The 53,184-nt window shown below is 58.3% G+C and carries 51 protein-coding genes, 1 tRNA gene and 2 pseudogenes; 29 read left to right on the forward strand and 25 right to left on the reverse strand.

The features are described 5' to 3' along the window. A partial coding sequence (locus tag INF68_RS23275; protein ID WP_227412741.1) for a DUF615 domain-containing protein occupies positions 1–186 on the reverse strand: 186 nt, incomplete at its 3' end. 95 nt (positions 187–281) lie between these two features. On the opposite strand from INF68_RS23275, the gene pmbA reads away from it, so the two are divergent. The 12 genes from pmbA (at position 282) to INF68_RS17080 (ending at position 11,012) form a co-directional block, all read left to right on the forward strand. Then, on the forward strand, positions 282–1,634 hold the full coding sequence (gene pmbA / locus INF68_RS17025) for a metalloprotease PmbA (protein WP_126786240.1): 1,353 nt from the start codon (positions 282–284) through the stop codon (positions 1,632–1,634). Positions 1,635–1,675: 41 nt separating this feature from the next. Then, positions 1,676–2,062, forward strand: a complete 387-nt coding sequence (gene cybC / locus INF68_RS17030; protein WP_008501412.1) for a cytochrome b562 — start codon at positions 1,676–1,678, stop codon at positions 2,060–2,062. Positions 2,063–2,377: 315 nt separating this feature from the next. After that, a complete protein-coding gene (locus INF68_RS17035) occupies positions 2,378–2,716 on the forward strand; it encodes a glycine dehydrogenase (protein ID WP_025911967.1) in 339 nt (112 codons plus the stop codon). Positions 2,717–2,726: 10 nt separating this feature from the next. Further along, positions 2,727–3,089: an SFCGS family glycine-rich protein gene (locus INF68_RS17040; protein ID WP_023293430.1), complete on the forward strand. Its 363-nt coding sequence runs from the start codon at positions 2,727–2,729 to the stop codon at positions 3,087–3,089. Positions 3,090–3,091: 2 nt separating this feature from the next. Continuing rightward, positions 3,092–3,391: a DUF4312 family protein gene (locus INF68_RS17045; protein ID WP_006810338.1), complete on the forward strand. Its 300-nt coding sequence runs from the start codon at positions 3,092–3,094 to the stop codon at positions 3,389–3,391. A 22-nt stretch (positions 3,392–3,413) separates the two neighbouring features. Continuing rightward, positions 3,414–4,190: a DUF4311 domain-containing protein gene (locus INF68_RS17050; protein WP_023310182.1), complete on the forward strand. Its 777-nt coding sequence runs from the start codon at positions 3,414–3,416 to the stop codon at positions 4,188–4,190. A 13-nt stretch (positions 4,191–4,203) separates the two neighbouring features. After that, positions 4,204–4,845, forward strand: a complete 642-nt coding sequence (locus tag INF68_RS17055; protein WP_023310183.1) for a DUF4310 family protein — start codon at positions 4,204–4,206, stop codon at positions 4,843–4,845. Between the two features lie 42 nt (positions 4,846–4,887). Beyond that, on the forward strand, positions 4,888–6,021 hold the full coding sequence (locus INF68_RS17060) for an amidohydrolase/deacetylase family metallohydrolase (protein WP_109845724.1): 1,134 nt from the start codon (positions 4,888–4,890) through the stop codon (positions 6,019–6,021). Then, positions 6,005–7,123, forward strand: coding sequence for a DgaE family pyridoxal phosphate-dependent ammonia lyase (locus tag INF68_RS17065; protein ID WP_193525368.1), 1,119 nt, complete (start codon positions 6,005–6,007; stop codon positions 7,121–7,123). Before INF68_RS17060 ends, INF68_RS17065 begins: the two co-directional genes overlap by 17 nt. Beyond that, positions 7,120–7,860: a KDGP aldolase family protein gene (locus tag INF68_RS17070; protein ID WP_126786242.1), complete on the forward strand. Its 741-nt coding sequence runs from the start codon at positions 7,120–7,122 to the stop codon at positions 7,858–7,860. Before INF68_RS17065 ends, INF68_RS17070 begins: the two co-directional genes overlap by 4 nt. Before the next feature lie 82 nt (positions 7,861–7,942). Beyond that, on the forward strand, positions 7,943–9,079 hold the full coding sequence (locus INF68_RS17075; protein ID WP_126786243.1) for a lactonase family protein: 1,137 nt from the start codon (positions 7,943–7,945) through the stop codon (positions 9,077–9,079). A 22-nt stretch (positions 9,080–9,101) separates the two neighbouring features. Further along, a complete protein-coding gene (locus tag INF68_RS17080) occupies positions 9,102–11,012 on the forward strand; it encodes a transcription antiterminator (RefSeq protein ID WP_126786244.1) in 1,911 nt (636 codons plus the stop codon). Between the two features lie 32 nt (positions 11,013–11,044). Here the strand turns inward: INF68_RS17080 and nrdG are convergent, their stop codons facing one another. The 5 genes from nrdG to treR form a co-directional block, all read right to left on the reverse strand. Beyond that, positions 11,045–11,509, reverse strand: coding sequence for an anaerobic ribonucleoside-triphosphate reductase-activating protein (gene nrdG, locus INF68_RS17085; protein WP_126786245.1), 465 nt, complete (start codon positions 11,507–11,509; stop codon positions 11,045–11,047). A 129-nt stretch (positions 11,510–11,638) separates the two neighbouring features. Then, positions 11,639–13,777, reverse strand: a complete 2,139-nt coding sequence (gene nrdD / locus INF68_RS17090; protein WP_023310191.1) for an anaerobic ribonucleoside-triphosphate reductase — start codon at positions 13,775–13,777, stop codon at positions 11,639–11,641. Between the two features lie 376 nt (positions 13,778–14,153). After that, positions 14,154–15,797 carry an alpha,alpha-phosphotrehalase gene (treC, locus tag INF68_RS17095; protein WP_126786246.1) on the reverse strand — a complete coding sequence of 548 codons (1,644 nt, stop codon included), beginning with the start codon at positions 15,795–15,797 and terminating at the stop codon, positions 14,154–14,156. Between the two features lie 51 nt (positions 15,798–15,848). Then, the gene (gene treB / locus INF68_RS17100; RefSeq protein WP_029739268.1) at positions 15,849–17,267 is read right to left on the reverse strand and encodes a PTS trehalose transporter subunit IIBC; all 1,419 of its coding nucleotides are present in this window, start codon (positions 17,265–17,267) and stop codon (positions 15,849–15,851) included. Between the two features lie 128 nt (positions 17,268–17,395). Further along, positions 17,396–18,343, reverse strand: coding sequence for a trehalose operon repressor TreR (gene treR / locus INF68_RS17105; RefSeq protein ID WP_126786247.1), 948 nt, complete (start codon positions 18,341–18,343; stop codon positions 17,396–17,398). 387 nt (positions 18,344–18,730) lie between these two features. Here treR and mgtA point away from each other — a divergent pair, with 387 nt between their 5' ends. Both mgtA and INF68_RS17115 read left to right on the forward strand, forming a co-directional pair. Then, entirely contained in the window at positions 18,731–21,439 is a 2,709-nt protein-coding gene (gene mgtA / locus INF68_RS17110) for a magnesium-translocating P-type ATPase (protein ID WP_126786248.1), read from the forward strand. Between the two features lie 139 nt (positions 21,440–21,578). After that, positions 21,579–23,963: a beta-N-acetylhexosaminidase gene (locus INF68_RS17115; protein ID WP_193525369.1), complete on the forward strand. Its 2,385-nt coding sequence runs from the start codon at positions 21,579–21,581 to the stop codon at positions 23,961–23,963. A gap of 50 nt (positions 23,964–24,013) precedes the next feature. Here the strand turns inward: INF68_RS17115 and ridA are convergent, their stop codons facing one another. The 4 genes from ridA to INF68_RS17135 form a co-directional block, all read right to left on the reverse strand. After that, entirely contained in the window at positions 24,014–24,400 is a 387-nt protein-coding gene (gene ridA / locus INF68_RS17120) for a 2-iminobutanoate/2-iminopropanoate deaminase (protein ID WP_008501391.1), read from the reverse strand. 73 nt (positions 24,401–24,473) lie between these two features. After that, positions 24,474–24,935 carry an aspartate carbamoyltransferase regulatory subunit gene (gene pyrI, locus INF68_RS17125; protein ID WP_023310197.1) on the reverse strand — a complete coding sequence of 154 codons (462 nt, stop codon included), beginning with the start codon at positions 24,933–24,935 and terminating at the stop codon, positions 24,474–24,476. A 12-nt stretch (positions 24,936–24,947) separates the two neighbouring features. Further along, on the reverse strand, positions 24,948–25,880 hold the full coding sequence (gene pyrB, locus INF68_RS17130) for an aspartate carbamoyltransferase (protein WP_126786250.1): 933 nt from the start codon (positions 25,878–25,880) through the stop codon (positions 24,948–24,950). A gap of 34 nt (positions 25,881–25,914) precedes the next feature. Beyond that, positions 25,915–26,019 carry a pyrBI operon leader peptide gene (locus tag INF68_RS17135; RefSeq protein WP_022646880.1) on the reverse strand — a complete coding sequence of 35 codons (105 nt, stop codon included), beginning with the start codon at positions 26,017–26,019 and terminating at the stop codon, positions 25,915–25,917. Here INF68_RS17135 and INF68_RS17140 point away from each other — a divergent pair. Beyond that, positions 25,999–26,116, forward strand: a pseudogene (locus INF68_RS17140) (hypothetical protein). The gene INF68_RS17135 and the pseudogene INF68_RS17140 overlap by 21 nt on opposite strands. Before the next feature lie 3 nt (positions 26,117–26,119). Here INF68_RS17140 and INF68_RS17145 read toward each other — a convergent pair. The 5 genes from INF68_RS17145 to arcA form a co-directional block, all read right to left on the reverse strand. Next, entirely contained in the window at positions 26,120–26,599 is a 480-nt protein-coding gene (locus INF68_RS17145) for an arginine repressor (RefSeq protein ID WP_029739272.1), read from the reverse strand. 80 nt (positions 26,600–26,679) lie between these two features. After that, a complete protein-coding gene (locus tag INF68_RS17150; protein ID WP_109845735.1) occupies positions 26,680–28,083 on the reverse strand; it encodes a YfcC family protein in 1,404 nt (467 codons plus the stop codon). 47 nt (positions 28,084–28,130) lie between these two features. Further along, the gene (gene argF, locus INF68_RS17155; RefSeq protein WP_023310201.1) at positions 28,131–29,135 is read right to left on the reverse strand and encodes an ornithine carbamoyltransferase; all 1,005 of its coding nucleotides are present in this window, start codon (positions 29,133–29,135) and stop codon (positions 28,131–28,133) included. An 87-nt stretch (positions 29,136–29,222) separates the two neighbouring features. After that, positions 29,223–30,134 carry a carbamate kinase gene (arcC, locus tag INF68_RS17160; RefSeq protein WP_126786251.1) on the reverse strand — a complete coding sequence of 304 codons (912 nt, stop codon included), beginning with the start codon at positions 30,132–30,134 and terminating at the stop codon, positions 29,223–29,225. A gap of 10 nt (positions 30,135–30,144) precedes the next feature. Then, a complete protein-coding gene (gene arcA, locus INF68_RS17165; protein WP_126786252.1) occupies positions 30,145–31,365 on the reverse strand; it encodes an arginine deiminase in 1,221 nt (406 codons plus the stop codon). Between the two features lie 675 nt (positions 31,366–32,040). On the opposite strand from arcA, the gene INF68_RS17170 reads away from it, so the two are divergent. The 5 genes from INF68_RS17170 to INF68_RS17190 all read left to right on the forward strand — a co-directional run bounded on the left by INF68_RS17170 (position 32,041) and on the right by INF68_RS17190 (position 38,863). Next, a complete protein-coding gene (locus tag INF68_RS17170) occupies positions 32,041–32,493 on the forward strand; it encodes a YhcH/YjgK/YiaL family protein (protein WP_109845738.1) in 453 nt (150 codons plus the stop codon). Between the two features lie 248 nt (positions 32,494–32,741). Then, entirely contained in the window at positions 32,742–33,650 is a 909-nt protein-coding gene (yagE, locus tag INF68_RS17175; RefSeq protein ID WP_126786254.1) for a 2-keto-3-deoxygluconate aldolase, read from the forward strand. 14 nt (positions 33,651–33,664) lie between these two features. Beyond that, a complete protein-coding gene (gene yagF / locus INF68_RS17180; RefSeq protein WP_126786255.1) occupies positions 33,665–35,632 on the forward strand; it encodes a xylonate dehydratase YagF in 1,968 nt (655 codons plus the stop codon). A gap of 226 nt (positions 35,633–35,858) precedes the next feature. Then, positions 35,859–37,241, forward strand: a complete 1,383-nt coding sequence (locus INF68_RS17185; protein WP_126786256.1) for an MFS transporter — start codon at positions 35,859–35,861, stop codon at positions 37,239–37,241. Between the two features lie 11 nt (positions 37,242–37,252). After that, a complete protein-coding gene (locus INF68_RS17190; protein WP_126786257.1) occupies positions 37,253–38,863 on the forward strand; it encodes a glycoside hydrolase family 43 protein in 1,611 nt (536 codons plus the stop codon). 4 nt (positions 38,864–38,867) lie between these two features. On the opposite strand, the gene xynR is transcribed toward INF68_RS17190, so the two are convergent. The 4 genes from xynR to argL form a co-directional block, all read right to left on the reverse strand. Next, positions 38,868–39,626, reverse strand: coding sequence for a DNA-binding transcriptional repressor XynR (gene xynR / locus INF68_RS17195; protein ID WP_193525370.1), 759 nt, complete (start codon positions 39,624–39,626; stop codon positions 38,868–38,870). Between the two features lie 219 nt (positions 39,627–39,845). Continuing rightward, entirely contained in the window at positions 39,846–40,280 is a 435-nt protein-coding gene (locus INF68_RS17200) for a DUF3828 domain-containing protein (protein WP_023310210.1), read from the reverse strand. A gap of 745 nt (positions 40,281–41,025) precedes the next feature. Further along, entirely contained in the window at positions 41,026–42,030 is a 1,005-nt protein-coding gene (gene argF, locus INF68_RS17205; protein WP_023299201.1) for an ornithine carbamoyltransferase, read from the reverse strand. Beyond that, a complete protein-coding gene (gene argL, locus INF68_RS23285) occupies positions 42,000–42,095 on the reverse strand; it encodes a putative translational regulatory protein ArgL (protein ID WP_213328991.1) in 96 nt (31 codons plus the stop codon). The genes argF (INF68_RS17205) and argL overlap by 31 nt, the downstream gene beginning before the upstream one ends. A 99-nt stretch (positions 42,096–42,194) precedes the next feature. Here argL and rraB point away from each other — a divergent pair, with 99 nt between their 5' ends. The 5 genes from rraB (at position 42,195) to INF68_RS17230 (ending at position 45,794) form a co-directional block, all read left to right on the forward strand. Continuing rightward, complete coding sequence (gene rraB / locus INF68_RS17210; RefSeq protein ID WP_029739283.1) at positions 42,195–42,620, forward strand: ribonuclease E inhibitor RraB; 426 nt, start codon at positions 42,195–42,197, stop codon at positions 42,618–42,620. Between the two features lie 46 nt (positions 42,621–42,666). Then, entirely contained in the window at positions 42,667–43,425 is a 759-nt protein-coding gene (gene miaE, locus INF68_RS17215) for a tRNA isopentenyl-2-thiomethyl-A-37 hydroxylase MiaE (RefSeq protein WP_032639800.1), read from the forward strand. A 30-nt stretch (positions 43,426–43,455) separates the two neighbouring features. Next, on the forward strand, positions 43,456–44,178 hold the full coding sequence (locus INF68_RS17220; RefSeq protein ID WP_126786259.1) for a topoisomerase II: 723 nt from the start codon (positions 43,456–43,458) through the stop codon (positions 44,176–44,178). 106 nt (positions 44,179–44,284) lie between these two features. Further along, a tRNA-Leu gene (locus tag INF68_RS17225) sits at positions 44,285–44,369 on the forward strand. Between the two features lie 165 nt (positions 44,370–44,534). After that, the gene (locus INF68_RS17230; protein ID WP_193525371.1) at positions 44,535–45,794 is read left to right on the forward strand and encodes an integrase arm-type DNA-binding domain-containing protein; all 1,260 of its coding nucleotides are present in this window, start codon (positions 44,535–44,537) and stop codon (positions 45,792–45,794) included. A 174-nt stretch (positions 45,795–45,968) separates the two neighbouring features. On the opposite strand, the gene INF68_RS17235 is transcribed toward INF68_RS17230, so the two are convergent. From INF68_RS17235 to INF68_RS17260, 6 genes are read right to left on the reverse strand one after another with little or no spacing between them, the layout of a single operon-like run. Next, positions 45,969–48,284: a primase-like DNA-binding domain-containing protein gene (locus INF68_RS17235; RefSeq protein ID WP_193525372.1), complete on the reverse strand. Its 2,316-nt coding sequence runs from the start codon at positions 48,282–48,284 to the stop codon at positions 45,969–45,971. A gap of 14 nt (positions 48,285–48,298) precedes the next feature. Further along, a complete protein-coding gene (locus tag INF68_RS17240) occupies positions 48,299–48,640 on the reverse strand; it encodes a DUF5375 family protein (protein ID WP_193525373.1) in 342 nt (113 codons plus the stop codon). Beyond that, on the reverse strand, positions 48,627–48,893 hold the full coding sequence (locus INF68_RS17245) for a hypothetical protein (protein ID WP_193525374.1): 267 nt from the start codon (positions 48,891–48,893) through the stop codon (positions 48,627–48,629). Before INF68_RS17245 ends, INF68_RS17240 begins: the two co-directional genes overlap by 14 nt. Next, the gene (locus INF68_RS17250) at positions 48,890–49,414 is read right to left on the reverse strand and encodes a host cell division inhibitor Icd-like protein (protein ID WP_193525375.1); all 525 of its coding nucleotides are present in this window, start codon (positions 49,412–49,414) and stop codon (positions 48,890–48,892) included. The genes INF68_RS17245 and INF68_RS17250 overlap by 4 nt, the downstream gene beginning before the upstream one ends. Before the next feature lie 13 nt (positions 49,415–49,427). Continuing rightward, complete coding sequence (locus tag INF68_RS17255) at positions 49,428–49,676, reverse strand: hypothetical protein (protein ID WP_193525376.1); 249 nt, start codon at positions 49,674–49,676, stop codon at positions 49,428–49,430. Continuing rightward, a complete protein-coding gene (locus INF68_RS17260) occupies positions 49,673–49,930 on the reverse strand; it encodes an AlpA family transcriptional regulator (RefSeq protein WP_193525377.1) in 258 nt (85 codons plus the stop codon). Before INF68_RS17260 ends, INF68_RS17255 begins: the two co-directional genes overlap by 4 nt. A gap of 531 nt (positions 49,931–50,461) precedes the next feature. Between INF68_RS17260 and INF68_RS17265 the strand changes: the two genes are divergently transcribed. The 4 genes and pseudogenes from INF68_RS17265 to INF68_RS17280 all read left to right on the forward strand — a co-directional run. Continuing rightward, positions 50,462–51,178 (forward strand): hypothetical protein, encoded by a 717-nt coding sequence (locus INF68_RS17265; protein ID WP_193525378.1) that lies wholly within the window; start codon positions 50,462–50,464, stop codon positions 51,176–51,178. Next, positions 51,175–51,426, forward strand: coding sequence for an ogr/Delta-like zinc finger family protein (locus INF68_RS17270; protein ID WP_193525379.1), 252 nt, complete (start codon positions 51,175–51,177; stop codon positions 51,424–51,426). The genes INF68_RS17265 and INF68_RS17270 overlap by 4 nt, the downstream gene beginning before the upstream one ends. Positions 51,427–51,805: 379 nt before the next feature. Beyond that, positions 51,806–52,843 (forward strand): DUF1837 domain-containing protein, encoded by a 1,038-nt coding sequence (locus tag INF68_RS17275; RefSeq protein WP_193525380.1) that lies wholly within the window; start codon positions 51,806–51,808, stop codon positions 52,841–52,843. Then, a pseudogene (locus INF68_RS17280) lies at positions 52,827–53,184 on the forward strand (DEAD/DEAH box helicase); the annotation flags it as partial. The gene INF68_RS17275 and the pseudogene INF68_RS17280, both read left to right, overlap by 17 nt.

Below are 53,184 nucleotides of genomic sequence, written 5' to 3' on the forward strand. Positions count from 1 at the left end.
ATCCTGGTCGAGCGGGATCTTGTCCAGCGCGTTTTTACCCAGTTCTACCATTTCCGCGCCAAGCTGTTTTAACTCTTCGGCGTCACGTTTAATTTCACTTTTACTGACCCAGATGATCTCATCATCTTCGTCTTCGATGTCATCACCGGGAACGTCGTCGAGCCAGTCTTCGGGCTGCTTAGTCATGTCAGGCTCCTTAAAAAAAGAGGCTAATGTTACCAGTTAAGACGCGCACTGAAAAACGGTTCTCTGTTAGACTTCAGTTAACTCTCTCTTACAGTATGGCATTTGCGATGAAAGTAACCTCACAAGTTGAAGCGCAGCGTAAGATTCTGGAAGAAGCCGTCTCCACCGCGCTGATGCTTGCTTCAGAAAAATCAGATGGCGCCGAAGTGGCGGTCAGCAAAACCACCGGCATCAGCGTAAGTACCCGCTATGGTGAAGTGGAGAACGTAGAATTCAACAGCGATGGCGCGCTTGGGATCACGGTGTATCACCAGAACCGCAAAGGCAGCGCGTCATCCACCGATCTCAGCCCGGATGCCATTGCCCGCACGGTGCAGGCTGCGCTGGATATCGCCCGTTATACCTCCCCGGATCCTTACGCAGGCGTGGCGGATAAAGACCTGCTGGCGTTTGACGCGCCGGATCTCGATCTTTTCCACCCGGCGGAAGTGACACCGGACGAAGCGATCGAACTGGCCGCGCGCGCCGAGCAGGCTTCCCTGCAGGCCGATAAGCGCATCACCAATACCGAAGGCGGCAGCTTTAACAGCCACTACGGCATCAAAGTCTTCGGCAACAGCCACGGCATGCTGCAGGGCTACTGCTCCACCCGTCATTCGCTCTCCAGCTGCGTGATCGCCGAAGAGAACGGTGACATGGAGCGTGACTACGCCTACACCATTGGCCGCGCGCTGGGGGATTTGCAGTCTCCTGAGTGGGTGGGTAAAGAGTGTGCCGAACGCACGCTGTCACGCCTGTTGCCGCGTAAACTCTCCACCATGAAGGCCCCGGTCATTTTTGCCAACGAAGTGGCAACCGGTCTGTTTGGCCATCTGGTGGGCGCTATCGCGGGCGGCTCGGTTTACCGTAAATCGACCTTCCTGCTCGACTCGCTGGGCAAGCAGATCCTGCCGGAATGGCTCACCATTGAAGAACATCCGCACCTGCTGAAAGGGCTGGCCTCCACGCCGTTCGACAGCGAAGGCGTGCGCACCGAACGTCGCGATATCATCAAAGACGGTATTCTGACCCAGTGGCTGCTGACCAACTACTCCGCGCGCAAGCTGGGGCTGAAAAGCACCGGACACGCTGGCGGCATCCACAACTGGCGCATTGCCGGACAGGGCCTGAACTTTGAGCAGATGCTGAAAGAGATGGGCACCGGTCTGGTAGTCACCGAGCTGATGGGTCAGGGCGTAAGCGGCATCACTGGAGACTACTCGCGCGGCGCGGCGGGCTTCTGGGTGGAAAACGGCGAAATCCAGTATCCGGTGAGCGAAATTACTATCGCCGGCAACCTGAAGGACATGTGGCGCAATATCGTTACGGTCGGTAACGATATTGAAACACGTAGCAATATACAGTGTGGTTCTGTACTTCTGCCGGAAATGAAAATCGCCGGTCAGTAATACCCGTAAAGGCGTTTTAATAATAAAAAAGGAAGTGAGCAATGCGTAAACATCTGTTAGCGATCGTCGCGGCTTCAACGCTGGTTCTTGGCTCTTCTGCGTTTGCTGCCGATCTTGAAGACGACATGGGCATCCTCGGTCAAAACCTGAAGGTGGTGCAGAAAACCGACAATGCGGCTGAAATGAAAGACGCGCTGACCAAAATGCGTGAAGCGGCGCTGGACGCACAAAAAGCGACGCCTCCGAAGCTGGAAAGCAAAGCGGCAGACAGCGCAGAGATGAAAGACTACCGCCACGGCTTTGACGTGCTGGTCGGCCAGATCGACGGCGCGCTGAAGCTGGCTAACGAAGGCAAAGTGAAGGAAGCCCAGGCGGCGGCCGAGCAGTTTGTGACGACCCGTAACACGTATCACAAGAAATACCGTTAACCGATCGCGCATCTGACAAACAACCAGCGGGGGCCAGTGGCTCCCGTTTTTTTTACGCGGTAATAAGTAAACCCTATCGCCATCACATTTTTGCGTCACCACGCCTGAACGTTTCGTTTCCCCGGCGCGCGTTTTGCCGCTGGAATACGTGATATTCATCACGCAAATACCGTCATTAATTCAGATTCACCGCATTTATGTGGCACAGATCACTGCTGCGGCTCGCCTTTCCACTTCGAAGTGGAAAACAACTCGCTACAAACAATTCCCCCCCAACGTTAGTTTTATTCCAGAGCTATTAACGGGGTAAGACCAGTGATTAACGGAGCGGTAATGAACGACGTTGGGGAACAGGCGGAGCAAACAGAACAGCTCGCGAACACCATGCTGCAGCAGGTTTATGCCCTGCTGGCCCGGAACAACATCATCCCCAATGCGGTACAGGAGCAGATGCTGACCTCCCACGTGCGCGCAATGGCGCACCGGTCCGTGACCGGCGAGCCGTTGCCGGAGGTTGAAGCTGAGTTGTTTGACGAAATTTCACCGGATTCAATGCGGCTCGCCCGTGAAGTGGTCGCGCAGTTTGGCAATCTTCCTGATGAAGAAGCCTGGCTGCTCTCCGTTCACTTTGAAGTCGCGAAAGACAACCTTTAAGGAGCAACACATGGAACAGATTACAGTCGTGATTGGCGATCGCCTGGGTAAAGGTCAGAAAGTGGCTGCGGGTGTGGAAAAAGCAGGTGGACGCGCGGTGGTCGTGCCGGGCATGGCAGCGGATATGAAGCTCGGCGACGTGATGAAAGCGGAAAATGCCACCTTCGGCATCTCCTTCTGCGGCAGCGGCGGCGCGGGTGCCATCACTGCCCAAACCAAATATGGCTACAAGGCTAAATACGGCATGCGTTCCGTGGAAGAGGGCGTGACCGCCATCAACGAAGGCTGCAACGTGCTGGGCTTTGGCTTTATGGATAAAGAAGAGCTGGGCGAGCGTCTGGTGCAGGCGTGGCAGAAGAAATACGGCGCATAAGCATGAAAGAACAGTTCACAACCACGGTGAGAGTGAAGGGCAAAGGCGACGCCAAAGCGCGCGCCTTTGCCGACGCGCTCAACCACGTTCAGGCCGCGGTGATGAAAGCCTCACCGCATATCTTACTGCGTATTGAGCCACAGGATGTGCAGGTCGTTCAGGCGCAAGAAGCGGTGCGTAAAGAAGCCTTTCTGTTCTTCTTTCTGCGCCGGGAAAGACGCACCTACAGCGTGGAGCTGGATGTGACCGTCAACGTGACCGCTATCAATCTTGACCAGGTGGATTTCGTCACGCAACGCTGATTATTCATAAAAGGGCAGACTGATGTTCTTAATTATATTAATAAAATCGCTCATCATTGGCGGCCTGGTTGGCGTCGGTGTTGGCGCCGGGGCTGCACGCATGTTTCATGCGCCTACCACTCAGGGTATGGGCGCGTTTCGTACGTTGGGGGAACTGAACTCCTGTGAAGGGGATCCGGCGTCCCACTTCTCCTTTGGGTTAGGTTTCTTCTTTAACGCCTGGGCCTCTTCCGTGGCCGCAGGTGCCTTCACACAGGACGTTGACCACCGCATCATCCCGAACTGGGGTGCTGCTGCACTGATGATCAAAAACCGTAACGTCGGCGAAACGTTGCACGACCCGCGCAAAATGGCGATTGCCTGCGGCGTGATTGGCATGCTCGTCGTCACCTTCCTGAACCTGACCGCCTCCTCCGTTCCGGCAGCGCTTCAGGTCACCGCCGTGAAGGTGCTGGTACCGGCGGCAAACCTGCTGGTGAACACCGTGATGCCGGTGATCTTCTGGCTGGCGGCCATCGACGCGGGTAAAAAATCGGGCTTCTGGGCCACCATCTTTGGCGGCGCGGCGCAGCTGATCATGGGCAACGCCGTACCGGGCCTGGTGCTGGGGATCCTGATCGGGAAAGGCGTGGAAGAGAGCGGCTGGAACCACGTCACCAAAGTGATGATGGCGGCGATCGTCCTGCTCTTCGTGCTGAGCGGCTTCTTCCGCGGCTTCGACATGAAGATGATCGAATCCTTCCATCTGACCGTGCCGAACTGGCTCGACATGATCCACAACTCGCTCAGCGGTAAATAACAGGAGCCTCTACATGGAACAGAATAAAGGTTTTTGGTATGCCGACTGGTCGTTCCCGATCTTCGTTGGCCTGCTCTCCTCCGGCGTTTTCGCCGGGACGCACATGTACTACCTCTACGGCATCGGCGCGTTTAACGAAGTGGCCTTCGTGGCGATGCTGAAAGCGGGGATCGATACCGGCGTCTACGGCGCGGTGGCGGCGTTCGGCGCGAGCTTCCTGTTCGCCCGTATTATCGAAGGGTCGCTGGTGGGGATTCTCGACATCGGCGGCGCCATCCAGACCGGCGTGGGCCTCGGCGTTCCGGCGCTGCTGCTGGGCGCGGGCATCATGTTCCCGGTGACCAACTTCATTGCCGCGCTGATTACCGGCCTGGTGATTGGTCTGGCGATTGGTTACGTCATCATCCTGGCGCGTAAGTTCACCATCAACCAGAGCAACTCCACCTACGGCGCAGACGTGATGATGGGCGCGGGTAACGCCTCCGGTCGTTTCCTCGGGCCGTTGATTATCCTCAGCGCCATGACCGCCTCCATTCCTATCGGCGTCGGTTCCCTGCTGGGGGCGCTGGTGTTCTACATCTGGCAGAAGCCGATCACCGGTGGCGCCATTCTCGGCGCGATGCTGTTGGGCTGGCTGTTCCCGGTCGCCCTTTAATACCCGCGGGCGCTCAGGCGCCCGCCTTATCAGGAGATCCTCATGTTTGATTTACTCCTGCGCCGTGCGCGCCTTGCCGACGATACCCTGACCGATATCGCCATTCAGGACGGGAAAATTGCCGCGACGGGCGACATTGACGCTCCCGCCCGCAAGACGGTGGAGCTTAACGGCGACGTGTTCGTCAGCGCAGGCTGGATTGACTCTCACGTTCACTGTTACCCGAACTCCCCGATTTACCACGACGAGCCGGACAGCGTGGGTATTGCCACCGGCGTCACCTCCGTAGTGGACGCGGGCAGTACCGGTGCCGACGACGTGGACGATTTCTATGACATCACCCGCAGGGCCTCCACCGAGGTGTTTGCCCTGCTGAACATCTCCCGCGTGGGGCTGATTGCCCAGAACGAGCTGGCCAACATGGCGAATATCGACGCTGACGCGGTGAAGCAGGCGGTGAAGCGCCACCCTGATTTTATCGTCGGCCTGAAGGCGCGCATGAGCAGCAGCGTGGTCGGTGAAAATGGCATTACGCCGCTGGAGCGCGCCAAAGCCATTCAGAAAGAGAACGGCGACCTGCCGCTGATGGTGCACATCGGCAACAACCCGCCGAACCTCGACGAAATTGCCGAACTGCTGAGCTCCGGCGACATCATCACCCACTGCTACAACGGCAAACCCAACCGCATTCTGACGCCCTCCGGCGAGCTGCGCGCCTCCATCACCTCCGCCCTGAAGCGCGGCGTGCGTCTGGACGTCGGCCACGGCACGGCGAGCTTCAGCTTTGAGGTGGCGAAACGCGCCATCGCGATGGGCATTCTGCCGCACACCATCAGCTCGGATATCTACTGCCGCAACCGCATCAACGGCCCGGTGGGCTCGCTGGCAAGCGTGATGTCGAAGTTTCTCGCCATCGGCATGTCGCTGCCGCAGGTGATTGACTGCGTGACTGCGAACGCCGCCGACGGCCTGCGCCTGGCGCGCAAGGGCCGCATTCAGCCGGGTCTCGACGCCGACCTGACGCTGTTTACGCTCAAACGCCAGCCGACGGTGCTGACGGATGCCGAAAACGACAGCCTGCAGGCTGAACACATTCTGGTGCCGCTTGCCGCGATCCGCGCGGGCAAGGGCTACATGACCGAACAAGGGAGCACGGAACATGCCTTCGATTTATGAGAAGTACCATTTAAAGCAGGTTATCAACACATCTGGCCGAATGACGGCGCTGGGCGTCTCCACGCCGCGCCCGGAAGTAGTGCAGGCGGCGATGGACGGCATGAATCACTATTTCGAGATGAAGGATCTGGTCAATAAAACCGGGGAACACATCGCGAAGCTGCTGGATGTGGAAGGCGCGACGGTAGTTTCCTGCGCATCGGCGGGCATAGCCCAGTCGGTGGCGGCGGTGCTGGTCAAAGACAGCGACTGGCTGCTGGAAAACCTGCACGTGACCCCGATTGAGAACAACGAAATCGTTCTGCCGAAAGGCCACAACGTGAACTTTGGCGCGCCGGTGGGCACCATGGTGGCGCTGGGCGGCGGCAAGCTGGTGGAGGCGGGCTATGCCAACGAATGCTCCGCCGATCAGCTGGCGGCGGCGATCACCCCGCGCACGGCGGCGATCCTCTACATCAAATCTCACCACTGCGTGCAGAAAAGCATGCTCAGCGTTGGGCAGGCGGCTGTCGTGGCGCGCAAGCACGATCTCCCGCTGATCGTCGATGCGGCGGCGGAAGAAGATCTGCACGCGTACTACAGATCCGGTGCCGATCTGGTGATCTACAGCGGCGCGAAGGCGATTGAAGGCCCCACCAGCGGGCTGGTGATCGGCAAAACCCAGTACGTTGAGTGGGTGAAGCGTCAGACCGCGGGCATTGGCCGCGCGATGAAGGTGGGCAAAGAGGGGATCCTCGGCCTGACCTGCGCCATCGAACACTACCTTACCGCGACCAAAGAGAGCGGGGCCGAGATGGTGGCGAAGATGACGCCGTTTATCGAGGCGCTCAACACCCTGAACGGCGTGACCGCGCGCGTGGTCTGGGACAGCGCCGGTCGAGATATCGCCCGTACCGAGATTAAGTTCGACGAAGCCACGACCGGCGTCGGCACGGGCGATCTGGTGGCGAAGCTGAAGCAGGGCGAATACGCCATTTACTTCCGTGGCTACAAGGCCAACGAAGGGATTATCGAGGCGGACGTGCGCAGCGTGAACGCTGACCAGCTGAACATCGTCTACCGCCGCATTAGCGAAGTATTAGGACAGGAGAATAAAGCATGAAACTGACCCCCAACTTTTACCGTGACCGCGTCTGCCTGAACGTGCTGGCAGGATCGAAAGCCAACGCCAGCGCCATTTACGAGGCGGCGGAAGGTCACGTGCTGGTGGGCGTGCTCTCCAAAAATTACCCGGACGTGGCGAGCGCCGTGGCGGACATGCGCGAATACGCCGCGCTGATTGATAACGCCCTCTCCGTCGGCCTCGGCGCGGGGGATCCGAACCAGTCGGCGATGGTGAGCGAGATCTCCCGTCAGGTGCAGCCGCAGCACGTCAACCAGGTCTTTACCGGCGTGGCCACCAGCCGCGCGCTGCTGGGGCAGAATGAGTCGGTGGTCAACGGTCTGGTCTCTCCAACCGGCACCGTCGGGGTGGTCAAAATCTCCACCGGACCGCTGAGCAGCAACGCTCCGGACGGCATTGTGCCGGTTGAAACCGCGATTGCCCTGCTGAAGGATTTCGGCGGCAGCTCCATCAAATACTTCCCGATGGGCGGCCTCAAGTGCCGTGACGAGTACAAAGCGGTGGCGGAAGCCTGCGCCCGTCACGACTTCTGGCTGGAGCCGACCGGAGGTATCGATCTGGAAAACTATGAGGAGATCCTGCAGATCGCCCTCGACGCGGGCGTGAGCAAAATCATCCCGCATATTTACAGCTCGATTATCGACAAAGCCAGCGGCGACACGCGCCCGGAAGACGTGCGTACGCTGCTTGCGATGACGAAGAAGCTGGTTAAGTAGTATCTGCCCTCACCCTAACCCTCTCCCTTTGGGAGAGGGCAGGGGTGAGGGAAAAAAAACACACAAACCTGAAGGAGCCACCATGCATACCCGTACCCTGCTTGTTGCTTCACTCTCAATGTTCGCCACCGCCGCTATCGCCCAGCCGCAATATGCCTGGGTGGGCACCTACAACCCCAACGGCGAAGGGCTGTACCGCTTCACCGTTGACCCGCAAAGCGGCGCGCTGGCGAATAAAACGCTGGTGAGCAGGCTGCCGAACGCCGCGCAGCTGGCCGTCTCGCACGACGGCAAAACGCTGTATCTGGCAAGCGAAGTGGAGCAGGGCGTGGTGCAGGCGCTGCGGGTGGGGAATAACGGCCAGCTGAGCGAGCTGAATCAGGTGGCCTCCGGCGGCGCGGGGCCGGTTTACCTGTCGCTGACGCCGAACGGTCGCCACCTTCTGGTGGCGAACTACGTCAGCGGATCTATCGCAGTGCTGCCCGTTAAAGCAGACGGCAGCCTGGGTGAGGCTACGGATAAGCATCAGGATCAGGGCGAGCCGGGCGCGGCGAAGCCGGAAGCGGCAGCGGAGGGCAGCTTTGCCATCAGCGATCATAACGGCCCACACGCGCACATGATCGCCGCCGATCCGAGCGGGAAATACGTCTTTTCCACCGATCTTGGGCTGGATCGCCTCTACCAGTACCGTTTTGACGATCGAACAGGAAAGCTGACGCCGAACGATCCGCCGTTTATCAACGCCTCCTCAAAAGGCGCCGGGCCGCGCCACTTTGTCTTTACGCCAAAAGGCGATGCCCTGTGGCTGATTAACGAAGAGGCGTCTACGCTCACCCATTATACCGTGAGCACCAACGGCACCTTAAAAGAGGGCAAAACGCTTTCAGCCCTGCCGGAAGGCTACAAAGGCACCAGCTTTGCTGCCGGGCTCGCATTAAGCGCCGACGGTAAACAGCTGTATGTGGCTAACCGTTTGCATAACAGCATCGGGCACTTTACCGTAACAGCGGAGGGAACGCTGACGCATCAGGACGACGTCTGGACGCGCGGCGACTACCCGCGCACCCTGACGCTCGATAAGCAGGGGCGCTGGCTGTACGTCATGAACCAGCGCAGCGACAACATCACCCGTTTCCGCGTGGCGCAGGACGGGAAATTGAGCTTCGAGCCAGACTATACCCCGGTCGGCAGCCCATCCCAGATGGTCATTTCACCTTAAGCTGTAATAAGAGGACAAGCCCGTGCGATTTCCGAACCAACGTTTAGCGCAACTGTTCGATCTGTTGCAAAACGAGACGCTGCCGCAGGACGAGCTGGCGCAGCGGCTGTCGGTCTCCACGCGAACCGTCCGTGCCGATATCACCGCCCTGAACGCGCTGCTGGCAGGCCACGGCGCGCAGTTTATATTGAGCCGGGGCAACGGCTATCAGCTCAAAATTGATGATGCCCAGCGCTACCAGCAGCTGCAGGCATCCCACCCGCGCGCGCTGCGTATTCCCCGGACCGGGCCGGAGCGCGTGCACTATCTGGTGGTGCGTTTTCTGACTTCGGCATTTTCTCTTAAGCTCGAGGATCTGGCGGACGAGTGGTTCGTCAGCCGCGCCACGCTGCAAAGCGACATGGCCGAAGTGCGCGAGTGGTTTCACCGCTATAACCTGACGCTGGAAACGCGTCCGCGCCACGGCATGAAGCTGTTTGGCAGCGAGATGTCGACCCGCGCGTGCCTGACCGATCTGCTCTGGGAGCTGGCGCAGCAGGACAGCCTGAACCCGCTGGTGACCGATGTGGCGCTGAATGCGGGCGTGGCGGAGCAGATGGTGCCGGTGCTGCACGACGCCCTGACGCGCCACCACATTCGCCTGACCGATGAAGGCGAGCTGTTCCTGCGCCTGTACTGCGCGGTATCGGTACGTCGCATCAGCGAGGGCTACCCGCTGCCGGAATTCCACGCCGAAGACGTGGAAGAGAACGTGCGCGAGGCGGCTAAGGATATCGCCGTCACCATCCAGCAGCTGGCGGGCAAGGCGCTTTCGCCATCAGAGGAGAGCTGGCTGTGCGTGCACATTGCGGCGCGGCAGATTCAGGAGATTGCCCCGAGCGCAATTAACGCGGATGACGACGAAGCGCTGGTCAACTACATCCTGCGCTATATCAACACCCACTATAACTACAATCTGCTCAGCGACGCGCAGCTGCACGCGGACCTGCTTACGCACATCAAAACCATGATCACCCGCGTGCGGTATCAAATCATGATCCCCAATCCGCTGCTGGATAACATCAAGCAGCACTACCCGATGGCGTGGGACATGACCCTCGCGGCGGTGTCGAGCTGGGGAAAATACACGCCTTATGTGATCAGCGAAAACGAAATCGGCTTCCTGGTGCTGCATATCGGCGTCGGGCTGGAGCGCCACTACAACATCGGCTACCAGCGTCAGCCGCGGGTGCTGCTGGTGTGCGACGCAGGTAATGCCATGGTCCGCATGATTGAAGCGGTGCTACAGCGCAAGTACCCGCAAATTGAGGTGGCCCGCACGCTCACCCTGCGCGAGTACGAGCTGGCGGAAACCATTGGCGAAGACTTTGTGATCGCCACCGCCCGCGTCAGCGAAAAGTCCAAACCGGTGGTGACGATCGCCCCGTTCCCGACCGATTACCAGTTAGAGCAGATCGGCAAGCTGGTGCTGGTGGACCGCACCCGCCCGTGGATGCTGGATAAATACTTCGACGCGGCCCATTTCCGCATTATCGACAAGCCCGTTGACCAGCAAACGCTGTTTCGCGAGCTGTGCGCGCAGCTTGAAGGCGAGGGGTTTGTCGGCGCGGAGTTCCTGGATTCGGTTGTTGAGCGTGAAGCCATCGTCAGCACCATGCTCGGCGACGGCATCGCGCTACCGCACTCCCTCGGCCTTTTAGCGCAGAAAACCGTGGTCTATACCGTGCTCGCCCCGCACGGCGTTCAGTGGGGAGACGAAACCGCGCACGTCATCTTCCTGCTCGCCATCAGCAAAAGCGAGTACGAAGAGGCGATGGCGATTTATGATATTTTCGTCACCTTCCTGCGTGAACGGGCGATGTCGCGGCTCTGTAGCTGCAGTGACTTTGCCGAATTTAAGGCGGTGGCAATGGAGAGTTTGAGTCGGTTTTGAGGTAAGGGCGGACGGACAACATCCGCCTTTGTTCACCGCAGATGATGCACAACCTGGTTGCTGCTGCCGCGCCAAATCAGCGACGGGTCTTTTAAATCCTGCACGAACTTGCCGTCGACCAGGACGTTAATCAGATCCACCACTTCCATTTGCTGCGCGTTCAGCTCATCCAGCCTGTAGCCTGTCCAGACCCAGATATCTTTTTCCGTACACTCAGCCCGAATGCGCTTCACCAGCTTCAGGATATCCGGCACGTTTTGCGGATGCAGCGGATCGCCGCCGGAGAGCGAGATCCCCTGGCGTTTGATGCGGGTGTCGTTCAGGTCGTTGACGATCCGGTCTTCCATTTCGGCGGTGAACGGCATGCCGGAATTTAAGCGCCAGGTGCTTTTGTTGTAGCAGCCAGGGCATTCGTGGACGCAGCCTGAAACGAACAGGGTGCAGCGGGTGCCGGGGCCGTTGACGATGTCGACGGGGTAGTACTGGTGATAGTTCATAGCGTTAACCTGATGCCCTCACCCCGGCCCTCTCCCACGGGGAGAGGGAGAAAACCGGAGTCAGGCTTAGCAATGTGCTCGATCGGTTCCCTCTCCCTTGAGGGAGAGGGGTAGAACCCTGCGCAGAACTTACCCGATCTGCCCATTCCCCAAATGCTTCACGCGACGCTTCACCTCTTCCTGCTTCCCGGCGTTAAACGGACGCGCGTCCGGGCTGCCGAGATAGCCGCATACGCGACGGGTCACGGATACGCGGGCCGCATCGTGGTTGCCGCATTTCGGGCAGGTAAAGCCTTTGCTCGTACATTCGAACTCGCCGGTAAAGCCGCACTCGTAGCACTCGTCGATTGGCGTGTTGGTCCCGTAATACGGCACGTGCTGATAGCTGTAATCCCACACGTCTTCCAGCGCCTTCAGGTTGTGCTGAATGTTCGGGTACTCGCCGTAGCAGATGAAGCCGCCGCTGGCGATCGGCGGATACGCCGCTTCGAAGTCGATCTTGTCGTACGGGTTCACCTTTTTCTCCACGTCGAGGTGGAAGCTGTTGGTGTAATATCCTTTGTCGGTCACGCCTTCCACGATCCCGAACTCGGCGGTGTCCAGACGGCAGAAGCGGTCGCACAGGTTCTCGCTCGGCGTGCTGTAGAGGCTAAACCCGTAGCCGGTTTCCTCTTTCCACTGGTCTACCGCGTCGCGCAGGCGCTGAACAATCGCAATGCCTTTCTCACGCAGGGCCTCGCTGTCGTACATATGCGTGTCGCCAGCCAATGCGTTGATGGTCTCGTGAATACCGATATAGCCCAGCGAAATCGACGCGCGACCGTTTTTGAAGATCTCAGACACGTCATCGTCCGCTTTCAGACGCACTCCGCAGGCCCCTTCCATATAGAGGATCGGCGCGACGCGGGCTTTGACCCCTTCAAGGCGCGCAATGCGGGTCATCAGCGCCTTACGCGCCAGCTGCAGACGCTCGTCCAGCAGCGTCCAGAATTCCGCTTCATTGCCTTTCGCCTCCAGCGCGATGCGCGGCAGGTTCAGGCTGATGACGCCCAGGTTGTTGCGCCCGTCGTGGATCTGCTCGCCGTTTTCATCTTCGTACACGCCGAGGAAGCTGCGGCAGCCCATTGGCGTTTTAAACGAACCGGTCACTTTGACGACCTGATCGTAGTTCAGGATGTCCGGGTACATGCGCTTGCTCGCGCACTCCAGCGCCAGCTGTTTGATGTCGTAGTTCGGATCGCCAAACTTGTGGTTCAGGCCGTCGCGGATAGCGAATACCAGTTTCGGGAACACCGCCGTTTTGCGGTTCTTGCCGAGGCCGGAAATGCGGTTGCGCAGGATGGACTGCTGGATCAGGCGTGATTCCCAGCTGGTGCCCAGACCAAACCCGAAGGTTACAAACGGCGTCTGGCCGTTGGCGGTGTGCAGCGTGTTCACCTCATACTCCAGCGACTGGAAGGCGTCGTAGCACTCTTTCTCGGTGCGGGAGTGCGCGTAGCCGTCGGCGTCCGGGATCTGCCACTCTTCGGCCGTTTTACGATGCTTGTTGAAGCTTGCCGTCACGAACGGGGCCAGCACTTCATCAATGCGGTTAATCGTGGTGCCGCCATAAATATGGCTGGCGACCTGGGCGATAATCTGCGCGGTGACGGCGGTGGCCGTGGAGATTGATTTTGGCGGTTCAATCTCGGCGTTACCCATTTTAAAACCGTGGGTCAGCATGCCCTTCAGGTCGATCAGCATGCAGTTGAACATGGGGAAGAACGGCGAATAGTCGAGATCGTGGTAGTGAATTTCACCACGCTCGTGCGCCGACACCACGTCGCGCGGCAGCAGGTGCTGACGGGCATAGTGTTTGGCGACGATACCGGCCAGCAGGTCGCGCTGGGTCGGGATCACTTTACTGTCTTTGTTGGCGTTTTCATTGAGCAGGGCGGAGTTGGTCTGCTCCACCAGGCCACGGATCTCCTGGTTCAGACGACCGCGCTTCTCACGCTGCACGTCACGATCGTGACGGTACTCAATGTAGGCACGCGCCAGCTGCTTGTAAGGCCCCGCCATCAGCTGGTTCTCAACCGCGGTCTGGATCTCGTTGATATCGACCTGGCTGCGTTCGTTCATCTGGCTGCTAACGACTTCTGCGACGGTGGCGCAGTAATCTGCGTCATCGACTCCCGCTGCTTTAGCTGCACGCAGAATGGCTTCCTGGATGCGCTCTGATTTAAACGGCACTTTACAGCCATCACGTTTCATCACATGCGGTGTCATGATCACTCCATTTTTTGAAAACAGGTTATCCACAGAGGTGGAGAAGTAATAACCGGGCGTATTCCCCGCCGGGCCAAAGACTTCCCGCGTTCCCAGCTCGTGTTATCCACAATTCCGGCCAGCGTAAGCGCCGTCTTGTTGTTGGAATAGTAGACGATAAATACAAGATGTTGGGTCGGCGTGCATTTTAAGTGCTACATATAGTGATTTGCATCAAACATGTTTGCGATTTATTTGATGCAGAACAAAGTAAAAAGACGAGAGTACAAACGACGGGCGCTTCAGCGATTGTAAAGGCGCGCGAGAAAAATCTGATTAATTATTCAACAAAAACAGTAAAGTAAGCCGGGTGCTGAGCCGCACCCGGCAGGGAAAGTTACTGCTGCAACCACCAGACGGCTTCAAACGGACGGAGTGACGTCGTTTGCGGTTCCGGGTAGTTACTCATCAGCGCCTGCGACCTATCGCTGAGAGCGTCTGTCTGCCATTCCTGCGGCGTAGGACTCAGGTTTGCCGCCACTATCAGCGTCTGCCCCTGCCACTGACGACGGTAGCACCAAAGGGAAGGATGTTCCGGAAGGAGATCTTGATAATCTCCCCACGTCAGCACCGGCAGGGTTTTGCGCAGGCTAATCAGCGACCGGTAGGTGTAGAACACCGAATCCGGGTCGTCCAGCGCGGCGCGGGCGTTCACCGTCTCGTAGTTATCGCAGACGCCAATCCACGGCTCGCCCTCGGTAAAGCCCGCATTGTGCGACGCGTCCCACTGCATTGGGGTTCGCCCGTTATCGCGGGACTTACTCGCCAGAATCGCCAGCAATTCCTCAGGTTCGCGGCCGTTGGCGCGCAGTTCGGCGAACATGTTCAGGCTCTCCACGTCGCGGTAATCGGTGATGCGGCTGAAGTGCGGGTTGGTCATCCCCAGCTCCTCGCCCTGGTAGATATACGGCGTCCCCTGCATGCCGTGCAGCACCATGCCGAGCATCTTCGCGGCCTGTACGCGGTATTCTCCTTCGTCACCAAAGCGCGACACGATGCGCGGCTGATCGTGGTTACACCAGAACAGCGCGTTCCAGGCCCTGTTGTGCATGCCCTGCTGCCAGTGGCGGAAGAGGGTTTTAAGCGCCACGAAGTCCGGCTTCGCCTTAGTCCACTTTTCGCCGCCGGGGTAGTCCACCTTCAGGTGATGGAAGTTAAAGGTCATTGACAGCTCGCTGCCGTCGAGCGAGGCGTACTGCTGGCAGTTCTCCAGCGAGGTTGAGGACATCTCGCCCACCGTCATCAGGTTGCGCGGGGTGAAGACGTCCCGGCTCATCTCCTGCAGATATTCGTGAACGCGCGGCCCGTCTGTGTAGAAGCGGCGGCCGTCTCCGGTGTTGTCGTCCGGGAAATCCTGATCTTTCGAAATCAGGTTAATCACGTCGAGACGCAAGCCGTCCACGCCGCGATCGGCCCAGAACTCGCACACCTTTTTCAGCTCCGCGCGCACTTCAGGGTTCTCCCAGTTGAGGTCCGCCTGCTCCGGGGCGAACAGGTGCAGGTAATACTGCTCGCTCTCGGCGTGCCAGCGCCAGGCGTTGCCGCCAAACTTGGAGCGCCAGTTGTTGGGAAGCTGCTCCGGCGTGCCGTCGCGCCAGATGTAGAACTGGCGGTACGGGCTCGCTTTGTTCAGCGACTCGCGGAACCAGGCGTGCTGCGTGGAGGTGTGGTTAAACACCATATCCAGCACGATGCGGATGCCGCGCTCGTGCGCCCGGGCAACCAGCTCGTCGAAATCATCCAGCGTGCCGTAGGCCGGGTCGATGGCGGTGTAATTCGCCACGTCGTAGCCGTTATCCACCTGCGGGGAGATATAAAACGGCGTCAGCCAGATGGCGTCGATGCCGAGGGTTTTCAGGTAGTCCAGACGCTTCGTCACGCCGCGCAGATCGCCGGTGCCGCTGCCGGTGGTGTCCTGGAAACTCTTTGGGTAAATCTGATAGATGACGCCGTTCTGCCACCAGTGAGGAAGGGTATTCATAATGCGTTCCTGCAAATGCGAAGGGGCGCAACTGCGCCCCGAAAGAAGAAGTTAAACAATCTGCAGCGAGCCCTGACGGAACTTACGCTGGTAAACCACGGTGGTGAGCGCCATTGGGACGATAATCGCGATGGCCATCGCCAGGGCAAACACCTGCCAGTAAGCGGGCTGGATGGAGAGAATGCCCGGCAGGCCGCCGACGCCAATCCCGTTCGCCATCACGCCGTTCAGACCGCACACCAGGCCAGCCAGACCGGAACCGATCATCGCGCAGAGCATCGGGAAGCGGTACTTCAGGTTGATACCGTACATCGCCGGTTCGGTGACGCCGAGGTAGGCAGAGATGGCCGCCGGAACGGAGATCTCACGCTCGTTGTGCTTGCGGCTGACGATGATGATGCCGGTCACCGCTGACGCCTGGGCAATGTTAGACAGGGCGATAATCGGCCAGACCGGCGTGCCGCCGAGGCTCTGGATCATCTGCATATCAATGGCCAGCGTGGTCTGGTGCACGCCGGTGATCACCAGCGGGGCGTACAGGAAGCCAAACAGTGCGGCTCCAATCGGCGCGAAGCTGCCGGTCATCAGGTGACGCACCGCGAAGGCCACGCCGTCGCCGATCATGCGGCCAAACGGACCGATAAAGGCGTGCGCCAGGAACACCGCCAGAATCAGCGAGCAGACCGGCACCACCACCAGATAGAGGTAATCGGGCACGATGCGTTTCAGGCGCGTTTCAATAAAGCCCAGCGCCAGACCCGCCAGCAGGGCCGGAATGACCTGCGCCTGATAGCCCACTTTGGCGATAGTAAACAGGCCGAAGTTCCACACCTCAGGCACCTGCTGACCAAGTAAGTAAGCATTCATTAACTGTGGAGAGACCAGCGTGACGCCCAGCACGATACCAAGAATCGGCGTGCCGCCCATCTTGCGCACCGCGGACCAGCAAATCCCGACCGGCAGATAGAAGAAGATCGCCTCGCCAATCAGCCACAGGAAATCGTAAACGGTTTTCAGCGCCGGATACATCTGCGCCAGGGTTTTGCCGTCGCTCATCGGTACATCGCCGATGACGTTACGGAAGCCTAAGATTAAGCCCCCGCTGATCAGCGCCGGCAGCAGCGGGAAGAAAATTTCCGCGAAGTGGGAAATCAGCTGCTCGTGCCACTTCATATTCTGGCGCGCAGCCTTCTTCGCCTGCTCTTTATCGGCGGAGGAGTGTCCGGTTGTCGCCAGCAGAGCCTGATAGTAATCGCCCACTTCGGTACCAATAACGACCTGGAACTGCCCGGCGTTGGTGAAGCAGCCTTTGACCATGGAAAGTTCTTCAATGGCCTTCGGGTTGGCTTTGGCCGGATCGTTCAGCACGAAGCGCAGGCGGGTAATGCAATGGCTGACGGTGGCGATGTTCTCGCGTCCGCCGACCAGGACGATCAGCCGATCGATATCTGCTTGTTTGACTTTACTCATCATGAAACCTCATGACAGATGGTGAGGGGTGTAATGACCTGAGCGCAAGCCTACTCCTTCAGCGTGACGGCGAAAATGGGAACGTTCCCGAAATCAGGCGAAGATCACAATAATCTGTTTTAGAGGGGTTACGAAAGGTGAGCGGGAATGACGATCTGACGGGGCTCTGAACGCCCGTTTATCTGCTCGATCAGCTGCGCGGCGGCCTGTCTGCCGGACTCGGCGTAGCCCGGATCGACGGTGATGATCTCCGGGTGCAGGAACTTCATCAGCGGCGTGCTGCCGACGCTCGCCACCTGCAGGTTATCGATGCGCTGCTCCTGCAGATATTTGCTCGCACCCAGCGCCAGGGTATCCGTGGCGCACACCAGCGCGGTGGTCTGCGGCGTCAGAACGCTGGCGGCCTTCTCGTAGCCCTGCTTCATGCCCAGCCCCGGCAGGGAGGCCACGGCGGAGAGATTGTGCTTTTTGCAAAAAGCCAGGTAGGCCTCATGACGGCGCTTGCCGGTGGTGACGTCCGCGTGCGGGACGCCGAGGAAGCTGATGTGGCGATGGCCTTCGTCAAACAGGCGCTGCATCAGGGCGATAATCGCGCCCTCGTCGTCATAGCAGACGGAGGCAAAACCGTGGGCATCGCGCGCCAGCAGCACCAGCGAAGGCTGCCAGGGTTTTAGCATCTCGTCCTTAATGCCGGTAAAACCGAACAGCACCACGCCGTCAATGTTGCGCCGCTGGAGCATGCCCAGATGCTCTTCAACCAGCTGCACAGAGAACTGGCTCTCCATCATGATCGGATCATACCCCTGCTCGTAGAAGGCGGGCAGCATGGTCTGCACGGCGAGATTTTCCGACAGAGAGTCCAGACGCGAGACAATGATGGCGACGACTTTGTCACTCTGCCCGCGCATGGCGCGCGCGGAGCGGGAAGGGGAAAAACCGTGCTGATTCATGACCGCCTCAACGCGCTCGCGGGTGCGTTCGCTGACGCCGCTTTCGTTGTTCAGCACGCGTGAGACGGTCGATTTCCCCACGCCGCTTAAACGCGCGATGTCTTTAATCGTAAGGCGGTTCTGCATGCTGTATTCCCTGTAACAACGACGATGTAGTGAATTGAGCCTAATGCTATAGCGCGATTTCGCTATGGGCAAAGTCTGGTTTACGTTCGGTTTATTTGCAGGGGGGTATAATACCGCCCGAATCGTCATAAAGGGTATGCCTAAATCCCTGTACTGCGCGGCGACACCCTACTTTTTACTTACCGGAGGCTTCATGGATCCCGATCCCACACCTCTCCTGAACGGGAGAATGCGTTCTTTCCGGTAAGCCAGCTTTTGCTGTCTCACCGGCGTGAGGCAGCAACGTCTTAAACGTTCCTGCTTGAAAAATTGAGTGCCTCTCAGGTACGGCCTTGCCACGCCTGAAGGAATTGCTGCGTCCGCATTCGCGGATGCGGAGGAATGACTATGTTTAAAAATATCACCCGGCAGCTGCAGGCCCTGCTGAGCCGCCACCTGCCACACCGCCTTGTTCAGCGCGACCCGCTGCCAAACGCCAAAAACATGGCGGGGGCGGCGATCCCCGCGTCCCTGACCGAACGCTGCCTGAACGTGGCGGCGATGGATGAAAACGAAGTCTGGCGCGCGTTCGGCGGACACCCGGAAGGGCTAAACGCGGCTGAAGTGGAAAAAATCCGCGCCGTGCACGGCGATAACCAGATCCCGGCGCAAAAGCCTTCTCCGTGGTGGGTGCACCTGTGGCTCTGCTACCGCAACCCGTTCAACCTGCTGCTGACCGTGCTCGGCCTCATCTCCTATGCGACGGAAGATCTGTTTGCCGCAGGGGTGATTGCCCTGATGGTGGGTATCTCCACGCTGCTGAACTTTATTCAGGAGGCCCGCTCCACCAAAGCGGCGGACGCCCTGAAGGCGATGGTCAGCAACACCGCGACCGTCTCGCGCGTGATTAACGATCTCGGCGAAAACGCCTGGGTGGAGCTGCCTATCGACCAGCTGGTGCCGGGCGATCTGGTGAAGCTGGCCGCGGGGGACATGATCCCGGCGGATTTACGCATCATCCAGGCGCGCGATTTGTTCGTGGCGCAGGCCTCGCTGACCGGGGAATCCTTGCCCGTTGAAAAGGTAGCGCGCAGCCGCGACCCGCAGCAGATGAACCCGCTCGAGTGTGACACCCTGTGCTTTATGGGCACCACGGTGGTCAGCGGCACCGCGCAGGCGATTGTCACCGCCACCGGGGGCAACACCTGGTTTGGACAGCTTGCCGGGCGCGTCAGCGAGCAGGAGAGCGAGCCAAACGCCTTCCAGAAAGGGATTGGCCGCGTCAGCATGCTGCTGATCCGCTTTATGATGGTGATGACGCCGATCGTGCTGCTGATCAACGGCTACACCAAAGGCGACTGGTGGGAAGCGGCGCTGTTCGCGCTCTCCGTGGCCGTCGGCCTGACGCCGGAAATGCTGCCGATGATCGTCACCTCCACGCTGGCGCGCGGAGCGGTGAAGCTCTCTAAACAGAAAGTGATCGTCAAACATCTCGACGCCATCCAGAACTTTGGCGCGATGGACATCCTCTGCACCGATAAAACCGGCACCCTGACGCAGGACAAAATCGTGCTGGAGAACCACACCGATATCTCCGGCAAAACCAGCGAGCGCGTCCTGCACAGCGCGTGGCTGAACAGCCATTACCAGACCGGGCTGAAAAACCTGCTCGACGTCGCGGTGCTGGAAGGGGTGGACGAGGAATCCGCCCGCACGCTCTCCGGCCGCTGGCAGAAGGTGGATGAGATCCCGTTCGACTTCGAGCGCCGCCGCATGTCGGTGGTGGTGAGCGAGCAGACGGACGTGCACCAGCTGATCTGCAAAGGGGCACTGCAGGAGATCCTCAACGTGTCGACGCAGGTTCGCTATAACGGCGACATCGTGCCGCTGGACGACACCATGCTGCGCCGCATCAAGCGCGTCACCGACAACCTGAACCGTCAGGGGCTGCGCGTGGTGGCGGTCGCGAGCAAGTTCCTGCCCGCGCGCGAGGGGGACTATCAGCGTATCGACGAATCCGATCTGATCCTCGAGGGCTACATCGCCTTCCTCGATCCGCCGAAAGAGACCACCGCGCCGGCGCTGAAGGCGCTGAAGGCGAGCGGTATTACCGTCAAAATTCTCACCGGCGACAGCGAGCTGGTGGCGGCCAAAGTGTGCCATGAAGTGGGGCTGGATGCGGGCGACGTGGTGGTGGGGAGCGATATTGAGCACCTGTCCGACGATGAGCTGGCGAAGCTTGCCCAGCGTACCACGCTGTTTGCCCGCCTGACGCCGATGCACAAAGAGCGCATCGTCACCCTGCTTAAGCGTGAAGGGCACGTGGTGGGCTTTATGGGCGACGGCATCAACGACGCGCCCGCGCTGCGTGCGGCGGACATCGGTATCTCCGTCGACGGTGCGGTGGATATCGCCCGCGAAGCGGCGGATATCATCCTGCTGGAAAAGAGCCTGATGGTGCTGGAGGAGGGCGTGATCGAAGGTCGCCGTACCTTTGCCAACATGCTCAAGTACATCAAAATGACCGCCAGCTCCAACTTCGGTAACGTCTTCAGCGTGCTGGTGGCGAGCGCGTTTCTGCCGTTCCTGCCGATGCTGCCGCTGCACCTGCTGATCCAGAACCTGATGTACGACGTGTCTCAGGTAGCGATCCCGTTTGATAACGTGGACGACGAGCAGATCCAGAAGCCGCAGCACTGGAACCCGGCGGATCTCGGGCGCTTTATGCTGTTCTTTGGGCCTATCAGCTCCATCTTCGACATCCTGACCTTCTGCCTGATGTGGTTTGTGTTCCACGCCAACACCCCGGAACACCAGACGCTGTTCCAGTCCGGCTGGTTCGTGGTAGGCCTGCTGTCGCAGACGCTGATTGTGCATATGATCCGCACCCGCCGCATTCCGTTTATCCAGAGCCGCGCCGCGTGGCCGCTGATTGTGATGACGGGGATTGTGATGGCGCTCGGCATCGCGCTGCCGTTCTCACCGCTGGCGAGCTACCTGCAGCTGCAGGCGTTGCCGCTGAGCTACTTCCCGTGGCTGATGGCGATCCTCGCGGGTTACATGGTGCTGACGCAGATGGTGAAAGGATTCTATGCGCGTCGGTATGGGTGGCAGTAACGGCAGCGCCACCGGGCAATAGCTTTCCTCAAAAATTCAACAACCTGTGATCTCCGTCGGCGCATTCGCTTGACGACAAATTGAGCGCATGTTAACAGAATGTTTTGCCTTTATTTGGCCCGTCAGATAAGGAACATTCATGTTACGGTACAGTCTCTTAACCGCCGGGCTGATGCTCGGCGCCTCAGCCTTTGCCGCCCCGGCAGGCGATCTCCCTTTGATGCCCTGGCCTGCCAAGGTCGAACGCCCGACGACCCAGGGCGCGCTGGTGCTAAGCAACAACGTATCCATTAGCGTCAGCGGGGACGATCTCGGTGACGCCGTCAGCCGCCTGCGCCAGCGCATGGCCCTGCAAACCGGCTGGACGCTGCAGCCGCAGGCTGAAAAACCAGATAAACCGACCATCCGCATCGCGATTGCCAAAAAGGTCAAGCCGCAGCCGCTGCCGGACAGCGATGAAAGCTATAGACTCACGGTGGATGCCAACGGCGTCGATATCTCCGCCAACACCCGCTTCGGCGCGCTGCGCGCCATGGAAACGCTGCTCCAGCTGATGCAGAACGGGGCGGAAAATACCTCGCTGCCGTGGGTTACCATTGAAGATTCGCCGCGTTTCCCGTGGCGCGGGCTGCTGCTCGATTCGGCGCGCCACTTTATTCCGCTGCCGGATATCAAGCGCCAGATCGACGGCATGGCCGCGGCGAAGCTCAACGTCCTGCACTGGCACCTGACCGACGATCAGGGCTGGCGCTTCAGCTCGAAGCGCTACCCTAAGCTGACGCAGCTTGCCAGCGACGGGCTGTACTACACGCCTGAACAAATGCGCGAGGTGGTGCGTTACGCCGCCGAGCGCGGTATCCGCGTGGTGCCGGAGATCGACATGCCGGGCCACGCCTCGGCGATTGCCGTGGCCTACCCGGAGCTGATGAGCGCCCCGGGGCCGTACGCCATGGAGCGCCACTGGGGCGTGCTGAAGCCGGTGTTAGATCCCACCAAAGAGGCAACCTACACCTTTGCTGACGCGATGGTCAGCGAACTGGCGGCGATCTTCCCCGATCCGTATCTGCATATCGGCGGTGACGAGGTCGACGACAGCCAGTGGAAAGCGAACGCCGCGATCCAGAATTTCATGCGCGACAACAGGCTGGCGGACAGCCACGCGCTGCAGGCGTACTTCAACCGTAAACTGGAGACGATCCTTGAGAAGCATCACCGGCAGATGGTCGGCTGGGACGAGATCTACCATCCCGACCTGCCGAAAAGCATTCTGATCCAGTCCTGGCAGGGCCAGGACGCGCTGGGGCAGGTGGCGCAGAACGGCTACAAGGGCATTCTCTCCACCGGTTTCTATCTCGACCAGCCCCAGTCCACCGCCTATCACTACCGCAACGAAATTGTCCCGCAGGGCCTGAACGGCGTGGACGTGATTGCAGACACCGACAGCGTCCAGAGCTGGGCCTTTTCCATGCCGCGCCTGAAGGGCAAGCCGGTGGAGGGGAGCTTCACGCTGGTGAAAGGGGACGCAGGCTGGCGCGGGTTTATTGATTTTGCCGGGAAATCCCGCCGCGCGGTGCAGGATATTGAATGGCGCGATGACAGCAAGGTGACCTTCACCGTCGATACGTGGATGGGCGAGACGCGCCCGGTGGTCTCCGTCAATAACGACAAGCTCACCGGCTATTTCCTGGTGGGGAATACGCGTTACCCAATCAGCGGCATGCGTCTGGACGCGGTGCCGAAAGGCATTCCGCCCGTCGTGCCGGACGTGGCGAATCAGGCCAACCTGCTCGGCGGGGAAGCCGCGCTGTGGGCGGAAAACGTGGTGGCGCCGGTGCTGGATATCCGCCTGTGGCCGCGCACCTTCGCGGTGGCGGAGCGCCTTTGGTCCGCGCAGGACGTCAACGACGTCGATAACATGTACACCCGCCTGCAGGCGATGGACAGCTGGTCGACGGTGTCGGTTGGGCTGCAGCAGCATACCCAGCAGCAGGTGCAGTTCACGCGCCTTGCCGGTAATGCCGACACGCTGCCGCTGCAGATCCTCGCTCAGGCGGTAGAGCCCGCGCAGTATTACACCCGCCAGCACCTGAAGTTCCAGGCGGGAAATTATCATCAGTTCGAACCGCTCAACCGCTTCGCCGATGCGCTGAACGCCGAAAGCGCCACCGTGCGCCAGATGAGAAAATGGGCGGACCGCCTGGTGAGTGATGCGGAAGACGCGGAAAGCGCCGACGCGCTGCGCCACGTCTTTAACCGCTGGCAGAGCAACACCAGCGACGCGCTGGCGTTAAGCGAAAACAGCTATCAGCTGAAGGCGATGAAGCCGGTGATCCAGGAGGTGGATAAGCTGGCCTCCATTGGCCTGAGGCTGACGGATCTGGTGGCGCGCCAGGGCACGCTGGATGATAAAGAGATAGCCTCGATTCAGAGCGAGCTGGATAACGCGGCGAAGGTTCAGGACGAGGTGGTGATTGCGGCGGTCTATCCGCTGGAGACGCTGCTGCGCGCGACGCGGAATCAGTAGCAAGCAACAAAAAAGGCAGCCCGGGCTGCCTTTTTTATCGCCAAAGCGAATTAGCGACGTACCGCAATCGCTTCGATTTCAATTTTCACGTCTTTTGGCAGACGGGCCACTTCCACGCAGGAGCGCGCCGGGAAGGTGGCGTTGTGCTCGGTGAAGAACGCTTCGTAAGTGGCGTTAACGGTCGCGAAATCGTTCAGATCTTTCACGAAAACGGTGGTTTTCACGATATCGCCCACTTTCAGACCGGCAGATTCAACGATAGCCTGCACGTTTTCCAGCGACTGACGCGCCTGTGCTGCGACGTCTTCCGGCACCGCGCCGGTTTTTGGGTTCACCGGGATCTGCCCGGAAGTGATGATCATGCTACCCAGATCAACGCCCTGAACGTAAGGGCCGATAGCCGCGGGTGCATTTTCCGTCGCGAGTACTTTGCTCATGTTTTCTCCAGAATGACAGCGTTAAGAATGTTCCCGGCCATTATAACAGCCGGGATTTCATTACCAACCTCAATTAGTTGGCCAGCACCACATAATGAGAAAACTCTTTTTCGCAGTATTTGCATTTGAGCGCGATGTCATCGGCGCGTTTTTTCACTGCAAAGCTGGAAGAAACCGGCTCAGCGTGACTGATGCAGTTGCTGTTCGGGCAGACCAGTACGCTTTCGATGCGATCCGGCAGGCTCGGGCGGGATTTGCCGACCACTTCATACTCGTCGATGCGGTTGACGGTGGCGTCCGGCGCGTACAGCGACAGCTGGTTGACCTGCTCGTCGGTCAGGAACGTGTTCTCGATTTTAATCAGGTCCTTGCGGCCCATCTCGCCGGACGGCAGGTTCAGGCCGATGGTGATGCGCTGGTCCGTTTCGGTCAGTTTGAACAGCGTCAGCAGCTTAAAGCCCACCTGCGCAGGGATGTGGTCAATCACGGTGCCACGCTTGATGGCTTCAACCTGGAGTTTGTTATCGTGCGTCATGGTCGTCTCCCCTTACAGAGCTAATTCGCGATTCAGAACCAGTGCCAGTAACGCCTGGCGGGCGAAGATGCCGTTTCCTGCCTGCTGGAAGTACCAGGCGTGCGGCGTTTTGTCCACGTCTGTGGTGATCTCATCGATGCGCGGCAGCGGGTGCAGCACCTTCATGTTGTCGCGCGCGCCCTCGAGGTCGCTGGCGCGCAGCACGAACTGTGCCTTCAAGTTGGCGTATTCGGACGGATCCAGACGCTCTTTCTGCACGCGGGTCATGTAGAGAATATCCACGTGGCTCATCACCTCTTCGATGCTGGCGTGCAGGCTCCACTGAATGCCTTTCTCATCCAGCATGTCGAGAATGTACTGCGGCATCGCCAGCGCGTCAGGCGCGATGAAGAAGAAGCGGTTGCCGTTAAATTTCGCCAGCGCCTGGGTCAGGGAGTGGACGGTACGGCCATACTTCAGGTCGCCGACCATGGCGATATTCAGGTTCTCGAGCTTGCCCTGCGTCTCCTGAATGGTGAACAGATCCAGCAGGGTCTGCGTCGGGTGCTGGTTGGCACCGTCACCGGCGTTCAGTACCGGAATGCCGCCGGAGAATTCGGTCGCCAGACGCGCCGCGCCCTCCTGCGGGTGACGCATCACAATCGCGTCGACGTAGGTGCTAATCACTGAAATGGTATCCGCCAGGGTCTCGCCTTTTTTACCCAGCGACGTGTTGCTGCTGTCCGAGAAGCCCACCACGCTCGCGCCCAGGCGGTGCATGGAGGTTTCAAAGGAGAGGCGGGTGCGGGTCGAGGCTTCGAAGAAGCAGCTCGCAATCACCTTGTGCTTCAGCAGCTCCGGTTGCGGATTAGCCTTCAGTTTTGCCGCGGTTTCCAGAACCAGTTCCAGCTCTTCGCGGCTGAGGTCGTTTATGGAAATGATGTGTTTTTGATAAAGCGGATTCATGTTTATCTCCTGACGCCGGGCAAAAAAAAGCCCCTCAAATGAGGGGCTCTGGGAATAGGTTTAGCAACGGGAAGAAAAACGGCAGGCCAGCGTCTGATTTCAGACGCGGTAAGACGTTATGTCGTACACGCTTGACCATGCTTCCTCCCGGCAAATTGTCGGGCATTATACGCAGCTCGCTTTTCGGATCAAGCGATTTAATGCACGCTTTACTCAATGCAAACGGTTCTTTATGAATATTAATGCGTTCTGAGTAAATAATTAATTTGCTTATGCACCAGTGCGGTGCGCTTCACGACCCGGGGAGCGACCCAGACGATACTGCTGCCGGCCACCACGCCTAAAATTTCCGGTAGCTGGTGATAATCCAGAATACGCGCCACCGCGCGGCCATATCCGGCGACGGTATGAACAAGGATAAACTCGCTATTGTGCTCGACGCTGACCACCATTTCGGACACGGTACGCGCGGCGTCGGGGGCAGGGCGCAGCTGGGGATTCAGCGAATAAATCTTAAGCCCTTTGGCATTTCGAATTTTTATGACGCCGAGCAATTTAAGCAGACGTGAAACGGTGGACTGGCTGATGGTTTCAAAACCACGCTCCTGCAAATCCCGGCGGATCTCCTCCTGAGAAAGATAGCTCTTTTCTGCGATCAGGCGCTGGCAGACCGTCAGCTGTAGTTGCTCTTTGGGAGAGTACTCTTCGTAATCCATCATAGTTCCCATATCAGTTCCTGAAATAACCGGTGGCACCGCACCGATCCGTAGGCCGGATAAGCGCAGCGCCATCCGGCAAATCACAACAAGGCACCCAGACTTAACGCCACCATAATCACCACCGTTAAAATGCCCAGCAGCGGCGCCACCCATTTCAGATAACGCACGTAGGGCACGCGGGCGATAGCCAGCCCGCCCATCACGACGGCAGAAGTGGGCGTGACGAGGTTAACGATACCGGAGGCCGACTGGTAAGCCGTCACCACCAGGTCGCGGTTGACGTTAGCGAAATCGGCAAGCGGCGCCATGATCGGCATCGTCAGAACGGCCAGGCCGGATGAAGAAGGCACAAGAAACGACAGCACGACCTCCAGCCAGTACATCACGTTAATAAACGCTACCGTGGACAACCCGCTGACCAGCCCTTCCGCGCTGTGCAAAATGGTGTGGGTAATCATGCCCTTATCCATGATGACTACGATACCGCGCGCGATGCCGATAATCAGCGCGACGCCCAGCAAATCTCGCGCGCCGTTGATAAACGTCGACGTCAGCTCCTCTTCGCTCATGCGGGCAATCAGGCCGACGATGATCGCGCTGGCGAGAAACACCGCCGAGATCTCTGCCATCCACCAGCCCAGCACCGCCACGCCGTAGATCATCACCGCGAAGGCGAGGGCGAAAATCACCAGGATGATTTTGCGCACCGGGGTGAATTCCAGCGACTGTTCGCCCTTGTCGCCGAGAAAATGGGCGCGGTTCTCTTCCTGCTTATCCGCAACGATCGACAGCGACGGATCCTGGCGCACCTTACGGGCGTAACGCATCACCCACGCCACGCAGATGATCCAGCCGATGACCAGCAGCGCCACGCGCAGGGCGATGCCGTTAGTGAAGGGGATCCCGGCTGCGTTGGCGGCGATCACCGTGGCAAACGGGTTAATGGTAGAGCCGAGCGTGCCGATCCCCGCCCCGAGCAGCACGGTAGAGGCGGCGACAACCGGATCGAACCGGGCGGCCAGCATCACCGGCACCAGCAGGGTGTAGAACGGCAGCGATTCTTCGGCCATGCCGTAAATCGTGCCGCCTGCGGCAAACAGCGCCATCAGGATGGGGATCATCCACTCCTCGCGCCCGCGCAACCGGGTGGTGACGCGCTCGATCCCGGCGTCAATCGCGCCGGTTTTGGTGACGATCCCGAGAAAGCCCCCGATGATCAGAATAAACAGCGCCACGTCGATCGCCCCGGCCTGGCCGGACTCCGGATCGTACAGCCCGGCAATCGGCGCCATCAGGACGGAAACCAGCCCCTGCGGGTGCGCCGCCACGTGTGCGTAGGTGCCAGCAACCGGCACTTCTTTACCAAGCGCCTCGTTCATCGCCATATGGTACTGCCCGGCCGGAACAATCCACGTCAGCACGGCAACCACGGCAATCAGAAAAAAGAGAATGGTGTAAGCGGAGGGAAACTTAAACTTGCCCATGATGTGCTCCTTAAACCCGGCGCACCCCTTGGCGCGCCGGGCGGTGATTAGTCGCCGAGTGTCGCCACCATGACCGCTTTAATGGTGTGCATGCGGTTCTCTGCTTCGTCGAAGACGATGGAGTTCGGTGATTCGAAGACCTCTTCCGTCACCTCCAGCCCCTTCAGGCCGTACGCCATCTCGATCTCGCGGCCCACTTTGGTGTGTTCGTTGTGGAACGCCGGCAGGCAGTGCATAAACTTGACGTTCGGGTTGCCGGTGGCCTTCATCACGTCCGCGTTGATTTGATACGGCTTCATCAGGCTGACGCGCTCGGCCCAGGCTTCCTTCGGCTCGCCCATGGAGACCCACACATCGGTGTAGAGGAAATCGGTCCCCCGCACCCCTTCTTCCACGTCGTCGGTGAGGGTGATGCGCGCGCCCGTCTCTTTGGCGATGGCGCGGCACTGCTCAACCAGCCCGGCTTCCGGCCAGAAGGATTTCGGCGCGACGAGGCGGATATCCATCCCCATCTTGGCCGCGCCTACCATCAGGGAATTGCCCATGTTGTTGCGCGCGTCGCCGAGATAGGCAAAGCTCAGCTCCGGCAGGGTTTTGCCCGGCGCGTGCTCCAGCATGGTCATCAGGTCGGCGAGGATCTGCGTTGGGTGAAACTCGTCGGTCAGGCCGTTCCACACCGGCACGCCCGCGTACTCGCCCAGCTCCTCAACGATGGCCTGGCCGTAGCCGCGGTATTCGATACCGTCATACATGCGCCCCAGCACGCGGGCGGTGTCCTTCATCGACTCTTTATGGCCGATCTGCGATCCGCTTGGGCCGAGGTAGGTCACCTGCGCGCCCTGGTCGAACGCACCCACTTCGAAGGCGCAGCGGGTGCGGGTGGAGGTTTTTTCAAAGATCAGGGCGATGTTTTTCCCGACCAGGGTTTGCTTTTCACGTCCGGCTTTTTTGGCGGCCTTCAGCTCGATGGCGAGGTCGATCAGGTACTGGATCTCCGCCGGGGTGTAGTCCAGCAGTTTCAGGAAGTTACGGTTTTTCAGATTGATGGTCATGGGTAAATCCTTTTTAAAATTTGCTGTTTGATGCCCTCACCCCGGCCCTCTCCCACGGGGAGAGGGTTAGGGTGAGGGGAAAACGACTCAGTTACGAATCAACGTGCCTTTCTCGCCCGCGAGGATCTCCGCGCCGTCGCCCAGCGCGCCGATCCCGGCAATACCGTTGCAGGCCTCGACGAACTCGCGGCAGGCGGCCACTTTCGGCCCCATCGATCCGGCGTCGAACTGCATGCCTCTGAGCAGCTCCGGCGTCACCTGCGCCAGCGGGCGCTGGGTCGGCTTGCCCCAGTCGAGGTACACCGCATCGGCATCGGTCAGGATCAGCAGGGCATCGGCCTCGATCTGGCGCGCCAGCAGGGCGGCGGAGAGGTCTTTGTCGATCACCGCCTCAATGCCGCGATAGCCGTTGGCGTTCTCCACTACCGGCACGCCGCCGCCGCCGTTGCAGATCACCAGGTGATCGCGCTGGATCAGCGCCGTGATGGCGTCGCTCTCGACGATGCGCTTCGGCTGCGGTGACGGCACCACGCGGCGGAAGTAGCTGCCGTCGGCCTTAAATACCCAGCCTTTTTCCGCGGCCAGCATTTTTGCCTGGGCTTCGCTGTACACCGGGCCGATGTACTTGGTGGGGTTGCTGAAGGCCGGGTCGGCGGCGTCCACTTCCACCTGCGTGAGCAGGACGCTCACCTCGCGCTGCGGCAGGCTGTTTTTCAGCGCCTGCTGGAGCATGTAGCCGATCATTCCCTGGCTTTCGGCGCCGAGAACGTCCAGCGGGTAGGGCGTGACTTTGTCGTAGGCGCTGTTCTGCAGCGCCAGCAGCCCGACCTGCGGTCCGTTGCCGTGCACCAGCACCACGCGCCACTGTTCCGTTAATCCGGCGATGGTGCGCGCGGCCTGCTCGATGTTCTGGCGCTGGATATCCGCTTCCAGCGGCTCGCCGCGCTTGAGCAGCGCGTTGCCGCCCAGGGCCACAACCAGAGTGGGTTTTCGTTCCATGATGGCTCCTTTAAATTCCGTCGCGTTCCAGCGGGCAGCTCATGCAGCGCGCGCCGCCGCGGCCGCGTCCGAGCTCGTCGCCAGGGATGGGCAGCACGGTGATGCCCGCTTTGTCGTACTTCTCGTTGGTCCAGACGTTGCGCTCGTAGCCGATCACCACGCCCGGGCGGATGGTCAGCACGTTGTTGGCGTCGTTCCACTGCTCGCGTTCGGCTTCAAAGGCGTCGCCGCCGGTGGTGATCAGGCGCACCTGGCTAATGCCGAGCGCTTTCTCGATGGCGTGCAGCAGGTCGGTTTCCTGGGTGCGCAGCAGGCCGCCGCGTCCGTCCGGGGTGAGCGTCCAGCACTGGGCGTCCTTGCGCACCACTTCCGGGTAGACGGAGAAGGTGTCCACGTCGATGTGGGTCATGACGGTGTCGAGGTGCATGCAGGAGCGGTGTTTTGGCAGCTCAACGGCGATCACGCGCTCGGCCTGGCGGTGTTTGAACAGGCTGTTGGCGAGGAACTCCACGCCCTGCGGCGTCGTGCGCTCGGACATGCCGATCAGTACCGCCCCGCGGCCAATCACCAGTACGTCGCCGCCTTCTAACGTGGCGTGGTCGTAATTAATATTCTCGTCGCCGAAATACTTAATAAAATCGCCGTCGGCAAACGCCGGGTGCCAGCGATATATTGCCCGCAGGTTATTGGTTTCACGCTGACGGGCCGGTTTCGCCATTGGGTTAATAGAGACGCCGTTATAAATCCAGCACGAGGTATCGCGAGTAAATAAATGGTTCGGCAGCGGCTTCATAATAAAATCATTCGCCGTGTGGGTATCCACTACCATATTTTTAATGGCCGCCGGAATTTCGCCGTAGGTTAATCCGCCGCTCAGTCTGCGCGCCAGTTCCCGGTGCGGCATATCCGCCAGCCAGCCGCGCACGTCGCCGGCAAAGGTTGGGCCGAGGCGATAGTCAGAGATTTGGGTATCCAACAGCCAGGCTTTCGCTTCTGCAATATCAAGGGTTTGTGTCAGAAGGTCGGTCAACAGCAGGACTTCTACACCCTGCTCGCGCAGCGTGTTGGCGAAGATGTCATGCTCCTCACCCGCCCGCTCAACCGAGAGCACGTCATCGAAAAGCAGCTCCTGACAGTTTGATGGCGTTAAACGTTTCAGACTTAAATTAGGACGGTGCAGCATAACGCTATGCAATTGACCAATTTCAGAACCGACGTAATGCTTTTCCATAATTATTCCTTTAACTGTTTTTCAGAATAAAAAGGGCATGCGCCATGTGATGTGTTTAATTTCATGGCGGCTAAGCTCAATTGATTTCGTGATTCATACTAGGGGGTTAAATAATCCGTATTGTGATATTGCTCACGCGAAATCGGATATTAAGGGGGTTGTTTTCATTTGCATGATTCGCATCAGATAATGATTAATTGATTATTCTGGCGAGGTGAATAGCTAAGCACTATCCGTTGTCATTATTTTCAGTTGTTAGTGTTTTGTAGCATTTAATGCTTTGAAATATTTTGTTAAGGTATTGATTTTAATTGTTTTTATGGTTTTTGTGGAATGACTATGCATTATTGCTAATTAACTATTTTTGGCTTAAGGAAAATCAATAAATATTTATTGAATTTAATAGCAAATTATCAAAGTGATAAAATGTGAAGCGGTAGCGAGTTTTGTTGTTAAGGCCTGACGATCAATGAGTTAGCGCAAGGGCGTGATAACGAAGAGCTGAAGATATGCATAATGACTGCATAAATGCCTGCGAGGGCTTAACAGCAAATTAACACCATTCCCGATAAACATGCGTTCGCGCAAAACCCCTCTAAAAAGCGCTGGTATGGCAGCCTTAACTCTCGTATAAGAGATAAAAATGAAACGTTGTTTTATATGGAGGGATTTCACATGATTATCGGCAACATCCACCATCTGCAGTCCTGGCTGCCTGACGAGTTGCGCCAGGCGATTGAGCACGTTAAAGCCCACGTCACCGACGCCACGCCGCTCGGGAAACACGACATCAACGGCAACAGCCTTTTTTATCTGGTCTCTGAAGACATGACCCAGCCGTTCGCCGAGCGCCGCGCCGAGTACCACGCGCGCTATCTGGATATCCAGATCGTGATGAAGGGGCAGGAGGGGATGACCTTCAGCACCCTGCCGCACGGCACGCCGGATACCGACTGGCTGGCCGAGAAAGACATCGCATTCCTGCCGGAAGGCGAGCAGGAGAAAACCGTGGTGCTTAGCGAAGGGGATTTTGTGGTGTTCTGGCCGGGCGAAGTGCATAAGCCGCTGTGCGCGGTGGGTGCGCCTGCGAAGGTCAGGAAAGTGGTTGTTAAAATGTTGGTTGAGTAACCCTTCCCCCTCACCCTCACCCTAACCCTCTCCCACGGGGAGAGGGAACTTTTACACCCTCTCCCCGTGGGAGAGGGCCGGGGTGAGGGCACCAGACCGCACCCACGCAATATGTGATCCAGCTTAAATTTCCCGCACTCCCTCTTCCCTTCCCATTTACCTGCGCTTTTTCTGCGTCATAGTATGATCGTTAAAATAATGAACACTGTTCTATAATGTAGAACAAAATGATTCAACAAGGAGATCTCATGCCGAAGTCCGCGTTGTTCACGGGAATCATTCCCCCTGTCTCCACCATTTTTACCGCCGACGGCCAGCTCGATAAGATGGGCACCGCCGCGCTGATCGACGATCTCATCAAAGCAGGCGTTGACGGTCTGTTCTTCCTGGGCAGCGGCGGCGAGTTCTCCCAGCTCGGCGCCGAAGAGCGTAAAGTCATTGCCCGCTATGCTATCGATCACGTCGATCGTCGCGTGCCGGTCCTGATCGGCACCGGTGGCACCAACGCCCGGGAAACCATTGAACTGAGCCAGCACGCGCAGCAGGCGGGCGCGGACGGCATCGTGGTGATTAACCCTTACTACTGGAAAGTGTCGGAAGCGAACCTGATCCGCTATTTCGAACAGGTGGCCGACAGCGTCGCGCTCCCGGTGATGCTCTATAACTTCCCGGCGCTGACCGGGCAGGATCTGACGCCGGCGCTGGTCAAAACCCTGGCCGACTCGCGCAGCAACATCGTCGGCATTAAAGATACCATTGACTCCGTGGCCCACCTGCGCAGCATGATCCACACCGTCAAAGCCGCCCATCCGCACTTCACCGTGCTCTGCGGCTACGATGACCATCTGTTTAATACCCTGCTGCTCGGCGGCGACGGGGCGATCTCGGCCAGCGGCAATTTTGCCCCGCAGGTGTCGGTGAATCTTCTGAAAGCCTGGCGGGAGAAAGACGTGGCGAAAGCGGCCGGGTATCATCAGACCTTACTGCAAATACCGCAGATGTATCAGCTGGATACGCCGTTTGTGAACGTCATTAAAGAGGCGATTGTGCTCTGCGGCCGCCCGATCTCCACGCACGTGCTGCCGCCCGCGTCACCGCTGGACGAGCCGCGCAAGGCGCAGCTGAAAACCCTGCTGCAACAGCTCAAGCTCTGCTGAGCCGGACGATAACCATGACCATCGAGAACATTTTCACCCCGCAGGACGATGCGTTTTATGCGGTGATCACCCACGCAGCGGGGCCGCAGGGCGCGCTGCCGCTGACCCCGCAGATGCTGATGGAATCCCCCAGCGGCAACCTGTTCGGCATGACCCAGAACGCCGGGATGGGCTGGGACGCCAACAGGCTGACCGGCAAAGAGGTGCTGATCATCGGCACCCAGGGCGGCATCCGCGCCGGAGACGGGCGCCCGGTCGCGCTGGGCTACCACACCGGGCACTGGGAGATCGGCATGCAGATGCAGGCGGCGGCGAAGGAGATCGCCCGCAACGGCGGGATCCCGTTTGCGGCCTTCGTCAGCGATCCCTGCGACGGGCGCTCGCAGGGCACGCACGGCATGTTCGACTCCCTGCCGTACCGCAACGACGCGGCGATCGTGTTTCGCCGCCTGATCCGTTCCCTCCCGACGCGCCGGGCGGTGATTGGCGTCGCCACCTGTGATAAAGGGCTGCCCGCCACCATGATTGCCCTGGCCTCGATGCACGACCTGCCGACCATTCTGGTGCCGGGCGGGGCGACGCTGCCGCCAACCGTGGGGGAAGACGCGGGCAAGGTGCAGACCATTGGCGCGCGCTTTGCCAACCACGAACTCTCCCTGCAGGAGGCCGCCGAGCTGGGCTGCCGTGCCTGCGCCTCGCCGGGCGGCGGATGTCAGTTCCTCGGCACGGCGGGCACCTCGCAGGTGGTCGCGGAAGCGCTGGGTCTGGCGCTGCCGCACTCCGCGCTTGCGCCCTCCGGACAGGCGGTGTGGCTGGAGATCGCCCGCCAGTCGGCGCGGGCGGTGAGCGAGCTGGATAACCGCGGCATCACCACGCGCGATATCCTCACCGACAAAGCCATCGAAAACGCCATGGTGATCCACGCGGCGTTCGGCGGCTCCACCAATTTACTGCTGCACATTCCGGCCATCGCCCACGCGGCGGGCTGCACAATCCCGGACGTAGAGCACTGGACGCGCGTCAACCGCAGGGTGCCGCGCCTGGTCAGCGTGCTGCCCAACGGCCCGGACTATCACCCGACCGTGCGCGCCTTCCTCGCGGGCGGCGTGCCGGAGGTAATGCTCCACCTGCGCGACCTCGGCCTGCTGCACCTGGACGCCATGACCGTGACCGGCCAGACGGTGGGCGAAAACCTTGACTGGTGGCAGGCGTCCGAGCGCCGTAAGCGCTTCCGCCAGTGCCTGCGCGAGCAGGACGGCGTGGAGCCGGATGACGTGATCCTGCCGCCGGAGAAGGCAAAAGCGAAGGGACTGACCTCGACGGTCTGCTTCCCGACGGGCAACATCGCGCCGGAAGGTTCGGTGATCAAGGCCACGGCGATTGACCCGTCGGTGGTGGGCGAAGATGGCGTGTACCGCCACACCGGCCGGGCGCGGGTGTTTGTCTCGGAAGCGCAGGCAATCAAGGCCATCAAGCGGGAAGAGATTAATCAGGGCGATATCATGGTGGTGATCGGCGGCGGACCGTCCGGCACCGGCATGGAAGAGACCTACCAGCTCACCTCCGCGCTGAAGCATATCTCGTGGGGCAAGACGGTGTCGTTAATCACCGATGCGCGCTTCTCCGGCGTGTCGACGGGCGCCTGCTTCGGCCACGTGTCGCCGGAGGCGCTGGCGGGCGGGCCGATAGGCAAGCTGCGTGATAACGACATCATCGAGATAGCGGTTGACCGCCTGACCCTCACGGGCAGCGTGAACTTTATCGGCACGGCGGACAACCCGCTGACGCCGGAAGAGGGCGCGCGCGAGCTGGCAGTCAGGCAGACGCACCCGGATCTGCACGCCCACGACTTTTTGCCGGACGATACCCGGCTGTGGGCTGCGCTGCAGTCGGTGAGCGGCGGCACCTGGAAAGGCTGTATTTATGACACCGATAAAATCATTGAGGTAATTAACGCCGGTAAAAAAGCGCTCGGCATTTAATTATTTTCAGAGATAAAACCGTCTGCGGGAAATATTCCGCGGACGGCTTTTCTTTTTCTGTTATTTAATAATATAAACAATAGGTTGAGATATATCGTTGGCGTCACAAAAGCAAAATAACGTAATTAGGAAATAAGATATGACCATTGCTGGTTAATTGAGCGGCTCATTACACTCCATTAACACGATGTTGTAATTCAGCACACTACATAAGGGTGTAATTCTGATGACGCAATTAACCATGAAAGACAAAATTGGCTACGGGCTGGGTGACACCGCCTGCGGCTTCGTCTGGCAGGCCACGATGTTCCTGCTGGCCTACTTCTACACCGACGTCTTCGGCCTGTCGGCGGGCATTATGGGCACGCTATTTCTGGTCTCCCGCGTGCTCGACGCCGTCACCGACCCGCTGATGGGGCTGCTGGTAGACCGTACCCGCACGCGGCACGGCCAGTTCCGCCCGTTCCTGCTGTGGGGCGCCATCCCGTTCGGTATCGTCTGCGTGCTGACCTTCTACACGCCGGACTTCTCCGCGCAGGGCAAGATCATCTACGCCTGCTTGACCTACATTCTCCTGACTCTGGTCTACACCTTCGTTAACGTGCCGTACTGCGCCATGCCGGGCGTCATCACCGCCGACCCGAAAGAGCGCCATGCCCTGCAGTCGTGGCGTTTCTTCCTGGCGGCGGCGGGCTCGCTCGCCATCAGCGGCATCGCCCTGCCGCTGGTGAGCATCATCGGCAAGGGGGATGAGCAGGTGGGCTATTTCGGCGCCATGTGCGTGCTGGGCCTGACCGGCGTGGTGCTGCTCTACGTCTGCTTCTTCACCACCAAAGAGCGCTACACCTTTGAGGTGCAGCCGGGCTCGTCGGTGGCGAAAGATCTCAGGCTGCTGCTGGGCAACGGCCAGTGGCGCATCATGTGCGCGTTCAAGATGATGGCGACCTGTTCCAACGTGGTGCGCGGCGGAGCGACGCTCTACTTCGTCAAATATGTGATGGATCACCCGGAGATGGCGACCCAGTTCTTACTCTACGGCAGCCTCGCCACCATGTTCGGCTCGCTCTGCTCCTCCCGCCTGCTGGGCCGCTTTGACCGCGTCACCGCCTTCAAGTGGATCATCGTCGCCTACTCTCTGATTAGTCTGCTGATTTTCGTCACCCCGGCTGAGCATATCGCGCTGATTTTTGCCCTCAACATTCTGTTCCTGTTCGTCTTCAACACCACCACGCCGCTGCAGTGGCTGATGGCCTCTGACGTGGTGGACTACGAGGAGAGCCGCAGCGGTCGCCGCCTCGACGGGCTGGTGTTCTCCACCTACCTGTTCAGCCTGAAGATTGGCCTGGCGATTGGCGGGGCGGTGGTGGGCTGGATCCTGGCGTACGTCAACTACTCCGCCAGCAGCAGCGTGCAGCCGGTCGAGGTGCTCACCACCATCAAAATTCTGTTCTGCGTGGTGCCGGTAGTGCTCTACGCGGGCATGTTCATCATGCTGTCGTTCTACAAGCTCACCGACGCCCGCGTGGAGGCCATCAGCCAGCAGCTGATCAAGCACCGCGCGGCGCAGGGCGAGGCCGTTCCCGACGCCGCGACAGCCGCATCCCATTAACCGGAGGCACTATGCAAATCACTAACCCGATACTCACCGGCTTCAACCCGGACCCGTCCCTGTGCCGCCAGGGCGAGGACTACTACATCGCCACCTCGACCTTCGAGTGGTTCCCGGGCGTGCGCATCTACCACTCCCGCGACCTGAAAAACTGGTCGCTGGTCAGCACCCCGCTGGACCGCGTGTCGATGCTGGACATGAAGGGCAACCCGGACTCCGGCGGCATCTGGGCGCCGTGCCTGAGCTATGCCGACGGTAAATTCTGGCTACTCTACACCGACGTGAAGATTGTCGACTCGCCGTGGAAAAACGGCCGTAACTTCCTCGTTACCGCGCCCTCCATCGAGGGGCCGTGGAGCGAGCCGATCCCGATGGGCAACGGCGGGTTCGACCCGTCCCTGTTCCACGACGACGATGGCCGCAAATACTATATCTACCGGCCGTGGGGGCCGCGCCACCACAGCAACCCGCACAACACCATCGTGATGCAGGCGTTTGACCCGCAGACCGGCACCCTCTCGCCCGAGCGCAAAACGCTGTTTACCGGCACGCCGCTCTGCTACACCGAGGGGGCGCACCTGTATCGCCACGCGGGATGGTATTACCTGATGGTCGCTGAGGGCGGCACCAGCTACGAGCACGCGGTTGTGGTGCTGCGTTCAAAAAATATCGACGGGCCGTACGAGCTGCACCCGGACGTGACGATGATGACCAGCTGGCACCTGCCGGAGAACCCGCTGCAGAAGAGCGGCCACGGCTCGCTGCTGCAGACCCACACCGGAGAGTGGTACATGGCCTACCTCACCAGCCGCCCGCTGCGCCTGCCCGGCGTGCCGCTGCTGGCCTCCGGCGGGCGCGGCTACTGTCCGCTGGGGCGCGAGACCGGCATCGCCCGTATTGAATGGCGCGACGGCTGGCCGTACGTGGAAGGCGGCAAGCATGCGCAGCTGACCGTGAAAGGCCCGCAGGTGGTGGAACAGCCTGCAGCCGTTCAGAGCAGCTGGCGGGACGATTTTGACGCCAGTTCGCTCGACCCGGAACTGCAGACCCTGCGCATTCCGTTCGACGACACCCTCGGCTCGCTCACCGCGCGCCCGGGCTATTTACGGCTCTACGGCAACGACTCGCTCAACTCGACCTTTACCCAGTCGACCGTGGCGCGCCGCTGGCAGCACTTCGCCTTCCGGGCGGAGACGCGGATGCAGTTTTCGCCGGTCCACTTCCAGCAGAGCGCGGGGCTGACCTGCTACTACAACAGCAAAAACTGGAGCTACTGCTTTGTGGACTACGAGGAGGGGCAGGGCAGAACGATTAAGGTTATCCAGCTCGACCACAACGTACCGTCATGGCCGCTGCACGAGCGGCCCATTCCGGTGCCGGAACATGCGGATAGCGTCTGGCTGCGGGTGGACGTGGATACGCTGGTCTACCGCTACAGCTACTCGTTCGACGGCGAGACGTGGCACGCCGTGCCGGTAACGTATGAGGCGTGGAAGCTGTCGGACGACTACATCGGCGGGCGCGGCTTCTTCACCGGCGCGTTTGTGGGGCTGCACTGCGAGGACATCAGCGGCGACGGTTGCCACGCGGACTTCGACTACTTCACCTACGAGCCGGTCTAACGGCTCAGGCCGGGTAGCCCAGCGCGCGTGAGAGCTCGAGCCCGGCCTGCTGAAGCTGCTCGCGGAAATTAGCCAGCTCCGCGTCGTCCACGCGGGAGGTGAGCGTCGACAGGCTCAGGGCGGCGATGACGCGGGACTCGTGGTTCCACACCGGCACCGCCACGCAGCGCACGCCCTGCTCGTTCTCTTCGTTATCCAGGGCGTAGCCCTGCTCGCGGGTCTGCGTCAGGGCGGTCATTAAAGCTTCGCGAGACGCGAGGGTGGAAGGGGTATAGGTGGTGTACTGATAGCCCTCCAGCAGGGTGTTCAGCTCGGCCTCGCCCAGCCAGGCAATCAGCACCTTGCCGATGGCGGTGGCGTGAACCGGCAGGCGGCGGCCGATGCGTGAATAGGCGATGGCGGCCAGCTTGCCTTCAATCTTCTCGATATAGACCCCTTCACGCCCGTCCAGGATCCCCAGATGGGTGGTCTGCCCGGTCCGCTGGGACAGCTCCGTCAGCCAGCCTTTCGCCTTCTGACGAATATCGATGGAGCCCACGACAAAATGGCCGCGCTCGACCAGCTTCATGCCGAGGCGATACTTACCGTTCTCCGGGTTCTGATCGATATAGCCGTGAAGCTGCAGGGTTTTCAGCAGCGAGTGGAGGGTACTCTTGCTCAGCCCCATCAGTTTGCTGATGTCGGTGATCTTAAGCTCGGTGGCCTGCTCGTTGAACAGGTCGAGGATCTGCAACGCACGTTCAACAGACTGAATAATCGGCATAATGCTGGCATGTCCACGCTGGAATTAAGGCGAAAACGTACCTTTTTCGGGGTGAAAAATCAATGAAATGGAGCCGGTGTTCTCCCTCTGCCCGTGGGAGAGGGGCTGCCTGATTTGCCCGGCGGCGCTACGCTTGCACGGGCCTACGGGTTGTGTAGGCCGGGTAAGCGCAGTGCCACCCGGCAACAAAGGCGGCTACATTATTGTTAGCGGGGGGCATCAATTATTATCCCGGGCGGCAACAGACTGGATTTTCCAGACCCCATCTTCTTTAACCATGCAATCAATGACTGTGTGCTGGGTCTTTTTGCCAAACGTGATATTCACGTTTACACAGACCGGGTCTGAAACATACGAATCAATAGCCACATTCTCAGCCCAGTCCTCGCCGATATACTGCGATTTCATAAAAAAATCAGCCTCGTAAAATTCAGCGTCGGCATAACGGGGATCGTCTGCATGACGTAATTTTTTCATGGTGCTGGCCGTAACGAACTTATCGATTTCATTTCCCTCTTGGATGGGATAACGATCGTTGTTCACCTGTTTGACGTACCACCGATTGAATTCAAGGGCGCGCTGCATCGGTATCTGAAAATCTTCGGCCCCCAATGCGGCTGTGCTGAATAACACAATTAAGATGAGCTTATTCATATTAATAATGCCTGTATAAGGTTACGGCTGGCTGGAGTTGGCGATAGGTTGGCCCCGGGTACAGTGTTCTCTGTTTAAAATCTGAATACCAGGTTCCAGCGCCATCATAAATACAGACATGCCCGTACTGATTCGGGCCGGGCAAGGCATCAATCACCGCGATATCCCCCTCTATGGGGGTGCCATAGACTTTTGTGAACCCTGCTTTTTCAAGAGAACGCCAGAAATCCTTAGCGTTTGCCCCTTCGATTTTAAGCCCTCCGGCTCGAATGGCGGCGGCGATTGCTCGAGCTCAATAGTGTCCAGTATGGGTTAGTGCGTGGCTACGGGCGTATGACACAGCTTCATGTTTATTCCATGACATAAACAATCCTTATTAATGAAATGCAGCAATAAGGAAATATTACGCCGATAATATAAGGTGTTTTGTAATTGATAATGACCTGATATTAACCATTATCTACTCAATAAATAATGGTTAATAAAAACATAAATACCTATTATGGTTAATGCGTATCTGAGAAAGCGTCAGTAAAATGTATTTCTCTGCCAGACGATAACGCTGTTGTCGTTTTTAGGGTGTTCTCCCTCTCCCCGTGGGAGAGGGCCGGGGTGAGGGCATCAGGCCGCATCGTCGCCTGAACCGCCCGGCGGCGCTTCGCTTGCACGGGCCTACGGGCTGGGTTTTCCCCCTCTCCCCGTGGGAGAGGGTCGGGGTGAGGGCATCAGACCGCAGAGGAGTCAATCACTCCCCAAGCGTCGCCACCATCACCGCCTTAATCGTATGCATCCGGTTTTCCGCCTGGTCAAACACGATGCTCGCCGCCGACTCAAACACCTCGTCCGTCACCTCCATCCCGCCGTGCAGGTCGAACTCTTTCGCCATCTGCTTGCCGAGCGTGGTCTGGTCATCATGGAACGCGGGCAGACAGTGCAGGAACTTCACGTTCGGGTTGCCGGTGAGCGCCATCATCTGCGCATTCACCTGATACCCACGCAGCAGCGCAATCCGCTCCGCCCACTTCTCTTTGGCTTCACCCATCGACACCCACACGTCGGTATAGATAAAGTCCGCACCCTTCACGCCCGCCGCCACGTCTTCCGTCAGGGTAATTTTCCCGCCGTGCTTCTCTGCCAGCGCGCTGCACTCCGCCACCAGGCTCTCTTCCGGCCAGCAGGCTTTCGGGGCCACCAGGCGCAGATCCAGCCCGGTCAGCGCCGCCGCTTCCAGCATCGAGTTGCCCATGTTGTTGCGCGCGTCGCCCGCGTAGACCAGCGTCATCTCGTTAAACGCCTTGCCCGGCAGGTGCTCCTGCATGGTCAGCAGGTCCGCCAGCAACTGGGTCGGGTGGAACTCGTTGGTCAGCCCGTTCCACACCGGCACGCCCGCGTACTGCGCCAGCGTTTCGACCACTTCCTGGCCGTGGCCGCGATACTGAATGCCGTCGTACATCCGCCCGAGAACCCGCGCGGTGTCCTTAATTGACTCTTTATGCCCAATCTGGCTGCCGCTCGGCCCTAAATAGGTGACGCGCGCGCCCTGGTCAAATGCGGCAACTTCGAAAGAGCAACGTGTACGGGTCGAGTCTTTTTCGAAGATGAGCGCGATATTTTTACCGGTAAGCTTCTGTACTTCCTTGCCATTTTTTTTATCGGCTTTGAGCTGTGCGGCAAGGGTCAGCAGAGAAGTGAACTGTGCAGGGGTAAAGTCGAGCAGTTTCAGAAAGTGTTTCTTGTATAAATCGGACATTTTATCCTCGCATGGCGAACGCCACTTATTGAATTAAAATTCACTTTATATGTGTAATTATTCATTTGCAACCCCGTTTCACAAATCTTTCCAACAAAGGTGGAGGCAAACCCGTCCGTGTGTGAAAATAGAAGTATCTGCCGCACTTTAAAGAGGATTGAGCCATGGCAAACCCGGAACACCTGGAAGAGCAACGCGAAGAGACGCGTCTGATTATTGAAGAACTGCTGGAAGACGGTAGCGATCCGGACGCGCTGTACACCATTGAGCACCATTTCTCTGCGGATGATTTCGACGCGCTGGAAAAACTGGCCGTGGAAGCCTTTAAGCTGGGTTACGAAGTGACCGAGCCGGAAGAGCTGGAAGTGGAAGAGGGCGACACCGTCATCTGCTGCGACATCCTGAGTGAAGGCGCGCTGAAGGCGGAGCTTATCGACGCGCAGGTAGAACAGCTGATGAACCTGGCGGAGAAGTTTGAAGTGGAATACGACGGCTGGGGAACCTACTTCGAAGATCCGAACGGTGAAGACGGCGAAGAAGGCGACGACGAAGATTACGTCGACGAAGACGACGACGGCGTGCGTCACTAAGTGATTCAGGCGGTGGCGCGCGCCACCGCTTTTTCAAGGCAGAACCATGGATTACCCGCAGATACTCGCCCCCGTACTCAACTTCCTCCAGTGCCCGACCCCGCAAGCATGGATTGATAAAGCCCGCGACCCGGCGAACCTGCCGCTGCTGCTCACCGACCACATGGTGTGCGAGCTCAAGGCCGCCCAGACCGCGCTGCTGCTGGTGCGTAAATACGTCGCCGACGAAAGCGGTGCCGACGCGCTGCTCGACTGGCTCAAGCCCTACGAACAGTTCACCTTCCGCGACGGCCCGGAGCCGGACTTCATCGCGCTGCACAGGCAGATTGGCAAAAGCGTGATGCCCAAAACCGACGACCCGTGGGGCCAGGCGCTGATTGACAGCATGGTGCTGCTGATTAAGGAGGAGCTGCACCACTTCTGGCAGGTGCGCGAGGCGATGCTGGCCCGCGACATTCCGTACGTCAAAATCACCGCCAGCCGCTACGCCAAAGGGATGCTGAAGGAAGTGCGCACCCACGAACCGCTGACGCTGATCGACAAGCTCATCTGCGGCGCCTACATCGAAGCCCGCTCCTGCGAACGCTTCGCCGCGCTGGCCCCGTTCCTCGACGACGATCTGCAGAAGTTCTATCTCTCGCTGCTGCGCTCGGAAGCGCGCCACTATCAGGACTACCTGACGCTTGCCCGGCAGGTGAGCGACGACGATATCTCACCGCGCATAAAGCTTTTTGGCGAAATTGAAGCCACACTTATCTCGACACCGGACCACGAGTTTCGCTTCCACAGCGGCGTGCCGGTGTAAACCGGCACAACGCAAGGATTAGGATGTGAGATGAATAAAACGTGGACCCGTACCGTGATGGTTGTTGTGGTGGCCGCCGCCGTGGCGTTCTGGGTGTTCTTCGACAGGCAGCGAGCCCCTGAACAGCAGATGGATTCCGCCCTTAACGAAATGCCCGCCTGGCAGGTGATTAAGGAGCAGGAGCCTGCGCTGCATCAGCGCATCCTCGACCAGATGGCCGCCCTGCAAAAAGCGGGCGAGCCGGAGCAGCAGATTATCGACACCATCCAGCCGCAGATCCTGCATCTGCAGATGTCGCGTCTGCAAAACGCCCCGGACGCCAACGTGGTGAACTATATGACCATCAACATGGAGCAGACCGCCGCCATCCAGAAGGTGAGCGACGACGCCTGCTTCCGCTTCCTCTACCCAACGGTGAAGGGCGGTGTGAACCCGATGCGCATGCTGGATAAAGACCTGATGGCGCGGCGCATGCAGGCCGACGCCGACATGATGCGCGCGGCCTACGGTAAAAACCGCCACACCGTGACGCAGGCCGAACGCGAGGCGGCAGTCGAGGACGTGCGGCCGATTATGAAGGCGCTTGCCGATAAGTACGGCGAGGACATCCAGCTGCTGCAGATGCCGGAGAAGGCGGCGGGCAAAGAGAAGCTCTCCTGCGATATGGTGCAGGAGATGTGGGCGAAGGTGCTGGCGCTGCCGGAGCAGAAGGCGGCGGGGGTGATTCGGCTGGCGGTGTCTGAGCTGGAGTGACGAAGGGCGCTGGTTTTTTGGGCACTTAGCGCGGGTTTAGCGCGTCGTCGCTTGCATGGCGGCGCGCGACAGGTATAATCCACAACGTTTCCGCATCCCCTTCAGTGCCGAAGTGGCGAAATCGGTAGACGCAGTTGATTCAAAATCAACCGTAGAAATACGTGCCGGTTCGAGTCCGGCCTTCGGCACCATTGAGATATACGAGAACGTCCGGGATAGTCCATAATTCCCTGAAATTAAAGCCGAAAGGCTTTTTTTTTGGTCCAAATCCGTCCGGGCACATCCGTTGACATCCAACATAGTTGGGGGTCAAGATAGGGGTCACTTCGCTTCGATAAACTTTTGACCCCCAAATCATGCCTATAACAGACGTTGCGGCCCGTACCGCAAAGCCTCGCGAAAAAGAATACAAGCTCACGGATGGCCATGGGCTATACCTTCTTATCAAACCAAGCGGATCTAAACGCTGGTATATTAAATATCGCTTTGAAGGCAAAGAGAGCAGAGCTGCACTCGGCGCATATCCTCTGATCACGCTGGCTAAAGCGCGCGAAAAACGCGATGAAATTCGCCTTCTACTTGCTGATGGCATCAGCCCTAATGCCAAAAAAGAAGAAATTAAACAACAAGAGCAGGCTGCGCTTAACACTTTTGAGAAGGTAGCTCGTGACTGGCATGCGAGTAACAAACGCTGGTCGGATGGCCATGCAGCAAGAGTATGGCGTGATATGGAGCGCAACATACTTCCAGCCATCGGAATGCGGAACATCGCCGACTTAACGACACGTGATCTACTGCACCCCTTGCGTGAAGTAGAGCAAAGCGGTCGGTTGGATGTAGCCTCGCGTCTACAGCAGCGTGTTACGGGCATAATGCGTTATGCCGTTCAAAGTGGTCTGATTGAAAGAAATCCAGCTCAAGACCTTGTTGGAGCAATCGCAACCAGAAAAGCGACTCATCGCCCAGCTTTATCACTGGAACGCCTGCCTGAATTTCTTCAGCGTGTTGAAGCCAGCAGGGGGCGCTTACTTACCAGGTTGGCCCTGAAACTCAGCCTGTATGTATTTATCCGCTCCAGTGAACTTCGGTTTGCGCGGTGGGGAGAAGTTGATTTTAAAAAAGCACTTTGGACTATTCCTGCCGAGCGTGAAGCTATTGAAGGGGTTAAACACTCTCATCGAGGCTCTAAGATGCGTACCGTCCATCTTGTTCCGCTTTCGCAGCAAGCTCTGGCGCTATTGGAAGAAATCAAAAAATTGAGCGGCAATAGAGACCTTATCTTTCCAGGTGATCACCGTCCAACAAAGCCCATGAGCGAAAACACCATTAATAATGCTTTGCGAGTAATGGGTTACGACACTAAAACGGAAATATGCGGCCATGGTTTCCGGGCCATGTCGTGTAGCGCTTTAGTTGAGTCGGGGCTTTGGTCACGCGACGCGGTTGAAAGGCAAATGAGCCATCAGGAAAGAAATGGTGTGCGAGCTGCGTATATCCATAAAGCTGAGCACCTTGAAGAGCGTCGTCTTATGGTGCAATGGTGGGCAGATTATCTAGATAGCAACAGTGGATCACATGTAACCCCATATGAGTTCGCAAAGCGCTTTACAAAATAAAAAGTTTTAATGACAAGTGTTCACACTGTTCACCTTGCATTATAGTTTTTTAAAATCAGCTTGTTAGGTGGTGATTGGTTGTGGGCTGCGTGTACACGGGTGTTCATGTGGAGCGATCATTCCGGGTTGGGTCGAAAAAAAACCGGCCTGAGCCGGTTCGTTTGCTGCGGAAGGTTATTTACTGCATGCAGGAAGCCAGTCGGCCTCACTGTCCTCATGCAGCGTGAGATTGGTCTGGACGCCGTTATTTGTCCTGCGCTTCAGCAGAATGCGCTCATACTCTTTCAGCGTCTGCGGCACTGCCTGGCCGAACGCGGTCAGGCTCAGCGGATGCTGATGGCCGCGCGATTCCATAAACGACAAATAAGCATGGTACAGGTAGCGCTTAGGATTTAATGGGCGGATATTGGCGTTACCGATAAACATCCCGTTCGGCGTGCTCAGCGGCATCAGGTAGCCACAAAAATCAACCAGCGGATCGGCCTGTCGCTTGATATCCAGTGCCTCGCCAGACGTCTGCTGTGCCTGTAACAGCGTGCGGGCTTCCTCCGGCTGACTAAAACGCTGCATCAGGTGGCGTACGATGACGGCCAGTTCGGCGCTGATTTTATCCAGCAGTTGTGGGTCGCGCTCCTTCGCCGGTATCACCTCCGGGAAGGTTAGTATTACCCGGCGACGTGACACGCCACCACTGCGGTCGCTGAAACGCATTGGATTGTTGTTCACCGCCAGAACCACCGCCGGGATTTGAGTTGAGTAGGGGTCACGATATTTGGGATCGATGGCTACCGCATCGCCGCCGGTAATCGCCTTAATCCCCGCGCCGTCACCGCTCCATTTCTCCTGATCGGGCAGAATAATCAGCGAGAACCCCACTACGCTGGCGCGTTCCCGCGATGATTCCAGCGTTTCAATGGTGGCGGACGTGGTGTTATCGCGGCCAGCGAGCAGCGTTGCGATCGAGGCTAATAGGCTTTTCCCACTTCCACCTGGACCAGTTACCTCCAGGAACATCTGCCAGTCATAGCGGTTTGCCAGCACCATAAATAACGCCGCGAGGATGCGCTCCTGCTTGTCGTCATTATGTCCGGCCGCCCGCGTTAACCAGCGGTAAAAGTTAGGCGCGTGGTCTGCGAGATTTTCGCTGGGACGCGGCGCTGAGTAGTCAACGCTGTTTACCGTACGTAGCCAGTGCTCGCGGCGATGCGGGCTGAACGTGCCTTTAGTTGTATCAAAAACGCCGTTACGGAAACCAATCAGGCGGCGCGCCGGTTCGCCCATTTGCGGCACCATCAGTTTGAGCGTATCGAGCACGCTGCCAATCCCGGCCGCTGAAAACGGTGCGCGAACCTTCTGAAACAGCGCGGCGATTTCACGGCGCAGCGTCTGCACTGGCATCACCTGCCATGCGCCGTTCTCGTAGCGGCAAATCTCCTCCCCTACAGGCGGCACGGCCAGCGCCTGCCCGTAGTGATCGACCAGCAGCTCCGCCTTTTCGCTGGCGCTCATGGCTTTGAGATCGGCCTCGCTCACCGACTCAAACGGACTTGGCTTGTGAGGCTGAGTGAAGGCGGTAAGTAGCGCCTGTGTCGCGATGTCACCCTGTGCCTGCCAGACGTCGTTCCAGTCGCCGGTTTCCGGCGGTAAAGCGGCCTTGCCCTTACAGGCTTTCGCGGCTTCCTCCGCCTTTGACTGGCCTGTGCCGTTGTCGTCGCGGTCGGCGGCAATCAGCATCATCGCATCAGGATGTGACTCACGCAGCCGCTTCGCCAGGGCGGGCAGGTTGTTGGCGCTCAGCGCCACGTATACCGCCTGCCCGGTCAGCCGGTGCACGGTCAGGCCGGTGGCGTAGCCCTCAGTGAGCCACAGCGTTTTGCCGTCCGGCTCGCCTGCCAGCCAGTACGTGCCTTTCACCTGCCCGCCGGGCAGGGTGCGCTTGTCGCCTGCGGCGCTGATGAGCTGAACGTTAACGGCCGTGCCGTCTTCACCGGTCAGCGGGATAAGCACATCCCCGGCGGCAAAGCTGACGCCACCACAGCGCAGCGCATCAGAAAGCGTCAGCGCCTGCGTGCCGTGCAGCCCTTTGGCTGAAAGGTAGGCGTTGTCCGTGCGGCTGACGGCGGCAGCGATAAGCGCCTGCGCCCGTGCGGCGGCGTCTGCCTGCGCGTGGGTTCTGTCTGCGGCGTCATCCTGCATAACCGGGGCGGACTCCGGCAGCGTGCCGAGCATCCCGGCCACCCTGACGGCGGCCTCTTTAGCACTGACGTCAAGTGCCTTTTCCACCAGGTTCAGGCCGTCACCGGCTCCACACTGGTTACACAGCCAGGTTCCGCGCCCGCCCTGATTGTCAAAGCGGAAGCGGTCTTTGCCGCCGCACGCCGGGCAGGCACCGTGCCGCCCCCCGGCGTGCACGCTGATGCCGAGGGCGGGCAGGAGCTGCGGCCACAGTCCGGTGGCCGCCTTTACGGTGTCAGAGACGATATGTTTCATGTGCGCGTCCTCCCTCAGTGCAGCGTGGTGCGGCTGGCGGCCGCAAGCTGGCTGCGGAACAGCTCATCCATCATGGTGACGCCGAGCTGCGTCAGGCGCGGCGGCGCGGTCAGCAGGTCAGGCTCGACCATATCGACGAGCATGGTGCAGGCCATCTCCATGCCCGCATCGGGGCCGTGACGGCGCACATAGAAGCCCTCCAGCTCAAGGGCAATGGTCATCTGCAACTCATCGAGCGTGGCGGAAACGGTAATGCCGAGGCTTTTGCAGGCATTCAGGTAGCCCTGCGCCAGCGCGCGGCGGTAAACGGCGGTGCGTACCTCAACGGGCAGGCAGGAGTGATTAACGGTCATCATGGCGGGCCTCCGTGGCGAACATGCGGGATTCACAGGTTTCAACGACTTTACCGAGCTGGTCGGTGAGCAGGGCGACGACCGAGGCCAGCGCCGCGCCGTCCGGCACGCAGCCGCGTGCGCTCAGGCAGTTCACCGAGTCGAACATATCGAGCACGGTCACGCCGACCGTGTGCGCGTGCAGCAGGCGCAGGTAGTCAGCGTGGGGAATGGGGTAGGTGTCATGGTTATTCAGTTGCCGGGAAAGCGTGTTCATGCGGCCACCGCCTTAACCGGCAGACGACCGGCAAAGGACAGGACGTAATCGCGGGCGAGGCTGGCGCGGGCGCTTCGCTCATCGCCTGCCACGGTGCGCAGCATACAGGGACGTGCGGCGGCATCGGTGCGGCGCACGGCGGCAAAAATAAAGGTGAATTCAGGGTGAGTGACAGTAAGGGCCGTTGTCATGAGGACAATCTCCTTGAAGTAGCGGTTAACGCCACCACCGGAGTTCTCACGCTCTGGTGGTGACCCGAACGGGGGTGAGAAACCGGCCTTCAAGGAAACCGGCCAGCCCGAGGGCTGCCCCGCCCGGATCACCATTACTCGGATGCGACTGCGGCATAAGAACCGCAACGCAAAAGACAGGTGCACGAGGGCATAGACACAAAAAAAGACGCATGGCGCGTCTGGTGTCGCCTTGAAGAAGCTCGGGTTCTCACGCCCGGCTGCCGATTTTGCGGCAGCGCGAAAACTGTATAACGGGCGCTCGCCAGAGAAAAGCCTTTTTTCACACATCGGGGCGTTTTCCTCAGCAATCGGTCAGGACGTGATCGGATTGCGGCGGATTTGATCGGAATTCACCGTCCTCTTTCTTTGCGCTTCGCTTTGCAGGCTTCGCTTTCTGACTCAGCACGGAAATATGGCCGTGCATCCCGCCGGTAAAGGCCGGTGCCGTGGCGGGTTTGCCGCTGACGGCTGCCGTCAGGCTTTCCGCGACAAAGGCGGCTTCTTCGCGGGTGAGGGGATAAGTTTTTGTGCCGAAGTTAAGCGTAATCATGCTGCACCTCCGGCGCGCTGCGCGATGCGGGCCTGCATCCAGCCGTCAATTTCTGACGCCAGCCAGGCGACGTTTTTACCGCCTAAGGAAATCTGCGAGGGGAACTGCTCCCGGCTGATTAAGTCGTAAATGGTCGAGCGTGACAGGCCGCAGGTGCTGATGACTTCCGGCAGGCGCATGAAGCGGTCGCGCGGGAAAACGACGTCGCGGGTTACGGGAATGGCAGGGGCCGGTACGGATGAAACTGCGTGCATGGTGTTACCTCTTTATGGGTCCGGCCGGTGCTGTCCGGTTACGGTGGTGTCTTCAGGTAACCCCCTATTCTGATTATATTTTCGGTGAAGTAAACAACCCCATGTTTGCTGAAAAATGAGCAAAAAGCACTTCTCTTACCTCCTGTTTGCCTCTGTTTGCCTCTGTTTGCCAGTAACTGCCAGTGATTGCCTTTTAAGAGCTTTCAGCGATTAAAACGCCCTTATTAATAGAATTAAAATCTGATAAAGGCTCGCCAGAATAAAGCTGATGTCTGAGAAGGCGTGAACACCGGTGAATACTCAGTGAAGACTTCAGTTTAAAGTGTTCACTGCTTTACTTACTGTATTTATTATCTTTTTTATCTCAGTGAATACCAGTGAACAGTTATATAAGAAATAACATCTGTTAAGGGAGTATCCCGCACCGGTTCTGCCTTTGTCTGCTCATCGACAGGCGGAAAGCAATGAAATGCGCTGTCCTGTGGTACACGACAGAATGGCCTCATCCTTTACAGACGATGAGAGACCATCATGACCACCCCGGAACAGAAACCTGCTTCACTGGTGCGCTTTGAGAAAGCCCGCGCTGAACATACGGAAAGAATGAAGCGCTATAACGGCATCTGCGCCGATATCGTCCGCTGTGAGAAAGAGCAGCAGGCGGCCATCGATGCCGGAAAAGAGGCCGAGAGCAACTGGCGTACGCGCTTCCGTAACCTGCGCGGCAATCTCACTGACGAGCTGCGCGCCGAACATTCTCAGCGCATCGCCAGCCGCGAGCTGGCCGATGAGTTTGGCGGGCTGCTGAAAGAGCTGGCGCTGGATAAGCAGGAGGCGATGCTGAAATGCTGCGGCAGTGGCAAAGAGTATGTTGAATCGCACCGCGAGGCGTTTACCGGATTTGCCGATGCGCACTGGCAGTCAGCCCTGCGTAACGTGAGTCCGTCGCTGCTGTGGGCCATTAAGCTGCGTCTCCGTCGTGAAGAACTGTCCCCGACGTTTGCCGGTGATGACCGGGACCGGATTAAGGATGTGGCTTATCTGGTTGGTGAAGCACTGACGCGGGCAGCGGCGGCCCTGCCGGACAGCGTACTGAAAGAGGCGCCGCTGCTGGAGAATATCGGCCTGCATCGTCCTGCGCTGACGGGGGTTGATATGGAGCTTTATACACGCCCCCTGCGCCGCCAGAAGCTGGGGGAATCAATCCGGGCACAGCGTGTAAAACTTCAGGAGGGCAGCCAGAAATGATGCACTGCCCCTACTGCAAAAGCGCGGCGCATACCAAATCGAGCCGCTATATGTCAGAGCAGGTGAAAGAGCGTTATCACCAGTGCACTAACCTGGACTGCTCCTGTACATTCAAGACGAATGAAAGCATCACAAAGGTGATCACCGCACCGCCACTGCCGGAAAAAGTACCGACACCACCGCCGGAACCAGTAAAAGGCCGTCAGACGCTGGGCCGTTATGGCTCTGCATTCCGTCAGGCTCATTGATCCCGCACAGCCGCTGTCCGAACAGCGGCTTTTTTATGCCTGTCTTCTTTCTGAAGCCCTTTCTCTGGCCAGCCGCCTTATAAAGAGTAATGCATGCATAGCGTGCATGAATTTGCATGCAAAACCATGCATTGCTTTCCCCTGTTCAGGCCATACAGGGCGCGGCTCGGCCCGCATCATGCACCTGCATGAAAAGCGATGCATAAAGCGGGCAGGCGTGGCGGGGATAGCATTGCGCGCGCTTATAAGTTTCAACGCCAGCAGGCTAGAGCCATTCTTTTAGGGAGGCATGCCATAGGATGTATCTTAAACTTGCTTAATTTATATGCAAAGCATTATCATGTCTTATCGAATCAATGAACTTAGTGGAGTTCATGACATGACAGAAGCATCTGAAAGTTCCTTATCAAAAATTTATAAACCAGTAACAGGGTTGGACAACATAGTTTTGAAAGTTCACGAGTGTTCAATTGCAGATCCAGTAAAAATAAATTTATTGTGTCTCGATTTTAAAGAGGATATTCCAAAGGGTGCTGAACTTGCTGAATTACTTTTTTTTGAATTAGTGCATTACTGCATTCCGCAGCCAACAATTAAACGTCTTAAAGAAAAAGCTGCCAATGAAGGCAAGGATGATATACGATTTTATAGTGAGTTAGGAAAGCAAGCACGCAGTTTATTTATGAAGTATAAAAGCGAAAATTCTATAGTTTTAAAAGAGGGTGAAACTAAAGAGGAGTTTGATAAACGAGTTAAAAATGCAAATAATCGTTATGGTGAACCGGGCGAGTTAATATCCTATTGTATCGCCATTCATTTCCTAAAGGCTGCTCAGTTAGTTTCTAAAATGGCCCTAAAAACATCGTCAGAAATGCCTGTATTCGGATTGGATGGTATACATGCGGTTGTAGAAGACGATGGCAGTCTCACTGTTTTCTATTTAGAATCAAAGATGACAAGAGATTATGACAGCGGAGCGAAACAATTTGCCAGCTCCGTGAGTGGGTTTGAGAAAGATCGAAAGGGTCGTCTAAATGAATACAGAATATTACGTGAGTTAAGTAATTTGGATATGCTGGAAGGTGCTGAAAGAGAAAAGGCCATAAGCTATTTCGATCCCTATTCAAGTAGCGCTTCAGATGTTAGGGAAAGATTTATTGGCATAATTGCTTATAACGAAAATATTTACGAAGATAAACTACCTATTGATGATTCTCAATCTCTAGATATCCATGTTAAAAACTTCAAGGATAAATACCTTAACACGTTAGATTCAAAGTTAGATATTTTGAAAGCAAAGCTAACTAAAAGTGGTGTCACTTCAGGGAAATGTAGGACATATCTGCTGGCTTTGCCAAACGTTGATGAACTCAAATTGAATTTTGCAAAGGAGCTTTCAGGTGAGCACATTAGCTAAAGAGCTAACTTTTAAAATAAAAGTTAATGATGTTTTTATACGTGATTTGAGTCTATTATACGGTGATTATTATAAGTCTATAAAATCTGACTTTGATATTGGTTCTTTCGATGCGGATGTAACTGATGAATATAAAGAGAGAGCACAGAAAAGGCTAATCGAAACAGCGTATATATTAAGCCAAACTGGTGAGGATGGAGATAAGAATCTTGCTCAAAGTATAGCGTACCATTTAAACATGATTTCTCAAAAGGGTTCTGTTGAATTGTTAAGAGAGTTGGGTAATTTTCCGGGAGCTAATTTTTTAAAAGGGATAAGTAATTTCAAAGAGGAGTTGTTTT

It is taken from the genome of Enterobacter cloacae complex sp. P16RS2, assembly GCF_014982155.1.
Lineage (GTDB): Bacteria > Pseudomonadota > Gammaproteobacteria > Enterobacterales > Enterobacteriaceae > Enterobacter > Enterobacter cloacae_M.

Excerpts from the sequence above, each read along its gene's own strand:
- pmbA (WP_126786240.1), top strand. The coding sequence starts at position 282 with ATGGCATTTGCGATGAAAGTAACCTCACAAGTTGAAGCGCAGCGTAAG.
- cybC (WP_008501412.1), top strand. The coding sequence starts at position 1,676 with ATGCGTAAACATCTGTTAGCGATCGTCGCGGCTTCAACGCTGGTTCTT.
- INF68_RS17040 (WP_023293430.1), top strand. The coding sequence starts at position 2,727 with ATGGAACAGATTACAGTCGTGATTGGCGATCGCCTGGGTAAAGGTCAG.
- INF68_RS17045 (WP_006810338.1), top strand. The coding sequence starts at position 3,092 with ATGAAAGAACAGTTCACAACCACGGTGAGAGTGAAGGGCAAAGGCGAC.
- INF68_RS17050 (WP_023310182.1), top strand. The coding sequence starts at position 3,414 with ATGTTCTTAATTATATTAATAAAATCGCTCATCATTGGCGGCCTGGTT.
- INF68_RS17055 (WP_023310183.1), top strand. The coding sequence starts at position 4,204 with ATGGAACAGAATAAAGGTTTTTGGTATGCCGACTGGTCGTTCCCGATC.
- INF68_RS17060 (WP_109845724.1), top strand. The coding sequence starts at position 4,888 with ATGTTTGATTTACTCCTGCGCCGTGCGCGCCTTGCCGACGATACCCTG.
- INF68_RS17065 (WP_193525368.1), top strand. The coding sequence starts at position 6,005 with ATGCCTTCGATTTATGAGAAGTACCATTTAAAGCAGGTTATCAACACA.
- INF68_RS17070 (WP_126786242.1), top strand. The coding sequence starts at position 7,120 with ATGAAACTGACCCCCAACTTTTACCGTGACCGCGTCTGCCTGAACGTG.
- INF68_RS17075 (WP_126786243.1), top strand. The coding sequence starts at position 7,943 with ATGCATACCCGTACCCTGCTTGTTGCTTCACTCTCAATGTTCGCCACC.
- nrdG (WP_126786245.1), bottom strand. The coding sequence starts at position 11,509 with ATGAACTATCACCAGTACTACCCCGTCGACATCGTCAACGGCCCCGGC.
- nrdD (WP_023310191.1), bottom strand. The coding sequence starts at position 13,777 with ATGACACCGCATGTGATGAAACGTGATGGCTGTAAAGTGCCGTTTAAA.
- treC (WP_126786246.1), bottom strand. The coding sequence starts at position 15,797 with ATGAATACCCTTCCTCACTGGTGGCAGAACGGCGTCATCTATCAGATT.
- treB (WP_029739268.1), bottom strand. The coding sequence starts at position 17,267 with ATGAGTAAAGTCAAACAAGCAGATATCGATCGGCTGATCGTCCTGGTC.
- treR (WP_126786247.1), bottom strand. The coding sequence starts at position 18,343 with ATGCAGAACCGCCTTACGATTAAAGACATCGCGCGTTTAAGCGGCGTG.
- mgtA (WP_126786248.1), top strand. The coding sequence starts at position 18,731 with ATGTTTAAAAATATCACCCGGCAGCTGCAGGCCCTGCTGAGCCGCCAC.
- INF68_RS17115 (WP_193525369.1), top strand. The coding sequence starts at position 21,579 with ATGTTACGGTACAGTCTCTTAACCGCCGGGCTGATGCTCGGCGCCTCA.
- ridA (WP_008501391.1), bottom strand. The coding sequence starts at position 24,400 with ATGAGCAAAGTACTCGCGACGGAAAATGCACCCGCGGCTATCGGCCCT.
- pyrI (WP_023310197.1), bottom strand. The coding sequence starts at position 24,935 with ATGACGCACGATAACAAACTCCAGGTTGAAGCCATCAAGCGTGGCACC.
- pyrB (WP_126786250.1), bottom strand. The coding sequence starts at position 25,880 with ATGAATCCGCTTTATCAAAAACACATCATTTCCATAAACGACCTCAGC.
- INF68_RS17135 (WP_022646880.1), bottom strand. The coding sequence starts at position 26,019 with ATGGTCAAGCGTGTACGACATAACGTCTTACCGCGTCTGAAATCAGAC.
- INF68_RS17145 (WP_029739272.1), bottom strand. The coding sequence starts at position 26,599 with ATGATGGATTACGAAGAGTACTCTCCCAAAGAGCAACTACAGCTGACG.
- INF68_RS17150 (WP_109845735.1), bottom strand. The coding sequence starts at position 28,083 with ATGGGCAAGTTTAAGTTTCCCTCCGCTTACACCATTCTCTTTTTTCTG.
- argF (WP_023310201.1), bottom strand. The coding sequence starts at position 29,135 with ATGACCATCAATCTGAAAAACCGTAACTTCCTGAAACTGCTGGACTAC.
- arcC (WP_126786251.1), bottom strand. The coding sequence starts at position 30,134 with ATGGAACGAAAACCCACTCTGGTTGTGGCCCTGGGCGGCAACGCGCTG.
- arcA (WP_126786252.1), bottom strand. The coding sequence starts at position 31,365 with ATGGAAAAGCATTACGTCGGTTCTGAAATTGGTCAATTGCATAGCGTT.
- INF68_RS17170 (WP_109845738.1), top strand. The coding sequence starts at position 32,041 with ATGATTATCGGCAACATCCACCATCTGCAGTCCTGGCTGCCTGACGAG.
- yagE (WP_126786254.1), top strand. The coding sequence starts at position 32,742 with ATGCCGAAGTCCGCGTTGTTCACGGGAATCATTCCCCCTGTCTCCACC.
- yagF (WP_126786255.1), top strand. The coding sequence starts at position 33,665 with ATGACCATCGAGAACATTTTCACCCCGCAGGACGATGCGTTTTATGCG.
- INF68_RS17185 (WP_126786256.1), top strand. The coding sequence starts at position 35,859 with ATGACGCAATTAACCATGAAAGACAAAATTGGCTACGGGCTGGGTGAC.
- INF68_RS17190 (WP_126786257.1), top strand. The coding sequence starts at position 37,253 with ATGCAAATCACTAACCCGATACTCACCGGCTTCAACCCGGACCCGTCC.
- xynR (WP_193525370.1), bottom strand. The coding sequence starts at position 39,626 with ATGCCGATTATTCAGTCTGTTGAACGTGCGTTGCAGATCCTCGACCTG.
- INF68_RS17200 (WP_023310210.1), bottom strand. The coding sequence starts at position 40,280 with ATGAATAAGCTCATCTTAATTGTGTTATTCAGCACAGCCGCATTGGGG.
- argF (WP_023299201.1), bottom strand. The coding sequence starts at position 42,030 with ATGTCCGATTTATACAAGAAACACTTTCTGAAACTGCTCGACTTTACC.
- argL (WP_213328991.1), bottom strand. The coding sequence starts at position 42,095 with ATGAATAATTACACATATAAAGTGAATTTTAATTCAATAAGTGGCGTT.
- rraB (WP_029739283.1), top strand. The coding sequence starts at position 42,195 with ATGGCAAACCCGGAACACCTGGAAGAGCAACGCGAAGAGACGCGTCTG.
- miaE (WP_032639800.1), top strand. The coding sequence starts at position 42,667 with ATGGATTACCCGCAGATACTCGCCCCCGTACTCAACTTCCTCCAGTGC.
- INF68_RS17220 (WP_126786259.1), top strand. The coding sequence starts at position 43,456 with ATGAATAAAACGTGGACCCGTACCGTGATGGTTGTTGTGGTGGCCGCC.
- INF68_RS17230 (WP_193525371.1), top strand. The coding sequence starts at position 44,535 with ATGCCTATAACAGACGTTGCGGCCCGTACCGCAAAGCCTCGCGAAAAA.
- INF68_RS17235 (WP_193525372.1), bottom strand. The coding sequence starts at position 48,284 with ATGAAACATATCGTCTCTGACACCGTAAAGGCGGCCACCGGACTGTGG.
- INF68_RS17240 (WP_193525373.1), bottom strand. The coding sequence starts at position 48,640 with ATGATGACCGTTAATCACTCCTGCCTGCCCGTTGAGGTACGCACCGCC.
- INF68_RS17245 (WP_193525374.1), bottom strand. The coding sequence starts at position 48,893 with ATGAACACGCTTTCCCGGCAACTGAATAACCATGACACCTACCCCATT.
- INF68_RS17250 (WP_193525375.1), bottom strand. The coding sequence starts at position 49,414 with ATGTGTGAAAAAAGGCTTTTCTCTGGCGAGCGCCCGTTATACAGTTTT.
- INF68_RS17255 (WP_193525376.1), bottom strand. The coding sequence starts at position 49,676 with ATGATTACGCTTAACTTCGGCACAAAAACTTATCCCCTCACCCGCGAA.
- INF68_RS17260 (WP_193525377.1), bottom strand. The coding sequence starts at position 49,930 with ATGCACGCAGTTTCATCCGTACCGGCCCCTGCCATTCCCGTAACCCGC.
- INF68_RS17265 (WP_193525378.1), top strand. The coding sequence starts at position 50,462 with ATGACCACCCCGGAACAGAAACCTGCTTCACTGGTGCGCTTTGAGAAA.
- INF68_RS17270 (WP_193525379.1), top strand. The coding sequence starts at position 51,175 with ATGATGCACTGCCCCTACTGCAAAAGCGCGGCGCATACCAAATCGAGC.
- INF68_RS17275 (WP_193525380.1), top strand. The coding sequence starts at position 51,806 with ATGACAGAAGCATCTGAAAGTTCCTTATCAAAAATTTATAAACCAGTA.